Source organism: Streptomyces sp. NPDC060027 (assembly GCF_042737005.1).
Lineage (GTDB): Bacteria > Actinomycetota > Actinomycetes > Streptomycetales > Streptomycetaceae > Streptomyces.
Genome location: NZ_JBHWVI010000055.1, coordinates 1 through 43,918, shown reverse-complemented (window position 1 = coordinate 43,918; position 43,918 = coordinate 1). Strand labels below are relative to the sequence as shown.

The window sequence follows — 43,918 nt, the reverse complement described above, 5'->3', positions numbered from 1 at the left end:
GAGCGTGGGCAGCGGCAGGGTGGTCGCGGAGGCAGCGGCGGCGGCGGCGGAGGCGGGGGCGGGGGCGGAGGCGGGGGCGGGGGCGGGGGCGGCGGCTCCCGGCAGGCTCCGCCTCCGGCGAACAGCGCCATGGCGGACGCCCTGCGGCGCGCGGGCCTGACCGACCCCAAGCGGGGCCGGGGCTGACACAGGAGGCAGCGGCTCCCCGCGGCGAAAGCCGACAGAGGACGGCTGTCTTCGGTGAAACCCTCCGGGAGCGGCTCCCCGCGGCGAAAGCCGACAGAGGAGGCTCTGTTCGGTGAACCCCTGCGGAGCGGCAGTTTCGGTGAGTGCCGACTGACTTTCTTCGGTGAAACCGACGGATTGTCTCGGTGAAGCTCTGCGGAGGGGCGGCTGCCTTCGATGGCGGCCGCCCCTTCGCGTTCGCCTCAGCGCTCCGTCACCTTGCCGTCCGCCACCTCCAGGCGGCGGGTCGTGCGGACCGCGTCCAGCATGCGGCGGTCGTGGGTGACCAGCAGGAGGGTGCCCTCGTAGGTGTCCAGGGCCGATTCCAGCTGCTCGATGGCCGGGAGGTCCAGGTGGTTGGTCGGCTCGTCCAGGACCAGCAGATTGACTCCCCGGCCCTGGAGCAGGGCCAGCGCCGAGCGGGTGCGCTCTCCCGGCGAGAGGGTGGCCGCCGGGCGCAGGACGTGGTCCGCCTTCAGGCCGAACTTGGCCAGCAGCGTGCGGACTTCGGCGGGTTCCGTGTCCGGGACGGCCGCACCGAACGCGTCCAGCAGCGCCTCGGAGCCGTGGAAGAGCTTGCGGGCCTGGTCCACCTCGCCGACGACCACTCCGGAGCCCAGCGTGGCGTGGCCGGAGGACAGCGGGACCCGGCCGAGCAGCGCGCCCAGCAGGGTCGACTTGCCGGCGCCGTTCGCGCCGGTGACGGCGACCCGGTCCGCCCAGTCGATCTGGAGCGTCGCCGGACCGAAGGTGAAGTCCCCGCGCCGCACCTCCGCGTCCCGCAGGGTGGCGACCACCGCGCCCGATCGCGGGGCCGCCGCGATCTCCATGCGCAGCTCCCACTCCTTGCGCGGCTCCTCGACGACGTCCAGCCGCTCGATCATGCGCTGCGTCTGCCGGGCCTTCGAGGCCTGCTTCTCGCTGGCCTCGCTGCGGAACTTGCGGCCGATCTTGTCGTTGTCGTTGCCCGCCTTGCGCCGCGCGTTCTTGACGCCCTTGTCCATCCAGCCGCGCTGCATCTGGGCGCGGCCTTCGAGGGCGGAGCGCTTGTCGGCGTACTCCTCGAAGTCCTCGCGGGCGTGCCGGCGGGCGGTGTCGCGCTCTTCGAGATAGGCCTCGTAGCCACCGCCGTACAGCGTGATCTGCTGCTGTACCAGGTCGAGTTCGAGGACCTTGGTGACCGTACGGGTGAGGAACTCGCGGTCGTGGCTGACGACGACGGTCCCGGCCCGCAGGCCGGAGACGAAGCGCTCCAGGCGCTCCAGACCGTCCAGGTCGAGGTCGTTCGTCGGCTCGTCGAGGAGGAAGACGTCGTAGCGGGAGAGGAGGAGGGAGGCGAGTCCGGCTCGGGCGGCCTGGCCGCCGGACAGGGACGTCATCGGCTGGTCGAGACCGACGCCGAGCCCGAGGGAGTCGGCGACTTCCTCGGCGCGTTCGTCCAGGTCGGCGCCGCCGAGGTCGAGCCAGCGCTCCAGGCTGGTCGCGTACGCGTCGTCGGAGCCCGGCGCTCCGTCGACGAGCGCCTGCGTCGCCTCGTCCATCACCCGCTGGGCCTCGTCGACGCCGGTGCGGCGCGCGAGGAAGTCCCGTACGGTCTCGCCCTCCCGCCGCTCCGGCTCCTGCGGCAGGTGTCCGACGGTCGCGGTCGGCGGGGAGAGCCGCAGCTCGCCCTGTTCCGGGGCGAGGAGGCCGGCGAGCAGCCGCAGCAGCGTGGACTTGCCCGCGCCGTTGGCGCCGACGAGCCCGATCACGTCGCCGGGCGCGACGACGAGGTCGAGTCCGGCGAAGAGCGCGCGGCCGCCGTGTCCGGCGGTGAGGTTCTTGGCGACGAGAGTGGCAGTCATCAGGGAGCCGATTTTAACGGCCCGCGGGATCGCTCCGCGCCGCCGATCCCCGGGGCCCGGGACTCCCGGGGCCCACACCCACGACCTCCCGTACGCCCGGGCCCAAGGCCCCCTGGCCTCCACCTCCGGCTTCCCGGGCCCCAGGGTCCACGGCCTCTGGCCCGGCGGGCCCACTGTGCCATCTCCCGGGGGCCGCCGGACAGCGAGGCTTGAGGGCCAGCGAACAGCGAGGTCTGACGGCCACAAGGTCACAAGGTCACAAGGCCCATGATCAGTGGGCCGGCGGTCGGCGGTCAGTGGGGCATTCGTTCCACCAGCACGCTCCCGGACGTCCGTGCCACGATGAACGACTCCCCCTTCACCGCGCGGGCCTCCAGCGGAATCCGGTGCCGGCCCGTTTCCAGGATGCCGTCGAACACGTCGTGCGCGTGGGTGCGCGAGAGGCGGTCCAAGCGGTAGGCGGTCAGCTGGACCCGGCAGGTGGAGGTGACCTCGACGCCGACCTCACCCTCGGCGGCGACCAGGCGCGTGAGCCGGCGCAGCTCCCGCGGGCCGCGGTCCAGGGCGTGCTCGATCTGGGCGACGAGGAGCGGAACGATCGGGGCGAGGCCCTCGACGTGGGCGACGTCGACGCCCGCGTCGCCGAAGGACTCCCTCACGGCGGCCCGTTCCGCCTCGGGGACGGCCCGGCCGAACACCACCGCGCCGTAGGCGCGCAGTTCGTCCGCCGGAACCCCCGTGGCGTCGCGGGCGATGTCGGCGCCGATACCGATGACGCGCAGGGCCGCGGCCAGCTTCGCCAGGAGGGCGACCCGGGCGCCGATCAGCAGGACGCGGCGGCGGGGGCCCGGATCGCCGTCGAGCAGGGAGTTCAGGGCGCTGCGGTACTCGGTGCCGTGGAAGCGGAACGGCCCTATGCCGTGGTAGCCGTTGCGTTCCAGATCGGCCCGTTCTCCGGTCTGCCAGGCGAAGTCGCGCCAGACGTAGTCGTCACCCTCTCTTTCGATGAGCGCGGTGACGGCACCGCACTCGATGCCCTCGCACTCGGGGCATCCGTAGATGACGTGCCTGCCCCCGTCGAGCGGGGCGTCGGCCTCCAGGAGAAGGCCGCGCACCTGCGCGGTGAAGATCGCGGGCGGCACGTCGGAGGCGAGCGGGGACACCGCGTCGAGGTCGGACAGCTGGAACAGCAGCGGGCGGCCGTCGACGACGAAGTCGACGAAGTCCCGGTGCACTTGGTAGTCACCGTTGGCGAGGACTCCACCGGCGCGCATCGCCGGTGCCAGGCCGAAGGTGGCGTACTCGGCAGACATGCTGTGAGTATCCCCAGACGGAGAGTGATGTGAGCACGGCATGACATATTCCGCTAACGTCCCGGCATGGAGAAGCCCGGGAACGGCGATGTGATCGTGGTCGGCAGCGGAGTCGTCGGCCTGACCACGGCCGTGGTCCTGGCCGAGGCCGGCAGGCGGGTCCGGGTGTGGGCGCGGGAGCCCGCCGAGCGGACCACCTCGGCGGTTGCGGGGGCTCTGTGGTGGCCGTACCGCATCGAGCCGAAGGCGCTGGCCCGTGAGTGGGCGCTCGTGTCCCTCTCCGTGTACGAGGAGTTGGCGGCGCGGCCCGAGGAGACGGGCGTACGCCTGGTCGAGGGAGTCATGGGCGAGACGCGGCTGGACGAGCTGGGCGCGTGGGCGGCCCGTGTGCCCGGACTGCGCGCGGCGACGGCCGAGGAGTACCCGGGGACCGCTCTGCGGGCGCGGCTGCCGTTGATCGACATGCCCGTGCACCTGCGCCTGCTGCGCGAGCGCTTGCTGCGGGCGGGCGGGACGGTCGAGGAACGGACGGTGACGGACCTGGCGGAGGCGCAGGCGCCGGTCGTCGTCAACTGCGCGGGCCTCGGCGCCCGCGCCCTCGTCCCGGATCCGGCGGTACGGCCAGTGCGCGGCCAGTTGGTGATCGTCGAGAACCCCGGGATCCGCGAGTGGCTCGTCTCGACGGACCCGGCGGCCGGGACGACCACGTACGTCTTCCCACAGCCGGACCGGCTGGTCCTCGGCGGGACCACCGATGACGACGACTGGTCGCAGGTCCCCGATCCCGGCGTGGCGGCGGAGATCGTCGAGCGGTGCGCGGCGCTGCGCCCCGGGATCACCGGAGCGCGGGTGCTCGACCACCGGGTGGGGCTGCGCCCGGTGCGCGACACGGTTCGGCTGGAGCGCGAAGTCCTGCCGGACGGGCGGGTGTTGGTGCACAACTACGGCCACGGAGGTGCCGGGGTCACCGTGGCGTGGGGATGCGCGCGGGAGGCGGCCGGACTCGTCGGTCCGACCGCCTCCGTCTGAGAGATGTGTTTCCCTCCGTCATCCGGCCCGTGGGCCGTCGTCCAGGTGGCTCAGTGGCTCTCCCCCGGGACGCGGAGGGCGGCGCGCGGATCGCGTACGCCGTCGAGGACGGACGCGGCCGGGGCCGGGGTGGAGCCCTTCGTCGCCCGCGCGAACGCGCCTGCGCCGCCGACGAAGGGGACGCGGGCCGAGGTACGGGACAGGTCGAGGGTCAGGGTCGGTGTGGTGGAGGGCGGGTCGATGAGGTCCTTGTCGGTGCCCGCGACGATCAGCGCGAGCCGGTGGCCCTCGGGGACGATGTGGTCGGTGGCCGCCAGGTCGAGCGTGATGGTGTACGCCCTGCCCGGGGTGAGCGGGACACCCCGACCCGAGGCGTAGTTGCCGAGGTCGGCCCAGCCGCGGCTGAAGACCGTGTAGTCGACGTCGGCCCTGGTCGCCCGTGTCACCTTGTAGCAGGAGCTGTCGCCGGTCGTGCTCGGGCCCCAGCAGGTGCGGTCGGTGAGTGTGGTGACGCCCTCGCCGGCGGCGGCGTAGTCGCGGATGGTGGCCTGCCCGAGGTCGACGAGCACGGCCGAGAGATGCGCCGTCGAGGTCGTCGGCGTGGCGGTGACGGTCACCTTGGACGAGCCGGAGAGGCGCAGGTCACGGGTGAGCGGCTTGGTGACGAAGCCCGCCTTGCCGGGTGTCGGCTCGTCGATGTGCGCGGCCCAGTCGGTCTCGCTCAGCCGCGGGTCGTCGGTGAAGGTCTCGGTTCCGGAGCTCCGGTGGCGTCCGAGGGTGCCGACGCCCGCCTGCGGGCCCGTGCCCGGTCGCAGGGTCGTCGCCGCGGTGGTGCGGGGCGGCCAGACGGTTGAGGTGGCCCACCGGTCGGGGTGGCGTTCGATGTCGGCCATCGGTTCGTCGTCGATGCCGTTGTCGTAGCCGAGGAGTTCGTGGTCGAACCAGCGGTGCAGGGTGTCGACCCAGGTGGCGCGGCGGAAGTCGAAGGGGTCGACATGGCCGGTCTGGGAGAGCCAGATCTTGCGCTCGACACCGTTCCTGGCGAGCGCGTCCCACCACTGGCCGAAGTTCTTGGCGCGGACGTTGAGGTCCTGCGTGCCGTGCACCAGGAAGACGCTGGCCTTCACCTTCGCGGCGTGCTTGACGTAGTCGCGCTCGGTCCACAGGGACGTCCAGTCGCCGGTGCGCGGCGCCTCGTCGACCAGTTTCCGTTGCACGGCGGCGCACTTGGCGCGGGCGTCGGGGCTGTCGACGTAGCCGGAGAGCCAGTCGGGGCCCGAGTCGTAGAGCGGGGCGCCCTGGGCGAAGTAGTAGTCGTACCAGGAGGAGATGGCGCTGATCGGCACGATGGTCTTCAGGCCCTTGACGCCGGTGGCGGCGACGCCGTTGGCGATCGTGCCGTCCCAGCTCTTGCCGATCATGCCGGTCCTGCCGTTGGTCCAGGTGGCCTTGGCCGTGGCGGCTCCGGTGCGGGTGGTGTACGCCCTGGCCCGGCCGTTCAGCCAGTCGACGACCGCCTTGGCGGACTGGATGTCGGAGCGTCCGCCCACGTCGACGCAGCCGTCGGAGCGGTTGGTGCCAGCGAGGTCGACGCCGACGAAGGCGTAGCCGCGCGGCACGAAGTAGTTGTCGTAGAACAGCGGCATCTGGACGACGTGACCGTTGGCGTCGTACGTCTTCTTCTGGCTCTCGTTGCCGCGCCCGCAGCAGGAGTAGTACGGGCTGGCATCCATGATCACGGGGATCCTGCGTCCCTGGCGGGCGAGTTCGCGCGGCCGGACGATGTCGACGGCGACCCGGTCGCGCTTCCCGTCGCTGTCGCCGTCGAGACCGGTGTCGACCCAGACGGACTCACGGATCGCGTTCTCGTACGAATAGACCGGGGCGCTCTCCCTCGGGGCCGCGTGTGCGGTGACGGGGGCGAGGAAGGCGGCCAGCAGGGCGGCAACGGCCGCCGTCGCGAGCGATCTCCAGGTCGTTAAGCGCGCGCGGCGCACTGGTATCGGCATGCGCGGAACGTACCCCGGTCAACTCCCGTACAAAAGAGGGTCGATGAAAGGTCTCTGGGGCTGGATGACTCATGTCGGCCGAATGGCGATCGTGTGACAGGGGTGGCCGTGGACAGGACCGGGGCCACCGGGACTGAATAGGCTCCGGACAACTTCATGCCCCCACGACTTGGAGCTTGACGTGCACCGCAGACTCATCGCCCCGGGCGCCCTCGCCGCCTCCCTGCTGCTGGCGATCCCGGCATCGGCGGCAAGCTACGCACCGGGAGCACCGGGCATCGGCGACCCCTACTACCCGGCCTACGGCAACGGCGGATACGACGTCTCGCACTACGACCTGCGGCTCACCTACCAGCCGCGGACCGACGAACTGGAGGGCACGGCCACCCTCCTGGCGACCACCACACAGGACCTGTCCCGGTTCGATCTGGACTTCCTGCTCGACGTGAGCGAGGTCCGGGTCAACGGCGCGAAGGCGTCGTTCGCCACGTCGGGCCAGCACGAGCTGGAGATCACTCCGGCGAAGCCGCTGGCCAAGGGCACGCCGGTCACCGTCGTCGTCCGCTACAGCGGAGTGCCGTCCACGAAGAGCGCGTACGGCTTCTCGACCTGGCACCGCACCCCGGACGGGGCGGTCGCGGCGGACGAGCCCGAGTCGGCGTGGTGGTGGTACCCGAGCAACGACCACCCGCTCGACAAGGCGACCCACGACGTGTCGGTGGCCGTCCCGGACGGCACCCAGGCGATCTCCAACGGCACGCTCCAGTCGACAAGTTCACGGCTCGGCTGGACCCGATACAACTGGCGGTCCAACAAGCCGCAGGCCACCTATCTCACCACCCTCGCGGTCGGGAAGTTCGACATCACCACCGGCACGTCCGAGGGCGGCGTCCCGGTCGTCAACGCCTACAGCAAGGACCTCGGCGACAACGACGGCGCGGCGCGCGCCAGCGTCGAGCGGACGGGGGAACTCGTCGACTGGCTGAGCGGCTACTTCGGTCCGTATCCCTTCAGTTCGGCCGGCGGGTACGTGCCCAACACCACCACCGGGTACGCGCTGGAGACCCAGACGCGCGTTTACTACAGCCCGCGGCAGTTCGCGAACGGCTCCAACACCTCGGTGGTCGTGCACGAGTTGGCGCACCAGTGGTACGGCGACGACGTGTCGCTGAAGGGCTGGAAGGACATCTGGATCAACGAGGGCTTCGCGCGGTACGCGCAGTGGCTGTGGTCGGAGCACGAGGGCGAGGGCACGACGCGGGAGCTCGCGGACTACGTGTACGCCTCGCATCCGGCGGACGACACCTTCTGGACGGTGGCGCCCGGCGACCCGGGGCCGGACGACCAGTTCGACATCGCGGTCTACGACCGGGGCGCGCTGGCGGTGCAGGCGCTGCGCGACGAGGTCGGCGACGACGCCTTCTTCGCCGTTCTGAAGGGGTGGCCGAAGGAGCACGCGTACGGGAACGCGTCGGTCGGCGACTTCCGGAAGTACGCCGAGCAGGTGTCCGGCAGGTCGCTCGCGGCGCTCTTCGACACCTGGCTGTTCCAGCCGTCGAAGCCGGCGGCTCCCGTGGCTCGGGGTGCCGGGCTCACGGTGGCCCAGGGAGCGGCGGGTGCGGTCGCCCGGCCGAAGTCGTGGAAGAAGATCGCCGCCACTGACGCGGTCCACTCCGGCTGAGGTACGGCCGCCCGCCCGGCGGGTGTTCCCTGCCCGCTCTCCCCTGCCGGGGACGGGCGGGCCGGGAGGCCGGGCGGCGGCCGCGGGCGGCCGACGGCCGTGGGCAAGTGTCGGCGGTGAGCAGGTGTCAGCGGTCAGCAGGTGGCCGCCCGCGTGGTTCAGCGGCGGGTGGTCTCGTTCTCCAACTCATCCACCTGGGCGAGGAGTTCGTCGCGGCCGATGGCGTCGGCCCGGGTCGCGGGCACGGTGCAGGCGTAGGCACCGGCGACCGCGCCGTACAGGGCGCAGCGCCGGACGGATTCGCCGGTCAGCCGGCCGAAGAGGAAGCCCGCGGCGAAGGAGTCCCCGGCGCCGTTCGAGTCGACCACGGGCGTGTGCGGCGGGACCGCCGGGACGTGGGTCAGCTCGCCGTCGGCCAGCAGGTACGCGCCCTCGGCGCCGGCCGTGGCGACGACCGCCTCGGCCCGGCCCCGTTCCACGATCCGCCGCATGGTGCGCTCGGGGTCGGTGAGGGCGGTGGTGGAGACGAACACGACGTCGGCGGCGTACGCGAACGGCTCGTGGTAGGGATTCTCACCGTCCCAGTTGTGCAGGTCGGTCGAGAGGGTGACCCCGGCCCCCCGCAGGGCCTGGAGGGCGAAGGCGCACGGGTGGGTGATGGAGACGTGGGCGTGACGGCTCGCCGCGGCCAGGTCCCGCACCGTCTTCTCGGGCAGCCGGTCCCCTTCGTGCGAGCGGCTGTCGTCGTACAGGGACAGCCGGCGCCCGTCGGGGCCGACGAGATTGACCGCGCGCTTGGTGCCGGCGGGCTGGGGCACCTCGGTGAGCGCGATGCCGCGTTCGCGGTGCAGGGCGCGCACGAGGTCGCCCTCGGGGTCGTCGCCGAGCATGTCGAGGTGGTGTGTGCGCAGGCCGAGTTCGTGCAGGCCCAGCGCGACGAAGTCTCCGGTCTGCCCGGCCCGGGTCTCGATCCCGGGACGGATCATGTAGCTGTCGGCGTACGCAAGCGGCAGTTCGGGGACGTGGACGATCGTGTCCACCCCCGCGCCGCCGAGGACGAGGACGTCGATGTCGCGGCTCATGACTCTCCCTCTCGGATCCGGGCAGCGAGTCAAGCAGGCCCGGACCACCACGGCAAGAAGTTGCAGAATCTTTCGCAACTTCCTTCAGTCGCACCCCGGTCGACTCCGGCAGGACCGCACGCCACCGCGTCGCCCCGCCGGTCAGCCCCCGTGGTCGTACACCGTCACCGCCAGCCCGCGGCGCACCAGCCGCTCGGTGACGAGGGGTTCGACCCGCGACCATCTGCCGCCGGCCAGGCCGCACCCGATCCGCGGCATGTGCACGGACGCGCCGAGCTGGACGGCCTTAGCGGGTGAGCCTGTTCAGTTCCTGGTCCGCCGCCTTCGAGACGCGGCTGCGGACCGCGAACCAGCCGCCGACGAGCAGGGCGGCGATCAGCGGGACGAGGAGGAGGGTCTTGCGGCCGACCTCGGGGTCGTTCCACATCAGGCCGAGGACGGCCAGCAGGAAGGCGATGGTGACGATCTCGGTGACCGGGCTGCCGCGCAGGCGGAACGACGGGCGGGTCACCAGCCCCTCCTCGGCCCGGCGGACGAACACCAGGTGGCAGATCATGATGATCACCCAGGTGCTGATGATGCCGAGGGACGCCACGTTCAGGACGATCTCGAAGGCCTGGCTGGGCATCAGGTAGTTCAGGACGACGCCGAGCACGCACACCGCGCAGGTGAGCAGGATGCCGCCGTACGGGACCTGGCTGCGGTTCATCCTCGCGGTGAACCGGGGCGCCGAGCCCGCCATCGCCATGGACCGCAGGATGCGGCCGGTGGAGTACAGGCCGGAGTTCAGCGACGACATGGCGGCCGTGAGGACGACGAGGTTCATGACGTCACCGGCGGCCGGGACGCCGATCTTCGACAGGACGGTGACGAACGGGCTCTCACCGGCCGAGTAGACCGAGCCGGGCAGCAGCAGGGCCAGCAGGACGACCGAGCCGACGTAGAACAGACCCACCCGCCACATGATCGAGTTCACCGCGCGCGGGACGACCTTCTCGGGCTCGGCGGTCTCGCCCGCGGCGACGCCGACCAGTTCGAGAGCGGCGTACGCGAAGATCACGCCCTGCATCACCAGAACGACCGGCATCACCCCGTGCGGGAGGAGGCCGCCCTGGTCCGTGACGAGCCCCGGACCGGGCGTGGTGCCGCCGACCTCGTGCCGGGTGGCCAGCAGGAAGATGCCGATCAGCATGAAGCCGACGAGGGTGGCGACCTTGACGATCGCGAACCAGAACTCCATCTCGCCGAAGATCTTCACCGAGATGAGGTTCACGGCGAGCACACCCGCGAGGGCGATCAGCGCCAGGACCCACTGCGGGATGTCGGTGAAGACGCTCCAGTAGTGCGTGTAGAGCGCGATCGCGGTGATGTCGGCGATCCCGGTCGTCGACCAGTTGAGGAAGTACATCCACCCGGCGACGTAGGCGCCCTTCTCGCCGAGGAACTCGCGGGCGTACGACACGAAGGACCCGGACGAGGGCCGGTAGAGGACGAGCTCACCGAGGGCGCGTACGACGAGGAAGGCGAAGGCGCCGCAGACGAGGTAGGCGAGGGCGAGCGCGGGGCCCGCGTCGTGGAGGCGGCCGCCGGCTCCGAGGAAGAGCCCGGTTCCGATCGCGCCGCCGATGGCGATCATGTTGACGTGGCGGGCCTTGAGGCCCTTGCTGTAACCGGCGTCGCCGGCGTCGGCGGGCGACTGGGTCGCACCGGTGCGGGAGGCGGCCCCGGCCGTGTCTACGGCGTCCTTGCTCACGGGTGGATCTACCTTCTGGTGCGCGCCCGGCGCACGGGGTGCGCGGGTGTCCGGATGTGCCTGGCCCGTGCCATGCCTGACGCGGCACGGACCGAGGCGCCGCCTTCCCGGGTGGATCGCCTCGCATGCGGTGACACGCGTCACACGGCCGGACATCCGCCACGGAGATCGGTGAAACCGGTGGCGGATCAGGGAGATCGGGGGCGTACGGCATCCGGTCGGTCGGCGTGATCGCCGCGGTCAGGGCGTGTACATCTCCTCGATGACGTCCGCGTGGCGCTCCCTGATCGCGCGGCGCCGCAGCTTGAGCGAGGGAGTCAGCTCACCGCTCTCCGGGCTCCACTCCCGGTCGAGCACGCGGTAGCGCTTGATCTGCTCCGGGCGGCTGAGACGGGCGTTGGCCCGGTCCACCGCGTCGGCGATCGCCTCCCGCAGGGCTGCCGGATCGAGGCGGGCCGCCTGCTCGGGGTCCGGGACGAGGAGCGCCACGAGGTACGGGTGTCCGTCCCCGTGCACGAACGCCTGGCCGACGAGGGGATGCTCCTTGAGCGTGTTCTCGACGAGGGCGGGCGAGATGTTCTTGCCCGCCGAGGTCACGATCATCTCCTTCTTGCGGTCGGTGATCCAGAGGAAGCCGTCCTCGTCGAGCCGTCCGATGTCACCGGTGGCGAACCAGCCGTCGGCGTCCCGGACGTCCTCCAGCGAGCCGTCGGCCCGCAGATAGCCGTCGAAGACGGTCTCTCCCCGTACGAGGATCTCGCCGTCCCCGGCGATCCGGATCTCCAGCCCGTCCAGCGGCCTGCCGACCGAGCCGAGGCGGAAGGCGGCCGGGCTGTTGGCGGTGGCGACGCCGATCGTCTCCGTCAGCCCCCAGGCGTCCATGACCGCGAGGCCGAAGCCCGCCCAGAACCGCACGACGTCCTGCGGCATCGGCGCCGACGCGCTCGCCGTCCACTCCAGGCGGTCGAAACCGGCGAGCGCGAGGATCGGGTCGAGCACCTGCTCCTTGGCCGTGGCGTACGCCTCCCGCAGCGCGGCGGACGGCTCCTCGCCGCGCTCACGGCAGGTCACGTGCGCGCGGCCCGTCTCCATCGCCGCCTCCACGGCCGTCCGCCGCTCCTTCGGCAGTCCGGCCAGCGCGGCCCGCACGGCGGACGCGAGCTTCTCCCACACGCGCGGAACACCGAAGAACTGCGCGGGGTGCAGTTCCCGGACGACGGCGGCCACCTCCGAGGGGTCCGCGCACAGATGGACGTGCGAGGCGCGGAACACGGGGAGGTAGATCCCGAGCATCCGCTCGGCGATGTGCGCGAAGGGTAGGTAGCAGATGTGCTCGACATGGGTGGGGAGTTCGACGAGGCGGTCGAGGGACAGGACGTTCAGGACGACCTTGCGGTGGCTGATGCTCACGCCCTTGGGTTCGCCGGTGGTGCCCGAGGTGTAGACGACGGTGAGCGGATCGGTGGGACGGCTCTCGTGCCAGGCCTTCTCGAACGCCTCGGAGCGGTGCGCGTCCGCGGCCGTCCCGACCGGTGCGGCCTCGGCGACGGTCCCCTGTCCGGTCCCGGCGGACGCCGTGGGGCGCGGGCCGCGCAACGAGTCGTACGTGCGGTGGGTGCCCGCCTCGGAGGCCTCCGCGACCACCAGCCGCTCCAGAGGCACGCCGGCGTCCCCCAACAGGGGCTCCCAGCGCGGTAGTTCGCGCACTCCCCCGACGATCGCGAGGCGGGCACGGCTGTTCCGGGCGATGTGCGCGACCTGTTCCGGGGCGGACGTGGAGTAGACGGTGACCGGCACGGCGCCCAGGTGGGTCAGCGCCAGGTCGCTCAGCCAGTGCTCGGGACGGTTGCCCATCATCATGAGGACGTGGTCGCCCCGCCCGACGCCGAGACCGGCGTATCCGGCGGCGAGTCCGGCGACCTCACGGCGCACCTCGCCCCAGCTGAGGGTGGTCCAGCCGTCCTCCGTACGCCAGGACAGCGCCGGCAGGTCGCCGTGGTCCTCGGCGTTGCGCAGCAGCAGGGCGGGGAGGGTGAGTTCGGCCGGCTCTCCCGGGAGTCTCAGGATCGTGGTCATGACCGCCTCCTGGCGCCGTCGGATCCGAGTGCCGCGCGGGCCGCGACCCGCGCCGCTCCTGGACGGACGCTTTCACAACACCGGTGAGACAGCAATACTGTTGCACCGCGCCGCCACCGGTGAACCAGGGCGCGCGGCACGACGCGAGAAGCGAGGACTGCCCATGACGACGGACACCGAGGAGCCGACGCTCACAGTCGACGAGCTGGCCGCCCGGGCGGGCGTCACGGTCCGTACGGTCCGCTTCTACAGCGCCAGGGGCCTGCTGCCGCCGCCCGTGATCGGCCCCCGCCGCGTCGGCCACTACAGCCAGGAGCATCTGGCCCGCCTCGCGCTCATCGAGGAGTTGCAGCAACGGGGCATGACGCTGGCCGGGATCGAACGTCACTTGACGCAGCTGCCGCCCGGTCTGAGCGCGCACGAGCTCGCCATCCACCGTGCCGTGGTGGCCTCCTGGGCGCCCGACGCGACGGAGGACATGACCCGGGAGGAGCTGGAGCGGCGGGCCGGGCGGCCGCTCGGCGAAGCGGACCTGGAGCGGCTCGCCGCGATGGGCGTCATCGAGCGGACGGGGGACTCCGTCCGGCTGGACCCCGGGCTGCTGCGGCTCGGCGTGGAGCTCCTGGACGTACCGATCGCGCACGAGACGATCCTCGCCGCACGGACCGTCCTGCTGGAGCACTCGCGGGCGGCGGCCCACGAACTGTCCACCCTGTTGCGCGACGCGGTCGGGGAAGGGGAGTCCGTGGCGGCGGTGAAGTCGCTGTCGGCGCACATGCAGCCGCTGGTGGTGCAGGCGCTGCTCACCGCGTTCCAGCGCTCGCTGAAGGAGGAGCTGCGGGAGTGGCTCCGGGAGTCCTGATCCCGGGCCGGCCGTCCTCGGCGGCACGAGCGCTCACAAGTAGGCCGATCCGCCTGCCACGTCGAGGGTCTGGCCGGTCAGGAAGCCGCTGCCGTCGTCGACCACGTGCGGGTGGGTGGTCGGGAAGTCGAGGCAGTCGGCCATCGGCTGGTGGTGGACGGGGGCGCCGCAGGTCTCGGCGACGCGCACGAGGGCCCGTACCGCGTCGTCGCGGCCCACGCCGTCGCCGGCCACGATGGCGGGCCGTGCTGCTCGTCCGAGCAGCACGGCCGCGCGGTCGAGACCGGCGGCCGGGCCGGCACGGGGCGTCGGTGTGCGGGGCGGGACCTCTACCTCGGTGTCCTCGGCGAGCAGATCCATCGGCACGGACAGGAACACGGGCCCGGCGGGCGGCCGTACCGCGAGAGCGAAGGCCCGGCGGGCGGCCGTACCGCGAGAGCGAAGGCCCGGCGCACGGCGAGCGGCAGGTCACGGGCATGCTGGACGTCGACGGCCGCCTTGACGGCGGGGCGGGCCAGAGCGACGAGATCGCCCGACGGCATCGGGTCCTGCTGGAGATGGCGGCGGTCCTGCCGGCCCGCCATCACCACCAACGGGGTGCGGGAGCGGCGGGCGTTGAGCAGACCGATGAGCCCGTCGGCGAGCCCGGCGGCGATGTGCGGGCTGACGAAGGCGGGGCGCCGGGTCGCGCGGGCGTATCCGTCGGCCATGGAGACGACGGCGCCCTCGTGGATGCCGAGCACGTACGCGGGTGCGTCGGCGGTCTCCGCGAGGGCGGCCAGGAAGGGGAGTTCGGTGGTGCCGGGGTTGCCGAAGACGCGGTCCACGCCCTCGCCGCGCAGGATGTCCAGCAGAGCGAGGGCGGGACGGCGACCCGTGAGAGCTCCTCGGCGGGGGGACGGGTACCGGTTCGCCGGTCAGCGTCCGGTGCCCGCCCCCGTGGAGCAAGTCCCCTATACCACCACTCAGCGACACGTCACCCCGGTGCGTGGGCCCGGGCGTGATGCGCCCCCGGTCAGGACGCGTCGGTGAACCGCTCGCCGTTCTCCGCCTTCTCGACGAGCAGCGCCGGCGGGAGGAAGCGGTCCCCGTAGCGCTCGGCGAGTTCCCGCGCGCGGGCCACGAACGCGGCCGGTCCGGTGCCGGTCCCGCCCTCGTAGCCGTTGACGTACTGCAGGACGCCGCCGGTCCAGCCGGGGAAGCCGATGCCGAAGACGGAGCCGATGTTGGCGTCGGCGACGGAGGTCAGGACGCCTTCCTCCAGGAGCCGGACGGTGTCCAGCGCCTCGGAGAAGAGCATGCGCTCCTTCATGTCCTCGAACGGGATCTCGTGCCCCGTCTTGGTGAAGTGCTCGCGCAGCCCCGGCCACAGCTTGCCGCGCCTGCCGTCCTCGCCGTACTCGTAGAAGCCCGCGCCGCCGCTGCGCCCGGGGCGCCCGAACTCGTCGACCATGCGGTCGATGACGGCCTCGGCGGGGTGGGTCTCCCAGGTGCCGCCCGCCTCCTCGACGGCCTGCTTGGACTCCTTGCGGATCTTGCGCGGCAGGGTGAGTGTGAGCTCGTCCATGAGGGAGAGGACCTTGGCCGGGTAGCCGGCCTGGGCGGCGGCCTGCTCGACGGAGGCGGGCTCGATGCCCTCGCCGACCATCGCGACGCCTTCGTTGATGAAGTGGCCGATGACCCGGGAGGTGAAGAAACCGCGCGAGTCGTTGACGACGATCGGGGTCTTCTTGATCTGCCGTACGAGGTCGAAGGCGCGGGCGAGTGCCTCGTCGCCGGTGCGCTCGCCCTTGATGATCTCGACGAGCGGCATCTTGTCGACGGGCGAGAAGAAGTGCAGCCCGATGAAGTCGTCCTGCCGCTCGACACCCTCGGCGAGCGCGGTGATCGGCAGGGTCGAGGTGTTGGAGCAGAGCAGGGCGTCGGGCTCGACGATGTTCTGGATCTCCTGGAACACCTTGTGCTTGAGCGCGGTGTCCTCGAAGACGGCCTCGATGACGGCGTCGCAGCCCGCGAGGTCGTTCGGGTCGGCGGTGGGCGTGATGCGGGCGAGCAGTTCGTCGGCCTTCTCCTGGGTCGTACGTCCCCGGGAGACCGCCTTGGCGCAGAGCTTCTCGGAGTACGCCTTGCCCTTGGCCGCGGCCTCCGCCGTCACGTCCTTCAGGACGACGTCGATGCCCGCGCGGGCGCACGAGTAGGCGATGCCCGCGCCCATCATCCCGGCGCCGAGAACCGCGGCCCTGCGGACCGGGCGCGGCTCGATGCCCTTGGGGCGGTTGGCGCCGGAGTTCACGGCCTGGAGGTCGAAGAAGAACGCTTGGATCATGTTCTTCGAGGTCTGGCCCGCGGCCAGCTCGACGAAGTAGCGGGCCTCGATGACCTGGGCCGTCTCGAAGTCGACCTGGGAGCCCTCGACGGCGGCCGCGAGGATGTTGCGCGGGGCCGGGTAGGGCGCGCCGTTGGTCTGCTTGCGCAGGTTGGCCGGGAAGGCGGGCAGGTTGGCCGCGAACTTCGGGTTGGCCGGGGTGCCGCCCGGGATGCGGTAGCCGGGCTTGTCCCAGGGCTGCTGGGACTCGGGGTTGGCGTCGATGAACGCGCGGGCCTTGGCGAGCAGTTCCTCGGGGGTGGCGGCCACCTCGTGGACGAGGCCGTTCTCCTGGGCGCGCGTCGCGTTGTACTGCGTGCCCTGGAGGAGGACCTTCAACAGGGCGTCGGCGATGCCCAGCAGCCGTACGGTGCGGACGACTCCGCCGCCTCCGGGGAGCAGGCCGAGGGTGACCTCGGGGCAGCCGATCTTGGTGCCGGAGGTGTCGAGGGCGACCCGGTGGTGGCAGGCGAGGGCGAGCTCGAAGCCACCGCCCAGGGCCGCGCCGTTGATCGCGGCGACGACCGGCTTGCCCAGGGTCTCGATGCGGCGCAGGTCGCGCTTGATGGCGAGGCCGCCGTCGAAGAGGTCCTGGGCGGTCTCGGGGGTGACCCGGATGAGGTCGCGCAGGTCGCCGCCCGCGAAGAAGGTCTTCTTGGCGGAGGTGAAGATGACGCCCCGGATCGAGTCCTTCTCGGCTTCCAGGCGGTCGGTGATCGCTGCGAGGGAGGCGCGGAACGCCTGGTTCATGGTGTTCGCGGACTGGTTGGGGTCGTCGAGGACGAGGGTGACGACGCCGGTCTCGTCCTGTTCCCAGCGGATGGTGGTGGGCTCAGTGCTCATCAGGGGATGCTCCGTAGATCCTTGATCCGTTGGGAAGGTCAGACGCGCTCGACGATCGTGGCGATGCCCATGCCGCCGCCCACGCAGAGGGTGGCGAGGCCGTACCGCTTGTCCTGGCGCTCCAGTTCGTCGACGAGGGTGCCGAGGATCATCGCGCCGGTGGCGCCGAGGGGGTGGCCGAGCGCGATGGCGCCGCCGTTGACGTTGACCTTGTCCAGCGACAGGCCCATGTCCTTCACGAAGCGCAGGACGACGGCCGCGAAGGCCTCGTTGATCTCGACGAGGTCGATGTCGTCGATGGTCAGGCCGGCCTTGGCGAGCGCCTTGCGCGTCGCGGGCGCGGGCCCGGTGAGCATGATGGTGGGCTCGGAGCCGGAGACGGCGGCGGAGACGATCCGCGCACGCGGGGTGAGGCCGTAGCGCTCGCCGACCTCGCGGGAGCCGATGGCGACGAGCGAGGCGCCGTCGACGATGCCGGAGGAGTTGCCCGCGTGGTGGACGTGGTCGATCTGCTCGACCCAGTGGTACTTCTGCAGGGCCACGGCGTCGAAGCCGCCCAGATCGCCGATGTCGGCGAACGACGGCTTCAGCCTGGCGAGCGAGTCGGCGGTCGTGCCCGGACGCAGGAACTCGTCGTGGTCGAGGATCGTGAGACCGCTGCGGTCCTTGACGGGGACGACGGACTTCTCGAAGCGGCCGTCCTTCACGGCCGCGGCGGCACGCTCCTGGGAGAGGGCCGCGTACTCGTCGACGTCGCGGCGCGTGAAGCCCTCGATGGTGGCGATGAGGTCGGCGCCGATGCCCTGCGGAACGAAGTTGGTGGCGAGGTTGGTCATCGGGTCGGCGAACCACGCGCCGCCGTCCGAGGCCATCGGCACCCGCGACATCGACTCGACGCCGCCCGCGAGCACCAGGTCCTCCCAGCCCGAACGGATCTTCATCGCGGCCAGGTTGACGGCTTCCAGGCCCGAGGCACAGAAGCGGTTCTCCTGAACGCCGGCCACCGTGTCGGGCAGTCCGGCGGCGATCGCGGAGATACGGGCGATGTCGGAGCCCTGGTCGCCGACCGGGCCCACGACACCGAGGACGATGTCGTCGATGGCGGCCGGGTCGAGACCCGGGAAGCGCCGCTGCACCTCGTGGATGAGCCCGACGACCAGGTCGATGGGCTTGGTGCCGTGCAGGGCGCCGTTCTGCTTGCCGCGGCCGCGCGGGGTGCGGATCGCGTCGTACACGTACGCTTCGGTGCTCACTGGTAAGCCTTTCGGGGAGTGTTAGCCGAGCAGGGAACGGCCGATGATCTCCTTCATGATCTCGGTGGTCCCGCCGTAGATGGTCTGGATGCGTCCGTCGGTGAAGGCCCGGGCGACCCGGTACTCCGTCATGTAGCCGTAACCGCCGTGCAGTTGAAGGCACCGGTCGGCCACTCTCTTCTGCAGTTCGGTGGCCCACCACTTGGCCATGGAGGCGTGCACCGCGTCGAGTTCGCCGTCGGAGTGGTCGACGATGCACCGGTCGAGGAAGGTGCGGGTGACGGCGCACTCGGTGGCCATCTCGGCTATCTCGAAGCGGATGTGCTGGAGTTTCGCGAGCGGCCGCCCGAACGCCTCGCGCTCCTTCACGTACTGGGTGGTGATCTCCAGCAGGTACTCGGCACCGGCGATGGCGGCGACGGCGATTCCCATGCGCTCCTGCGCGAGGTTCGTCATGAGGTGGACGAACGCGCCGTTCAGCTCGCCGAGCAGGTTCTCCTTGGGCACGCGCACGTCGTTGAAGAACAACTCGGCGGTGTCCTGCGACTTCTGGCCGATCTTGTCGAGGTTGCGGCCGCGCTTGAAGCCTTCCGCGCCACGTTCGACGACGAGCAGCGACAGCCCGCGCGCACCGCCTTCGGGGGTGGTCTTGGCGACCACGATCACCAGGTCGGCGAGGATGCCGTTGGAGATGAAGGTCTTGGAGCCGTTGAGCAGGTAGTGGTCGCCCTTGTCCTCGGCGTGCGTGGTGATGCCCTGGAGGTCGGAGCCGGCGCCGGGTTCGGTCATCGCGATCGCCGTGATGATCGAGCCGTCGCAGAAGCCGGGCAGCCAGCGCCGCTTCTGCTCCTCGGTGGCGAGGTCCGTCAGATACGGCCCGATGATGTCGTTGTGCAGCCCGAGGGCGAGACCGGCCGCTCCCGCGCGCGTGAACTCCTCGGCGAGTACGGCGCTGTAGCGGAAGTCCGCGTTCCCGCCGCCTCCGTACTCCTCGGGCACGGCGAGTCCGAGGAGGCCCTGCTTCCCGGCCGCCAGCCAGGCGTCGCGCGAGACGATGCCGTCCTTCTCCCACTGCTCGTAGTGGGGCAGCACCTCCTTGGCGAGGAAGGTGCGCACGGTCTCGCGGAACGCGTCGTGCTCGGCGGTGAAGATCTGCCGCTTCATGCGGGGAACGCCTTCCTGGAGTTCAGACGGGGGGACACCGGCTAGAGCCAGCCCTTGACGGTTTCGACGAGCCGGGCCGGTTCCGGGCCGACGGGCGTCACGTTCAGCATCGTCACCCCGGCCTCCCGGAAGGCGGCGACGCGCTCGCGGACGTAACTCTCGGGACCGCACAGCGACATGAGCTCGCAGAACTCGTCCGGCACGGCCGCCTCCGCCTCGGTTTTGCGGCCGGACAGGTAGAGCTCCTGGATGAGGCGGGCTTCCTTCTCGTAGCCGTACGCCACCGCGAGGTCGTTGTAGAAGTTCTTGCCCGGAGCGCCCATGCCGCCGACGTAGAGGGCGATCCTGGGGCGTGCGAGGTCGCGTACGGCCGCCGCGTCCTCGCCGATCGCGAGCAGTCCGCCGGCGACGGTCCGGAGCGGTCCGAGGGCCGGGTCCCGGCGGGCGGCGCCCTCGGCCAGTGCCGCGCCCCACACCTGGTGGGCCTTCTCGGGGATGAACAGCGTGGGGAGCCAGCCGTCCGCGACCTCGGCGGTCATCCGCACGTTGGCGGGCCCCAACGAGGCGACGTACAGAGGGACTTCGGGACGCACGGGCTTGGTGAGGATCTTCAGGGGCTTGCCGAGGCCGCCGGGTCGGGGCATGTCGGTGATGCCGTGGTGGTCGATGACCTCGCGGCGCAGGATGCGGCGGGTGAGCTCGATGGTCTCGCGGGTCCGGCCGAGCGGCCTGTCGTACGCCTTCCCGTGCCAGCCCTCGACGACCTGCGGGCCGGAGGCGCCGAGCCCGATGATGGCGCGGCCCCCGGAGATCGCGTCGAGCCCGGCCGCGGTCTGCGCGATGAGCGCCGGGGTGCGCGAGTAGACGTTCAGGATCGCGGCGCCGATCTTCACGCGCTCGGTGCGGGCGGCCAGGTAGCCCATGATCGTCGGCGAGTCGAAGCCGTAGGCCTCGGCGACCCAGACGGCGTCCAGGCCGGCGGACTCCAGGGCCGCGACCTCGTCGGCGGCCTTTCGCGCGTCGCCCGCGTAGTCGAGCGGGAGGGAGAGCTCCATCAGTCGCCGTCCTTCGTCAGCCGGGGAACGTCCCAGTCACGGGCCACGTCCGCGGTGTCGGCCCCCGGCAGGGCGGGGCCGCCGCGGACCGAGGTGGGGGTGGTCGAGAAGCGCGGCGCCGGGGCCGGCTGGGTGATGCCGCCGTGGTCCACGAAGGTGCCGCGGGCGGCGAGGTGCGGGTGGCCGGGCGCCTCGCGCAGCGACAGGACCGGCGCCACGCAGGCGTCGGAGCCGTCGAAGACGGCGGTCCACTCGTCTCTCGTACGGGTCCTGAAGCGGGCGGCGACCGTCTCGCGCAGTTCCTCCCAGCGGGCCGGGTCCTTGCGGGCGGGGCCGAGTTCCGGGATGCCGAGCAGGTCGACGAACTCGTCGTAGAACCGCTGCTCCAGCGGGCCCACCGCCATGTGCCGGCCGTCGGCCGTCTCGTAGGTCCCGTAGTAGGGGCAGCCGCCGTCGAGGAGGTTGGCGTGGCGCCGGTCCTGCCAGCCGCCCGCGGCCAGCATGCCGTGGATCATCGCGGAGAGGTGCGCGGTGCCGTCGACGATGGCCGCGTCCACGACCTGCCCGGCGCCGGTCGCGCGCGCGTGGTGGAGCGCGGCGAGGACGCCGACGACGAGATAGAGCGAGCCGCCCGCGTAGTCGCCGAGGAGGTTCGCGGGGACCGCGGGCGGCTCGTCCGGCCTGCCGATCATGCCGAGGGTGCCGGTGAGCGCGATGTAGGCGATGTCGTGCCCGGCGCGGTGGGCGAGCGGGCCGTCCTGGCCCCACCCGGTCATCCGGCCGTAGACGAGCCTCGGGTTGCGGGCGTGACACGCGTCCGGGCCCACACCGAGGCGCTCGGCGACGCCGGGGCGGTACCCCTCGATCAGGATGTCGGCTCGTTCGGCCAGGTCGAGGACGCGGGCAGCGCCGTCCTCGGCCTTGAGGTCGATGATCACGGACCGCTTGTTGCGGTTGGTGACGTCGTGGGCCGGATCGACCCCGAGCCCGGGGCCGCCGGGCCGGTCCACCCGGACGACGTCCGCTCCGAGGTCGGCGAGCAGCATGGCGGCGAACGGGCCGGGGCCGATGCCCGCCAGCTCGACCACGCGCACCCCGGCGAGGGGGCCGTTCCCCGGCGTTCCTGCCTCTGCCATCAAGCCCCCAGCACTGTGACACTACTGATGTGACATCAGCGATGTTAAGAACGCGTTCCACTCCGGGCAAGCCCCTGACGAGCAAGCGCTTAGTTTATTTCCCGGTGCCGGACCGTGACCAAACCGGTCCGTACCGGGCCGGGAGGGTGGAACCGGACCCCGGGGACGGAGTGCCCGCCTGCCGCGCCGACCCGGGCGGAGCGGGTCGGCGGCCGACCGGGTACGCCCCGAACGGACCCGCGGGATCAGCCCTGGTCCAGCTCCGCGATCAGCTTCTTGGGGGCTATGACCCGGTAGCTCTCCTCGACCCAGTCGCACAGCAGCTCCGCCGCGGGAGCCCCTTGCTCCTCCAGGGGTACGCGCACCCAGCCGGCCTTGCCCAGGCCGTATCCGGCGGGCTCGGCGCCGGGCGCGGTGAGCGCGTGGGCGTGCGCCGCCTCGTCCTTGAGCTTCACCGTGATGCCCATCGGGTAGCTGCCGTCGTCGGTGCCGAGGAAGACGAAGACCTTCTTGTTGACCTTCGCGACGGTCTCGCCCCAGGGGAACTCCTCCGCGGCGCCGGGCAGACCGAGCGCGAACTCGCGCACCTTCTGCCACTTTTTCAGCGCGTTTTTCGACACGGCCACGGCTACCTCCGGCCTGTTCCTGCGACCTCGTCGTCCGACTGTTCGTCCCTCACGCTAGCCTCAGCCACCGACAACGGCGCTTCGCGCACGACGTGGCGAGCACCGCACGATCGAGCGCAGCCCATAGTGCGGAGGGTGTCATGAGCAGGCTGAACGGGACGGACCGCGCGTACGACATCGTGCTCTTCGGAGCCACGGGGTTCGTCGGGGAGCTCACCGCGGAGTACCTCGCCGCGCACGCGCCCGAAGGGCTGCGGTGGGCGATCGCCGGGCGCAGCGCGGAGAAGCTGGAACGGCTGCGGGAGCGGCTCGGCGGCGCCCCCGGTGTGCTGCGGGCGGACGTGACGGACCCGGACTCGGTGCGCGAGCTCGCCGGGCAGGCGCGCGTGGTGGCCACCACGGTGGGGCCGTACATCACCTACGGCGAGGATCTGGTGGCCGCCTGCGCGGATGCCGGGACCGACTACGTGGATCTCACCGGCGAGCCCGAGTTCGTGGACCTGATGTACGTCCGGCACGACGCCCGAGCGCGGGAGACGGGCGCGCGGCTCGTGCACGCCTGCGGCTTCGACTCGATTCCGCACGACCTGGGCGCCTACTTCACCGTGCGGCAGCTCCCGGAGGGCGTGCCGCTGCGGGTGGACGGGTTCGTGCGCTCCCAGGCGATGTTCTCGGGCGGCACCTTCGCCTCCGCGCTGAACCAGTTCGCGCGCGGCCGGCACCTGCTCGCCGCGGCGCGGGAGCGCAGGCACCACGAGCCGCGCGTGATGGGGCGCCGCGTCGAGGCCCCGCTGGGCGCGCCGCGGTTCGCCAAGGAGGTCGGGGCGTGGGCCCTGCCGCTGCCCACGATCGACGCCCAGGTGGTGCAGCGCTCGGCGCGCGCCCTGGAGCGGTACGGGCCGGACTTCCGCTACCGCCACTACGCGGCCGTCGAGCGGCTGCCCATCGCCCTCGGCGGAGTAGCCGGGGTGAGCGCGATCTTCGCGGCCGCCCAGCTGCCGCCCGCGCGCCGCTGGCTGTCCGGGCGGATCAAGCCGGGCGAGGGCCCGAGCGCCGAACTGCGGGCGAAGAGCTGGTTCTCGGTGCGCTTCGTGGGCGAGGGCGGTGGCCGGCGCGTGTACACCGAGGTCGCGGGCGGCGACCCCGGCTACGGCGAGACCGCCAAGATGCTCGCGGAGTCCGCGCTGTCCCTCGCTCTCGACGAGCTGCCGAAGACGTCGGGGCAGGTCACCCCGGCGGTGGCGATGGGCGACGCGCTGATGGAACGGCTCGTCGCGGCGGGGATCACCTTCCGGGTGGCGGCGGTCCGGTAGGACCGGGGCCCGGCAAGGGGCTCGCTCCAGCGCGGCCAGGACATCCGGGAAAGGGACCCCGGCGGGTGCGACGCGTTCGTGAGGGTCTCGCGGCCCTCACGACGCCCAGCCGATCACCGTGTAGACCATCCCGCCGATCCAGGCGAGTCCTGCCGACACGGCGAGGACCAGTGCGGCCACAACGGCGCGCTCGACGGGCCGGGTGGGGTGGGCGGCGGGCTTCGGGGCACGGTGCGTCGTCATGGGGATCAGGTTGCCGATCATGGCCGCTTCATACATCCGCACGCGTACTCAGAACACGTACTCAGACCGGCCCGGCCGACGCGTGGAAGACATCGGGCGGGCCGGCGGGTGACGGAGGCCGGGCGGGCCAACAGCCGGGAGACGTCAGGCCGTTGCCTCCTGGAGGGCCCGCCTGCACAGGGAGTCCGCGTGCCGGGTGGATTCCGGCAGGCGGTACTTCGGGGCGAGGGCGAGCGTGTGCGCGCAGGCGTTGTCGAGGTCCACGCGATGGCCGACGGACACGAACACGGGCTTGACCCCGTCCTGGGTACGCAGCGCGCGCCCCACCTCGTCGGTGCCGGCGAGCAGCGGTGAGACGCTGCCGCGCCGGACGCCCGGCTCCTCATAGGAGAAGGTGAAGGGGTTCTTGGCGACCCCGATCGTGGGGAGCCCGGTGAGGACCCCGAGGTGACTGGCGAGGCCGAAGCGGCGCGGGTGGGCGAGGCCGTACCCGTCGCACACGACCAGGCCGGGCGGGCAGGGCAGGGCGTCCAGCGCGGCCAGGACCGTCGGGATCTCGCGGAAGGCCAGCAGTCCGGGGACGTACGGGAAGGAGACCCTGCCGACGGCGGTGGCCTCGGCCACGACGTCGAGGGTCGCCGCGTCGAGGACGACGGCCGCCGCGACCACCACGTCCCGCTCGTCGTCGTAGGCGACGTCGACGCCGGTCACCCGGCCGGTGCCGGGCGGCGGGCCCGGCTCGTCGATCACCACCCGCCCGCGCAACTCGTCCTGCACGGCCCGGGCTTGTTCCTCGGTGGCGGGCCAGCCCGCGGGAATCCTCACGGTGGTCATGATGGGAACGAGCCTAAACGGCGCGGGACCGGGGCGGCGGACCAGGGGTGGGCTCCCGCTCACCCGCGGTCGAACACCGGTGGGAGCTGGCCTTGTTCATGCAACTCATGCAGCTCATGCAGCTCATGCCCGAGCGGCCTGACACAGTGCGTCCCCCGCGGCCCTGACCGGCGACCGAACCACCGTACGAGCCAGGGCGGTTGGCGCTGCCGGGCGCTTCCTATACTGACCGAATGATCACTGTTCCGCTCAGCGCGCTCGAAGTGGCCATGGTCCAGAGCGGCGCCGAGGCCGCCGACACGTTACGCGACACGACCGCGTTCGCCCAGCGCCTCGACGACCTCGGATATCTGCGTCTCTGGTACGCCGAGCACCACCATTCGCCGGCCATCGGAGCGTTCCCGCCCGTCGTGCTGACCGCCCACGCGGCCGCGTCGACGTCCTCCATCCGGGTCGGCTCCGGAGGTGTTCTCGCTCCGAACCACGCCCCGATCATGCTGGCTGAGCAGTTCGGCACGCTGTCCGCGCTGCACGACGGCCGGATCGACCTGGGCATCGGCCGGGGCCCGGGCACCTTCGACGAGTCCACGGCGCGTGCCCTGCGCCGCGGCGCGGGTCCGACCACGGACGACGAGTATCGCGACGATGTCTCGTCGACGCTGCGGCACTTGGTGGAGGAGGTCGCGCTCGACCCGCTCCCTGAGCCGTGGCTGCTGGCTTCGAGCACCGCCGGAGCCGCGCTCGCCGGGGAACTCGGACTGCCGATCGCCGTCGCCCATCACATTCGTCCGGACAACACCCTGGCCGCGCTGGCCCGTTACCGCGCGTCCTTCTCCCCCTCCCGCTGGTGTGCGCGCCCGCGGGTACTGATCTGCGTGGAGACGGTGTGCGCCGAGACGGAGAAGGAGGCGTCCTGGCTCGCCGGCCCGATGGATGTCGTCAAGGCCGGACTCCTCCAGGGACGAGGCGACATCCCCTTCCCCACACCCGCGGAAGCGGCGGCTCACCCGTTCACCGCGGAGGAGGTCCGGGCTCTGCAGAGCTTCCGCGCCCACCAGGCGCACGGTGCGCCCGAGACGGTCGCGCGGCACCTGACGGACCTGGTGGACCTGACCGGCGCGGACGAACTCATGCTGGTGACACCCGTGTACGCGCTGGCCGACCGGCTGAGATCGTACGAACTGGTCAAGCGGCACGTCGTGACGCCCACGACGCCGCCGGGGAACGCGGCTCTCCGCGGCTGATCACCGTCCTCCGGTCGCGGTGGCCGCGCTGGAACACGGCTCGGCTCAGTGCTCCAGCCGGGCGACCCGTCCCTTCTCGCCGGAGGCCCAGCAGCCCAGGTCCGGGGTGCAGTCCACGGTGTCGTACGAGCCGGTGTCGAGGGTGCGCCAGGTGCGGCCGCCGTCGGTCGTCAGGTCGGTGCCGGTGGGGCCGACCGCGAGAGCGGCGGTGCGGCTGTGCGGAAGCCAGGTGACGCCTGAGCGGTAGGCGGGCGGGGGCCGGTCCGCGGTGGTCCAGGTGCGGCCCCCGTCCGGGGTGACCGCCGCGGCCTTCGGCGAGGCCTGGTCGGCGCGGTAGTCGCCGCCGACCGCGAGGCCGTGGACCCGGTCGCGGAAGGCGAGGGCGAAGACACCGCGCGCCGGATCACCGGCGGGGACCGGGGTGTCGGTGGCGGTCCAGGTCAGCCCGCGGTCCGAGGAGTGCAGCACGCGCGCGCGTGCGCCCCCTCCCGTGGCCAGCCACACATCGCGGGGCCCCGAACCGACCAGACACTGCCCGCTCGCGGCGAAGCCGGCCTCGCCGTCCTGCGCGGCGGGCATCCCGGCGCTGGGCAGCACCTTCCAGGAACGGCCGCCGTCGCTGGTCGACAGGATGCGGAACCTGCCGTCCACCGGGTCGCTCATCGCCAGGCCGTGGCGCCGGTCCAGGAAGGTCAGGCAGTCGTAGAACGCCTTGGCGTCGGTGTTGCGGAAGGACTCCGTCCAGGTGGCACCGCCGTCCTCGGTCCTGAAGACACGGGACGCCTCGCCCTCCCCGATGGCCAGGACCACGGCCCGCCGCGCGTCGAACGCCTCGATGTCGCGGAACTCCAGGTCCGCTGCCCCGGACGGCGACACGTTCCGCCAGTGCCCGCCGCCGTCCGTGGTACGCAGCACGGTGCCCTTCGAGCCGGCCACCCACGCGGTGTCCCGGCCGACGGCGGACAGGCCACGGAACCGTACGTCCGTACCGCTGTCCTTGAGGGCCCAGTGCGGGGTCCTCGCCGCCTCGTGCGCGGGCGCGGGAACCGCCGCCGCGGGCACCGCCACCGCGAGCGCCGCGCCGAGCGCTGCCGCGCCCAGTCCCACGGTGACCGTCCGGCTCGTACGTCTCGTCTTCCCCAAGCCCCTCATGGCGGGCGAAGCTAGTCCACTCGCCCGATGTCGTCCAGATGGCCTCCCGCGGGAACCTTCGGGGCCCGCCCGGGTGTCCTCTCGGGTGTCCGGCGAGCGCGGGACGGAAAGGGATCATCACGGTCGGGGAAAGTTGATCTCCCCAGTGCATGACCTCGGTGACAGAGGTCACTCTCCTTACAGGTGCACGCGCCGGGTCATTTCTCCGTCTCTTCAATTGACCGGCCTCATCCGCCCGGAGTTCGTTCAGCCGTCACCAAGGGAGCCAGGCGTTGTCCACCGTCATCGAGCAGCCCGTTGAGGCACGCCTCGTCGCCGCCGCGCCGCGGATGCCGAGCATTCCCGCAACGCTCCACTACGACCGGACCGACCCGTTCGCCGTCCGTATGACCTTCCCCGCCCCCGCCACGCTCGAGGGCGTGGAGGTCTGCTGGACCTTCGCCCGCGAGCTGCTGGTGTCCGGCCTCGAGGACGCGGTCGGGTACGGCGACGTGCGGGTGCGGCCGTACGGCTACGACCGCACCGTGCTGGAGTTCCACGCGCCCGAGGGCACCGCCGTGGTGCATGTCCGCTCGGGCGAGGTGCGGAACTTCCTGCGGCTCACCACCGACCTGGTACCGGTCGGCCTGGAACACCTCCAGGTGGATCTGGACCACGATCTGGCGGAGCTCATGCGAGGCACCTGCTGAGCGGCGCGGTCGCCGCCCTCAGCGGGCGCGGCTCATCAGGGCGTTGAGCCCGGCGTAGTCGAGCCCGTCGGTCAGCGTCCCGTAGGTCCCCGTGCCCAGCAGCTCCCGCGCGGCACGCCGGACCAGGGCGTGCGCGGCCTGCGCGATGCTCGAACCCGCGCTGACCCGGGCCACCCCGAGGGCCGCCAGCTCGCCGACGGACGGCGCTCCGGGGCCCACCAGGATGTTCAGCGGGCCGTCGACACCCTCGACGAGCGCCTTCACGGTCACCGGATCGACGGCTCCGGGGACGAAGACGCCGTCGGCTCCGGCCGCGAGGAAGGCGGCAGCCCTCTCCAGGGTCTCCTCCACCCCGCCCGCGCCGCGCAGATACGTGTCGACGCGGGCATTGACGAACAGCGGTACGCCCGCCGCGTCGGCGGCCTCGCGGGCCGCCGCGATGCGCTCCGCCTGCTCGCCGACCGGGCGCAGCGGCCCGGCTCCCCCCGTGTGGAGCGCGTCCTCGATGTTCACGCCCACGGCGCCCGCCGCGAGTACGGCGCGGACCGTGTCCCCGACGCCCTGAGCGTCCGGCGCGTATCCGCTCTCGACGTCCGCGCTGACCGGCACCCCGACCGCGGCGGCGATCCGCGCGACGGCCGCGAGCGCGTTCTCCCTGTCCAGCCGGTCCCCGTCCGCCGTGCCCAGATCCCAGGCCAGCCCCGCGCTGCTCGTCGCCACCGCGGCCGCGCCGGCCTCTTCGACGATCCGGGCGCTGGCCGTGTCCCAGGCGTTCGGCAGCACGAGGGGGCGGCCGGGCACATGCAGGGCGCGGAAGGCGAGGGCGGTTTCGCGGAGCTGCTCGGTGTTCGTCATGGGAACGACCCAAGCACGGGCGGTGCGACGGGGGCTGGCGGGAATCCGACGTGAACGTGGCAGGCGCGCCCCCGTACGGGAACCCCGGCCCCCGGGGCGCGCGTCGGCCCCGCGCCCATGCGGTGCGGGGTGGCGGAAGCCGTGCCCGGCACCCCGCGCGCACGGGGCAAGGGGCCCGCCCACGCCCGTCGAGCCGAACGCGCCCGTGGCCGCCGCCCCACGTTCCGAGGAGAGCGGGGATCGACCCCCGGAACGTTCAGCTCCCGGTGGTCGAGGCCGTGGACGATGCCGTCGTCGTCGCCACGATCACCGCCGTACGGACCTCCTGGATGACCTTCCTCAGGGCCGGAGCCGCCGCGCCGCCGCGTTCGGTGAGTTCGTCGATGCGGGCCTTGTGGAGCTTGCGGTCCTTGGGCGACGCGAGCGTGCGGAGCTCGGCCGCGGTGGCGAGGGCCACGAGGGCGGCGTCGCGGTCGGAGACCTCGGCGACGGGCAGCGGTCCTTCCAGCACCTGCCGGGCCTCCGCGCGCAGCGCCTCCACGGCGGGCACCCGGTCCAGCTCGTACTCCACGGAGGGGAAGAGTCCGAGGACCCGCTTCCGCTCCGCCCTCAGGTATCCCCCGGCGGCGAGCTGGGCGCGTACGGCGTCCAGGGTGACCCGGGCCCGCAGCGTGACCCAGGGCTTCCACTTGCGGGGCCGGGACTCCGCGACGAGCTCCAGGAGCCCGTCGAGGACGAGGTCCCCTGTCCGGGAGTCGGGGTCCACGGGGGTGACGATGCCGTCGTCGTCGAGGAGCAGCCCGCGCTGGGCCAGCTCGGTCAGGGCACCGGCGCGCACCAGGTGATGCAGGTGGGTGGAGCCGGTGACCTTCAGCTTCGTGGTGTCCCAGGCCAGGAGGTAGAGCCGGGCGGGCAGCGAGAGCGAGCCGTTCGGCACGGGATCTCCTTGGTTCGTCGGGGTGGCGCGTTAATCCTTTGACAGCCCACCGGGCTGTCCCTACGGTGTACAGCGGTTCTGTTGCCGTCGAATGGAGAAGGACGTTGCTCGTCTGAGGTCTGAGACACCGCGTCACACAGCCGGTTCTGTCCGGCCCACGTGTGCGCAGCGTGCGACCTCGGCGTTCGAGCCGTCCTTCGGTACGGGCCTTCTTCTCGCTCTCCTCCGAACTGGATCGTCGTCGCCTCGCGGTGTCCCGTACGCGTACCCCCGACCGTATCCAGCAACCGCGAGGCCCTCATGTCAACGTTCCCCACCTCCGTCTCCTGCACCTCCCTGTCCTTCTCCTGGCCGGACGGCACCGAGGTCTTCGACGACCTCCAGATCGCCTTCGGACCCGGCACCACCGGGCTCGTCGGCGCCAACGGATCGGGAAAGTCGACCCTGTTGAAGCTCATCGCCGGAGACCTCACCCCTGCCGACGGCACCGTCCGGGTCGCGGGCGAGGTCGGCCATCTGCCGCAGAACGTCACGCTCGACACCGCCCTGCGGGTCGACGAGGCACTCGGCATCGCCGCCACCCGCGCCGCCCTGCACGCGATCGAGGCGGGCGACGCGGCGGAGGAGCACTTCGACGTCGTCGGGGACGACTGGGACGTCGAGGAGCGGGCCCGCGCGACTCTCGGCGAACTCGGCCTAGGACACATCGAGTTGGACCGCACGATCGGCGAGGTGTCCGGCGGCGAGTCGGTGCTCCTGCGGCTGGCCGCGCTCCTGCTGCGCCGGCCCGACGTCCTGCTCCTCGACGAACCCACCAACAACCTCGACCTGTACGCGCGGCAGCGGCTGTACGCGGCCGTGGAGGCCTGGTCCGGGGTCATGATCGTGGTCAGTCACGACCGCGAACTGCTGGACCTGGTCGACCAGATCGCCGATCTGCGGTCCGGTGAGGTCACCTGGTACGGCGGGAACTTCTCCGCGTACGAGGACGCGCTCGCCGGCGAGCAGGAGGCGGCGGAGCGCATGGTGCGCGTCGCCGAGTCCGATCTGAAGAAACAGAAGCGCGAACTGGTCGACGCTCAGGTCAAGTTGGCCCGGCGCAAGCGCTACGGCCAGAAGATGTTCGAGCAGAAGCGTGAGCCGAAGATCGTCATGGGTGCGCGCAAGCGGGCGGCCCAGGAGTCCGCGGGCAAGCACCGCATCATGCACGAGGAGAGGCTGAGCGAGGCGAAGGAGCGTCTCGACGAGGCGGTGGAGGCCGTACGGGACGACGACGAGATCAGGGTCGACCTGCCGTACACGGCCGTTCCGCCGGGGCGCACGGTCCTCACCCTCGACCGGCTGGAACTGAGGTACGGCGCACGGGTGGACGGCATGTTCGATCTACGCGGGCCCGAGCGGATCGCGCTGATCGGGCGCAACGGAGCGGGCAAGACGACGCTCCTGCGCACGATCGCCGGGGAACTGGACGCCGTGTCCGGTGAGGCACGCGCCCATGTGCCGCTGCGCTTCCTGCCCCAGCGGCTCGACGTTCTCGACGACGGGCTGACCGTCGCCGAGAACGTGGCCCGGTACGCGCCGGCCGCCACCAACAACCGGATCCGGGCGCGGCTGGCCCGCTTCCTGTTCAAGGGTGCGAAGGCCGACCAGCGGGCGGAGACGCTCTCCGGCGGCGAACGCTTCCGCGCGGCACTCGCGGCCCTGATGCTGGCCGACCCCGCGCCGCAGCTCCTGATGCTCGACGAGCCGACGAACAACCTCGACATGGCGAGCGTCCGTCAGCTCACCACGGCTCTGGAGTCGTACGAGGGGGCCCTGATCGTCGCGAGTCACGACATGCCGTTCCTGGAGTCGATCGGCATCACGCGACGACTGCTGCTGGAAGGAGGAGAACTGAAAGAAATCGCCGCGGAAACTGTCGGGTATCCCTCCTAGTGCGGGAGGCGGGGGCGGCCTAGCGTCGGGGGTGGGTGGCGCCCGACGTCAGGCCGGGGGGCTTTTGCGCGCGCGAACCGCGCTGCATGATGTTGCGCCGACACCCCCTGCCGATTCGGAGACCCACCCGTGCCCAGCCAGAAAGCGCTCGTACGCAGGCCCAGCCCCCGCCTCGCCGAGGGGCTGGTGACGCACGTGGAGCCGGCGGAGGTGGACGTCGACCTCGCGGTCGAACAGTGGGAGGCGTACACCGAGGCGCTGCGCACGCACGGCTGGGAGACGGTGGAGGTGGACCCGGCGGAGGACTGCCCGGACTCGGTGTTCGTCGAGGACGCCGTCGTCGTCTTCCGCAACGTCGCCCTGATCGCCCGCCCCGGCGCCGAGTCCCGGCGGGCCGAGACCGCGGGCGTCGAGGAGGCCGTGGCGCGTCTCGGCTGTTCGGTGAACTGGATCTGGGATCCGGGCACCCTCGACGGGGGCGACATCCTGAAGGTGGGCGACACGATCTATGTGGGCCGCGGCGGCCGCACGAACGCGGCCGGGGTCCAGCAGCTGCGGGCGGTCTTCGAACCGCTCGGGGCGCGGGTCGTCGCGGTCCCCGTCAGCAAGGTGCTGCATCTGAAGTCGGCGGTCACCGCACTGCCCGACGGGACGGTGATCGGGCACGAGCCGCTGGTGGACACCCCCTCGCTCTTCCCGCGCTTCCTGTCGGTACCCGAGGAGTCCGGGGCGCACGTGGTTCTTCTGGGCGGCGGCAGGCTGCTGATCGCGGCCAGCGCCCCCAAGACCGCGGAGCTGCTCGCGGATCTCGGCCACGAACCGGTTCCGGTGGACATCAGCGAGTTCGAGAAACTCGAAGGCTGTGTGACATGCCTCTCGGTCCGACTTCGGGAGCTGTACGCCTGAACGAGTGACCGAGACATCCGTCCACCCCCGCGACCTCGCCGTCCGGGCGCCTCCGGCGTGAGTCGGGGACGTCCGGGACCGCCCTCGAAACACCGCTGATCAGCGGTGTTTACGGGGACCTTAACCTACGGTGTCGTAACCTACGGAGACGTAGCCTACGATGCCGTAGGTTAGCTTTCCGCTCGCTGTCCCCGTCCCTCCCTGGAGCACCCGTGACGATCACTTCTCCTCACCTCGGCAGCCCGTCAGCCGCCTGGACCGACGCTCGCCTGCTGTACGCGTTGGAGGAAGTGGTCGAGACGGAGCTGAACCGCCATCTGAAGGTGGCCAAGGACTGGATGCCGCACGAGTACGTGCCCTTCAGCGACGCCCGCAACTTCCCGGGGATCTTCGAGGACGGCGAGGCCTGGGACAAGGAGCAGTCCAAGGTCACCGAGATCGGCCGGATCGCTCTGGTCGTCAACCTCCTCACCGAGGACAACCTCCCGAGCTACCACCACGAGATCGCCTCCCTCTTCGGCCGTGACGGCGCCTGGGGCACCTGGGTGCACCGCTGGACGGCGGAGGAGGGCCGGCACGGCATCGTGATGCGCGACTACCTGCTCGCCTCGCGCGCGGTGGACCCGGACAAGCTCGAAGCGTTCCGGATGCAGCACATGAGCGAGGGCTTCGAGTCGGACAACCGCCACTCGATGCTGCACTCGGTCGCGTACGTCGCGTTCCAGGAGCTGGCGACCCGCATCTCGCACCGCAACACCGGTCACCAGTCGGGCGACCCGGTCTGCGACCGGATGCTGGCGCGCATCGCGACGGACGAGAACCTGCACATGGTCTTCTACCGCAACCTCCTGAAGGCCGCGTTCGAGCTCGCCCCCGACCTGACCATGCAGGCCGTCCGTGACGTCGTCGTCAACTTCCGGATGCCCGGTCACGGCATGCCCGGCTTCGAGCGCATGGCCGCGCAGATGGCCATCGGCGAGGTCTACAACATGCGCATCCACCACGACGACGTGCTCCAGCCCGTGCTGCGCCACCTCAGGGTCCTGGAGATGGACGGCCTCGGACCCGAGGGCCTCCAGGCGCAGGAGGAGCTCGGCTTCTTCATGGGCGGCCTGGACTCGGAGGCCTCGAAGTTCGACGAGAAGCTCGCCGCCCGCAAGGCCCGTATGGCGGCCCGCGCGAGCGCGTAGCTCCTCCCGCCGGCGCCCGGCTCCGGCTAGCCCGCGCACACGGCTCGGTCGCCCCTACGGCCGCCCCGCTCCGACACGCGGCTCCGCACTCAGCCCCCGGCTCACACCACCCCGCCTCACGCGGGGACGTGACCAGGGGCTCGCGCGTGTCCGGACGGGCGCCGAGGCGGGGCGCAGCCGTTCACTCCTGGGCGGTCAGCCGGTTCAGCGCGGCGTCCCTGACGTCGGGTACCGGGTGGCGGCGCAGGGCTCTCAGGCGGTCCCTCCAGGGGGCGGCCCAGCCCGTACGGGTGCCGATCGCGGCCGTCACGGCCACGGCGAGAAGCCCCTCGGCATGGCCGCCGTGGGCCGCGAGGCGCCGTACGGCGTCCAGGAGCGCGTCGGGGTCGCCGGCCCGCGACCGCAGCCGGGTCTCCAGGTCTTCGGCCGTCCGGACGGCGAGGGCCGGGCGGCCGGTGGTGAGGGCCGCCAGCCGCTCCAGCCACCGCGGGTCCGTGTCCAGGTCCAGATGGGTCACGGCGAGCGCGGCGGCCTGCGGCACGAAGGCGTCGTAGCGGGCGAGCAGTTCCACGGCGGCCAGGGCGGCGGGGCGGACCGCCTCCGGGTCCGTGGCAGCGCTCCGGCCGAGACAGGCGACGAGGTGGGCGAGGCGCTGCCGGGCGGGCCGGTCCCGCCGCTCCTCCGCGTCGGCGCGGCCCGAGCCCCCCGCTTCCGTCCCGACCAGTGCCTCTGCTCCGGCTCCTGCTCCGGCTCCAGCTCCCGGTCCGACTCCCATTCCTATGCCGGCTCCGACTCCTGCTCCTGCTCCTGCACCGGCTCCGACTCCCGTTCCGGCACCGACTCTTGTTCCTGTTCCGGCACCGACTCCTGTTCCTGTTCCTGTTCCTGTTCCTGTTCCGGCACCGGCACCGGCTCCTGCTCCTGTCGCTGCCCCGGATCCGGATGCCGCCGCTCCGGCCGCTGCCACCGCCCCCGCCGCCGTGTCCGCCTCCGCGAGCGTCTTCAGGGCCCGCTCGAACCCGTCGACGCCTCCCGGCGAGCCCGCCGCCACGGCGACCAGCCCCTGGGCCGCCGCGCGCCAGCTCGTACGGTCCGTGAGGTCCGTGGTGGCCGTGGCCAGGACCGTGGGGGCCTCCGGGGACCACGGAGCCCAGCGGGCGAGGGCGGCGAACGCGAGGGCCGCGGTCTCGGGGTCGTCGGTGGCGGTCACCTCCCGGACCAGTCGGGCGTAGCGCTCGCGATGCGGCTCGGGCAGGTCGAGCGCGGTCACCCGAAGGACCGCGGCGCGCAGCACCGGCTCGGCGCCCGCGGCATCGCGCAGCACGCCCCAGACCGGTTCCTCGTCGAGCAGACCGCCCGTGAAGGCCACGACGGCGGCCCGTACGTCCATGTGGGCGCCCGGGACGGCGTACGCCTCGGTCAGCAGCTCGGCCGCGCGTGCTGCCGGAAGCCGGACGGCGGCGAGCCGGGCGGCCTCCTTGCGGCTGGTCACCTTGGTGTCCGGCGCGGACAGCACCGCGCGCAAGGGCCCGGCCAGGCGTGACGGCGCGGCGTACCGGGATGCCCGCGTGGCCGCGTGCACGGCGACCCGCGCCCGGTCGTCGCCCGCGCGGGCCAGCAGCTCGGGCAGCGCGTCGGCGGGCCGGTCGGTGCGGGCGAGGGCGGCCAGGGCCGCTTCGGCGAGCACCACGTCCGGGGCCTTCGTCCAGCGCCGTACGAGCTCCGCGCCGCGGCCGGGGACGAGCGCGGCGAGCGTGAGGGCAGCGGCCCGCTGGTGCAGGGGCGATCCGGCGTCCTCGACCTCCTCGGTCAACTGCCGCACAGCGGCGCACTGTTGGCGCGGCACCCAGCGGCGTACATCGCGGTCCACCGGTGCGGTCCAGGGGGTGCCCCTGGACAGGAAGCGCCCGAACGGCGGGGCTTCGGCGAGCAACGGATCGAGCAGGTCGGTGCGGCGCCGGGTGACGACCTGGAGGACGGGCCACAGTGCGGCCGCCGAGGGTTCCAGGGCGAGGATGCGGGACACCCGCTCGTCCCGGGTCGCGGGCGGCTCCAGCCAGAGATCGACGGCGGTCCGCACCGTGGTGTCGTTGCCGTACCGGATCGCCTGCCACAGCAGTTCCTGGAGTTCCGGCATGCCGGCGGCGCGGCGCCCCACCGCCCGGGCCACGGCGAAGGCGAGGCTGTAGTCGGCCTTCTCGGCGCCCGCCTCGATCCACGGCAGCAGAGCCTCGTACACCTGGTGTTCCTGGCCCCGGCGCAGCTCGGCGTCCAGCCGGCCGAGGTCCGCGCCGCCGGTGCTGCCGGAAATCCGGACCAGGGTGCGCAGCGCCCAGTTCACCAACTCCCTCGATCCGCCCGCCGCATGTTCACGTAGGACGGACAGGGCGAGCACGCTGAGGTGCCGACGGGTGGCGGGCGAGGAGTCGCGGGCCTCGACCGCGTCCGCGGTGATCCGGTCGAGGCAGGGTTCGGCGTCCTCGGTGAACAGTGCGGGCCGCACTCCGGACAGCGCCCCGAGCGCGGCCGAGCGCACCGGGTCCTGTTCGTTGCGCAGCCGCCCCATGTCCTCCAGTACGGAGGTGACGGCGGCGCTGTCCCCGGACCGCTCGGCATTGCGGATGAGCAACGGCCAGGCCTGCGCGCGGTCTTCGGCGGCGGGCCGCCGGGTGGCCTCGTCGAGGCGGTCCCGCACTTCGGCGACGGGCAGGAAGGACTCCGCGAGCAGCAGGGGATACCGGGCGGCGCCGCGTTCGCGCGCCTCGGCTGCCATCCGCCGGGCTTCCTCGGCGACGCAGCTTCTGGGCAGTGCCTCGAGGACGAGTGCGTCGACCGTGCCGGGACCGGCACCGCGGCCCTCCTCGACGGCCCGGTAGAAGGCGTGGCGCCGCGCGGGCGGCAGGGCTCTCAGGAGCGGCGCGAGGTCGCCGGACTCGGCCAGGAACCGTCCGTACGAGATGAGTTCGGGCGCGCCCGAGCGGGCGAGTCTGCGCAGGACGTCCGGCCCCGGTGCCCTGCCGCGGCGGACGGCGGTCTCGGCCGGGGCGAGCAGCAGCCGGAGCAGACGGCTCGCGTCGGCGGTCGCGAACCGCGGCAGGTGGAACCGCAGTTGATGGGGAAGAGTGGCGGGGCCGAGGCGTTCCAGCAGGTCGAGTACGCGGATCGGGTCCGCTGCGACGGCGGCGGACACCCCCGCCGCGTACCGGCTCCACCAGGTGCCGCGCAGCGCTTCGGGCAGCGCGGCCAACTCCGCTTCGGCGACGTCCAGAAGGAGGCCGGGGTGGCGCTCCGCGAGCGTCTTCCAGCCGGTGACGGCGTGGAAGAGCGCGGGCAGCAGTCGGCCGGCCGTACGCGCGGTGCAGCCGGGCAGGAGTCGCGCCGCCTCCGCGTCGCCCCATCGGCTCCGCAGCCCGTCCACCAGCCGGTCGGCGAGCGTGGTGCGCCGACCCGAGACGATCGCGCGCAGCAGCTCCCGGCGAACCGCTTCCGGCGCGTCGTCGAGCGCCGACTCGTAGGCGGAGTCGGGCACATGGAGGCTCTCGGCGACCCGCAGGGCATGCCCGCGCACGAAGGCGTCCGGGTCGGCGATGCGGCCCGCGATCCACTCGGCGTCGCGTCCGACGGACGCCGCGACGATGCCGATCCCCCGCTCGTAGGGGCCGCGCGCGTCGAGTTCCTCGAGCACCGGGCGCGGCTCGTCCATCTCCCGTACACGCAGGGCGAGTTCGCGCATGCGCTGCGGATAGGGCAGCGGATCGAGAGCGTTGAGCAGGCTGTCGACGAGCTGCTGCGGACTGCGGTTCATGCGGGGATTGTGCCTGTCGGCGGTGGAACGGCGAACCGGTTTCCCGGTTGCGGGCGGCGGACGCCCGAGCCATCACCCGCCCGTAAGGGACGGGACCGGCGTCATTCCCTGGCGCGTCGGAGGCCCAGGCGCTCCTTCTCGGAGAGACCGCCCCACACTCCGAAGCGTTCGTCGTTGCTCAGCGCGTAGTCGAGGCACGCGGAACGCATCTCGCACATCCCGCAGATGCGCTTCGCCTCGCGCACTGAGCTGCCCGGCTCGGGAAAGAAGAAGTCCGCCCCCGTCTGCGCGCACAACGCCTGCTGCTGCCAGGCGATGTCGGCCGGAGTGATCGTTTCCAAGTGCATGGTCAGGATCGTGCCTCGCGGCGAAAAACGTTCGATCAACGCGGGATCAACGCCGTGTTCCGAGGCGTCCGGCCGCCCCGATGATGGACCGCGGAAGCGTCCGGGACACGGCGGCGCGCGGTGCGGCGCGCGAACAATACGAATCCCTCCGGCCACCGAGAGTGACGGGGGCCGCCGCCTCGTACGGGCTGCGCGTCCCGGCGGCGATTGTCAGTGGGCGGTGGAAGACTCGGCATCAAAGGCAACGAGATCACCCAAAGGAGGGCAATGATGCTCACCACCCGTTTCGTCAACGGCGCCCCGAACTGGCTGGATGTCGGCACAGCCGACATCGAAGGCGCCACCTCCTTCTACGGAAGCCTCTTCGGCTGGCAGTTCCAGTCGGCGGGGCCCGACGCCGGTGGCTACGGCTTCTTCCAGGTCGACGGAAAGACCGTGGCCGGCGGCATGCAGATCACCGCCGAACAGGGTCCGCCGTCCTGGAACGTCTACTTCCAGACCCCGGACGCCGAAGCCACGGCCAAGGCGGTCGAGCAGGCCAAGGGCACCGTGCTGATGCCGCCCATGGACGTGATGGGCGAAGGCCACATGGCCATGCTCGCCGACAAGGCGGGCGTCATGTTCGGCATCTGGCAGCCGGGCCGGACGAAGGGCCTGGGAATGGCCGGGGACCCGGGCTCGCTGTGCTGGGTCGAGCTCTACACCCCGGACATCGCGGCGGCCGCCGCGTTCTACAACTCGGTCTTCGGCTGGAACACCTCGGCGGTTCCGTTCCCCGGCGGCACCTACACCTGTATCAACCCGGCGGAGACCGAGGTGGAGGACATGTTCGGCGGAGTCGTGCCGCTCGCCGACGACCCGGTCGAGGCGAAGTCCGGTGCGTACTGGCTGCCGTACATCGAGGTCCCCGACACGGACGCCGTGGTCTCCAAGGCCCAGGAGCTCGGCGGCACGGTCCGTGTGCCCGCGACGGACATGGAGGGCGTCGGCCGCGTGGCCAAGCTCGCCGACCCGTACGGGGCCCGCTTCGCGGTGATCAAGAGCGCACCGCGGCAGAGCTGACGTTCCCGGTCGGCGGGATCCGGCCACACGAGGTCCCGCCGATCGCCGTCGCCCCGGGTCGACTCACCGATTCCCCGGGCACCTTGACCCCACACGGGAGTGGGCGAGGAGCGGGAGGGGGCAAGGACAGGAGGGGGGCGAGAACCGGGAGTGGGCGAGGACAAGAGGGGGCGAGAACTGGAGGGGGCGAGAACTGGGAGTGGGCGAGGACGGGAGGGGGGCGATAACCGGAACGGGCGAGGACCGGAACGGGGCCTGACGCCCTCGCGTCGGGCCCGGGGTCAGGGACCTACGCGGAGGCCCGCTTCACGACCGTCGTCGGCAGGACCACGCCGGAGGGTTCGGCCACCTGGCCGTCCGTCGCCGCCCCGCCCTCCAGCCCGCGGATCAGCAGCCGGGCCATCAACCGGCCCATCTCCTCTATGTCCTGACGGACCGTCGTCAGCGGCGGATCGGTCTGCTCGGCGATCGGCAGCATGTCGTCGAAACCGATCACGGCGACGTCCTCGGGCACCCGGCGCCCCTGTTCGCGCAGCACGCGCAGCACACCGAGGGCGGACAGGTCGTTCGCCACGAACACCGCGTCCACGTCGGGGCGGCGCTCCAGCAGTTCCCGCATCGCGCGTTCGCCGCCCGCGGGTGTGAAGTCCCCCTGCGCGACGAGCGCCGGATCGACGTCGGCCATGACATCCCGGAAGCCGTCCAGCCGGTCGACCGCGGACGTCTGGTCGAGGGCACCGGTGATGTGGGCGATGCGGGTCCGCCCGAGACCGAGGAGGTAGCGAACGGCCTGGCGGGCACCGCCCCGGTTGTCGCAGTCGACGTACACCGCCTCACGGACGCCGTCGCCCCAGCCGGGCCGCCCGCCGAACACGGTCGGCACACCCGCGCCGTGGATCAGGCCGGGCAGCGGGTCGTCGAGGTGCAGCGAGAAGACGAGCGCACCGTCGACGTGGCCGCCGGCGAGATAGCGGGCGACGCGCGCGTGGTCGTCGCGGCCCTCCGTGAGCAGCAGCACGAGTTGTGAGTCGTGCGCCGTCAGTTCCTTGCTGATGCCCCGGAGTTGGAGGGCGAAGAAGGGGTCGGCGAAGACTCTGGTCTCCGGCTCGGCGATCACGACGGCGACCGCGTCGTGGCGCCGGGTGACCAGGCTGCGGGCGGCCTGGTTCGGCACGTAGCCGAGTTCTTCGACGGCCCGGCGCACCCGCTCGACCAGCGGCTCGCGGACCCCGTCCCCACCGTTCACCACCCGCGACGCGGTGGCCCGGGAGACCCCGGCCCGCGCGGCCACGGCCTCCAACGTCGGGCGCGACGCTGTCTCGGTCACCTCAGGGCACCTCCTCGGCGGATGCCGATCAGGATAGCCGCGCGGCCGGTCGCTCCGTGAGATCGCTCCCCGATCAACGAAATCGGCTCGAACCGAGCCCAGGATCTCGAACCGAGCCCGGGAAACGGTCGGGGGTGGGCCTGTTCGTCCGGGTCCGCCGGGCGGCCGGCAGGTCAGCGACTCAGCCCGCGCACGTGCGCGTCGGCCACCTGCCGGGCATCGGCGTCACCTCTGGCCGACACCCCACACCCAACGCCCAACACCCCACGGCTCTACGGCTCCACGGCTCCACGGCTCCACGGGCGATCAGGTGCTCGGCGGCTCGGCGTCCTCGTGCTTGGCCCGGCTCGGCTGTACCCGCTTGGGCTCGCCCGGCATCTTCGGGTACTCCGGCGGATAGGGGAGGTCACCGAGGCCGTGGTCGTGCTCGTCACGGCTGGCGAGTTCCAGCAGGGCCTCGAGGGAGAAGGCGTGGTCGTCCATGTCGGCGTGCACATCGCCGAGTTCGGCGAAGCGTGCCGGCATGGTCGCCAGGTCGAAGTCCCGGGGCCTGGCGTCCTCCACCTCGTCCCAGCGCAACGGCGCGGAGACCGGGGCATGCGGGCGGGGACGTACGGAGTAGGCGGAGGCGATGGTGCGGTCGCGCGCGGTCTGGTTGTAGTCCACGAAGATCTTCTCGCCTCTCTCCTCCTTCCACCACGCGGTGGTGACCTGATCGGGCATACGGCGTTCGAGCTCGCGCCCGACGGCGATGGCGGCCCGGCGGACCTGCGTGAAGGTCCAGCGCGGCTGGATCGGCACGAAGACGTGCAGCCCGCGGCCCCCGGAGGTCTTGGGCCAGCCGCGCAGATCGCCGTACTCGTGGAGGACCTCGCGCAGTTCGTGGGCTGCGCGCACCGCGTCGGCGTAGTCGGTGCCGGGCTGCGGGTCGAGGTCGATGCGCAGTTCGTCGGGGCGGTCGACGTCGTCGCGGCGGACCGGCCACGGGTGGAACGTGAGCGTGCCGAACTGCGCGGCCCACAGCACGGCGGCGGGCTCGGTGGGGCACATCTCGTCGGCGCTGCGGCCACTGGGGAAGGTGATGTGGGCGGTCGGGATCCAGTCGGGCATGTTCTTGGGCGCCCGCTTCTGGAAGAAGGACTCGCCGGTCACCCCGTCCGGGTAGCGCTCCAGGGTGGTGGGGCGGTTGCGCAGGGCGCGCAGGATGCCCTCGCCGACGGCCAGGTAGTACTGGGCGAGGTCCAGCTTCGTGAAGCCGCGCTCCGGGAAGAAGATCTTGTCGGGGCTGGACAGACGTACGCTCCTGCCGGCCGCTTCGAGTTCCACCGCATCGCCCATGCGAGCCACGGTAGGCGCAGCACGCATGCCGCGCACACCGGGCGGATGCCCGCGCCGCCGCGCAGAATCGGAGCATGGACCTGCCGGTGATGCCGCCCGTTAAGCCGATGCTCGCCAAGTCCGTCGCGAAGATCCCGCCGGACATGCACTACGAGGCGAAGTGGGACGGTTTCCGGGCGATCGTGTTCCGGGACGGCGCCGAGCTGGAGATCGGCAGTCGCACCGGCAAGCCGCTGACCAGGTATTTTCCCGAGCTCGTCGAGGCGTTGCGGGAGCGTCTGCCGGAGCGCTGCGTGATGGACGGGGAGATCGTGATCGCCAGGGAGGGGCGGCTCGACTTCGACGCGCTCACGGAGCGGATCCACCCGGCGGACTCACGGGTGCGGACGCTGGCCGAGAGGACCCCCGCCTCTTTCGTCGCCTTCGACCTGCTGGCGCTGGCCGAGGAATCGCTGCTCGACGTTCCGCTGGGCGACCGGCGCGCCCTGCTGGTGATGGCCCTGTCCGGGGTGACGGCGCCGGTGCACGTGGCGCCGGCGACCACGGACCGCGAGGTGGCGCAGCGGTGGTTCGAGCAGTACGAGGGGGCGGGGCTCGACGGGGTGATCGCGAAGCCGCTCACGCTGCCGTATCTGCGCGACGAGCGGGCCATGTACAAGATCAAGCACGAGCGGACGGCGGATGTGGTGGTCGCCGGGTACCGCTTCCACAAGAGCGGGCCGGTCGTCGGGTCGCTGCTGCTCGGTCTGTACGACGACAAGGGCACGCTCCAGCACGTGGGCGTGAGCGCCGCGTTCACGATGAAACGGCGGGCCGAGCTGGTGGAGGAGCTGGAGCCGTTGCGGCTGGAGGACGCGGCGGAGCATCCGTGGGCGGCCTGGGCGCAGGAGTCGGCGCACGAGACGGCTCGGTTGCCGGGAGCACCCAGCCGGTGGTCGGCGAAGAAGGACCTGTCCTGGGTGCCGATCAGGCCGGAGCGGGTGGCCGAGGTGGCGTACGACCATATGGAGAACGGCGTGCGGTTCCGCCATACCGCCCGGTTCCGCCGATGGCGCCCCGACCGCACCGCCGAGAGCTGCACCTACGGGCAGCTGGACGAGCCGGTGGGCTATGACCTCGCGGAGATCCTCGGGCCGCAAGGCTGACGCGCGGGACGCGGAACGAGTACCTCCACGGTTCTGTTTCCCCCAGCCCGGGCCTTCCCGCCGAGCCGAGCAGCTCAGTCGACGCGCACAGTCAGAAACGATCGGGCTTGGCCACCGATGAACTGATGAGCGGACAATCGATGGCACGGGACAGGTGGCACGGTGGGCATACGAGAGATGGTGCGGATGCGGCGCGGCGCTTGGGCGGCGGCGCTGCTGGCCGTCACGGTGACGGGCTCCCTGATGACGGGCTGCACCGCGGGGGACGGATCGGGCGGCGGACCGGTCGACGACAGCCGGGCCCCGAGCCGGAGCGACGGTCCGGACCCGAGCGGGAGCGGAGAGCCGGACGCTGGCCCGGTGCTCGCGGTGAAGATCGACAATGTGCCCGCCGCCCGCCCCCAGACGGGGCTGGACGCGGCGGACGTGGTGTACGCGGAACAGGTCGAGGGCGGTCTGAGCCGGCTGATGGCGGTCTTCGCGAGCACCTACCCGAAGGCCGTCGGGCCCGTGCGCAGTGCCCGCGAGTCGGATCTGGAACTGCTGCGGCAGTTCGACGAGCCGACGCTCGCCTTCTCCGGGGCCCAGCGCAAGCTGCTGCCGCTGATCGACGAGGCACCGCTCGATCCCCAGCTGCCGGGAAAGGTGTCCGGCGCCTGGTACCGGGGCGCGGGCAAGGCCGCGCCGCACAATCTGTATCTGCACCCGGAGCGGCTGGTGGGCTCCGCGCCGGGCGACGCCGCGCTGACCACGGGCTTCAGCTACGGTGCGGCGCCCTCGGGCGGCACGCCCGAGACCTCCCGCACCGTGCGCTTCCCGTCGGCCCGCTTCACCTTCACCTGGTCCGCCGAGCGGAAGCGCTGGCTGGTGGCCATGGACGGCACGCCGACGGTGACGACCGAGGGCACCTCGGTGGCCGCGGCGACGGTGGTCGTCCAGTACGTGAAGGTGCGCGAGTCCAAGTACCACGACGTCCTCGGCAACAACTCGCCGTACACGGAGTCGGTGGGCTCGGGCACCGCGCAGGTGCTGCGCGACGGCCGCTCCTTCGACGCGAAGTGGACGCGGTCCGGAGCGGCCGACGGCACACGGTTCACGACGCCGGACGGCGCGCCGATGAACTTCGCCAGGGGCCAGGTGTGGGTGGTCTTCGCCAAGGCCTGAGAACCGCCTGCCCCCGGCAGTCCCTAGTGCCGCGACAGGCAACGTTCGCCCCGTCGCGACTCCCGGCACGCACTCTCGCCGCACCGGCCGAAAGCCCAAGTACATCCAGTACGAGG

36 protein-coding genes and 1 pseudogene are annotated in these 43,918 nt (G+C 72.1%); 13 read left to right on the top strand and 24 right to left on the bottom strand.

Translation table 11 applies throughout. The annotated features are described in order from the left end of the window. Positions 1 to 186: hypothetical protein (locus ACFWBT_RS16655; RefSeq protein ID WP_385700593.1), on the top strand; the 186-nt coding region annotated here is incomplete at its 5' end. A 242-nt stretch (positions 187 to 428) separates the two neighbouring features. Here the strand turns inward: ACFWBT_RS16655 and ACFWBT_RS16650 are convergent. Further along, the gene (locus ACFWBT_RS16650; RefSeq protein WP_385700590.1) at positions 429 to 2,069 is read right to left on the bottom strand and encodes an ABC-F family ATP-binding cassette domain-containing protein; all 1,641 of its coding nucleotides are present in this window, start codon (positions 2,067 to 2,069) and stop codon (positions 429 to 431) included. A 293-nt stretch (positions 2,070 to 2,362) separates the two neighbouring features. Beyond that, positions 2,363 to 3,382: an oxidoreductase gene (locus ACFWBT_RS16645; RefSeq protein WP_385700588.1), complete on the bottom strand. Its 1,020-nt coding sequence runs from the start codon at positions 3,380 to 3,382 to the stop codon at positions 2,363 to 2,365. A gap of 66 nt (positions 3,383 to 3,448) precedes the next feature. On the opposite strand from ACFWBT_RS16645, the gene ACFWBT_RS16640 reads away from it, so the two are divergent. Next, entirely contained in the window at positions 3,449 to 4,411 is a 963-nt protein-coding gene (locus ACFWBT_RS16640) for an FAD-dependent oxidoreductase (protein ID WP_385700585.1), read from the top strand. 50 nt (positions 4,412 to 4,461) lie between these two features. Here the strand turns inward: ACFWBT_RS16640 and ACFWBT_RS16635 are convergent, their stop codons facing one another. Continuing rightward, positions 4,462 to 6,420 (bottom strand): Xaa-Pro dipeptidyl-peptidase, encoded by a 1,959-nt coding sequence (locus ACFWBT_RS16635; protein WP_385700582.1) that lies wholly within the window; start codon positions 6,418 to 6,420, stop codon positions 4,462 to 4,464. A gap of 181 nt (positions 6,421 to 6,601) precedes the next feature. Here ACFWBT_RS16635 and ACFWBT_RS16630 point away from each other — a divergent pair, with 181 nt between their 5' ends. Continuing rightward, positions 6,602 to 8,101, top strand: coding sequence for a M1 family metallopeptidase (locus tag ACFWBT_RS16630; RefSeq protein WP_385700579.1), 1,500 nt, complete (start codon positions 6,602 to 6,604; stop codon positions 8,099 to 8,101). 158 nt (positions 8,102 to 8,259) lie between these two features. On the opposite strand, the gene ACFWBT_RS16625 is transcribed toward ACFWBT_RS16630, so the two are convergent. The 4 genes and pseudogenes from ACFWBT_RS16625 to ACFWBT_RS16610 all read right to left on the bottom strand — a co-directional run bounded on the left by ACFWBT_RS16625 (position 8,260) and on the right by ACFWBT_RS16610 (position 13,012). Beyond that, complete coding sequence (locus tag ACFWBT_RS16625; RefSeq protein ID WP_385700576.1) at positions 8,260 to 9,183, bottom strand: adenosine kinase; 924 nt, start codon at positions 9,181 to 9,183, stop codon at positions 8,260 to 8,262. A gap of 141 nt (positions 9,184 to 9,324) precedes the next feature. After that, positions 9,325 to 9,471, bottom strand: a pseudogene (locus tag ACFWBT_RS16620) (Appr-1-p processing protein); the annotation flags it as partial. Beyond that, positions 9,470 to 10,936 carry an amino acid permease gene (locus tag ACFWBT_RS16615; RefSeq protein WP_385700574.1) on the bottom strand — a complete coding sequence of 489 codons (1,467 nt, stop codon included), beginning with the start codon at positions 10,934 to 10,936 and terminating at the stop codon, positions 9,470 to 9,472. The pseudogene ACFWBT_RS16620 and the gene ACFWBT_RS16615, both read right to left, overlap by 2 nt. A 240-nt stretch (positions 10,937 to 11,176) precedes the next feature. Continuing rightward, a complete protein-coding gene (locus ACFWBT_RS16610) occupies positions 11,177 to 13,012 on the bottom strand; it encodes an AMP-dependent synthetase/ligase (RefSeq protein WP_385700571.1) in 1,836 nt (611 codons plus the stop codon). 163 nt (positions 13,013 to 13,175) lie between these two features. Here ACFWBT_RS16610 and ACFWBT_RS16605 point away from each other — a divergent pair, with 163 nt between their 5' ends. Further along, entirely contained in the window at positions 13,176 to 13,874 is a 699-nt protein-coding gene (locus tag ACFWBT_RS16605; protein WP_385700568.1) for a MerR family transcriptional regulator, read from the top strand. 33 nt (positions 13,875 to 13,907) lie between these two features. On the opposite strand, the gene ACFWBT_RS16600 is transcribed toward ACFWBT_RS16605, so the two are convergent. The 8 genes from ACFWBT_RS16600 to ACFWBT_RS16565 form a co-directional block, all read right to left on the bottom strand. Beyond that, positions 13,908 to 14,234, bottom strand: a complete 327-nt coding sequence (locus ACFWBT_RS16600; protein WP_385700566.1) for a hypothetical protein — start codon at positions 14,232 to 14,234, stop codon at positions 13,908 to 13,910. Next, positions 14,204 to 14,701, bottom strand: a complete 498-nt coding sequence (locus ACFWBT_RS16595; protein ID WP_385700563.1) for a thiamine pyrophosphate-binding protein — start codon at positions 14,699 to 14,701, stop codon at positions 14,204 to 14,206. The genes ACFWBT_RS16600 and ACFWBT_RS16595 overlap by 31 nt, the downstream gene beginning before the upstream one ends. Positions 14,702 to 14,889: 188 nt before the next feature. Further along, the gene (locus ACFWBT_RS16590; RefSeq protein WP_385700562.1) at positions 14,890 to 17,082 is read right to left on the bottom strand and encodes a 3-hydroxyacyl-CoA dehydrogenase NAD-binding domain-containing protein; all 2,193 of its coding nucleotides are present in this window, start codon (positions 17,080 to 17,082) and stop codon (positions 14,890 to 14,892) included. A 38-nt stretch (positions 17,083 to 17,120) separates the two neighbouring features. Next, positions 17,121 to 18,335, bottom strand: a complete 1,215-nt coding sequence (locus ACFWBT_RS16585; RefSeq protein WP_385700561.1) for an acetyl-CoA C-acetyltransferase — start codon at positions 18,333 to 18,335, stop codon at positions 17,121 to 17,123. A 21-nt stretch (positions 18,336 to 18,356) separates the two neighbouring features. Beyond that, positions 18,357 to 19,499: an acyl-CoA dehydrogenase family protein gene (locus tag ACFWBT_RS16580; RefSeq protein ID WP_385700558.1), complete on the bottom strand. Its 1,143-nt coding sequence runs from the start codon at positions 19,497 to 19,499 to the stop codon at positions 18,357 to 18,359. Positions 19,500 to 19,540: 41 nt separating this feature from the next. Further along, a complete protein-coding gene (locus ACFWBT_RS16575) occupies positions 19,541 to 20,554 on the bottom strand; it encodes an LLM class F420-dependent oxidoreductase (protein ID WP_385700556.1) in 1,014 nt (337 codons plus the stop codon). Then, positions 20,554 to 21,690 carry a CaiB/BaiF CoA transferase family protein gene (locus tag ACFWBT_RS16570; RefSeq protein ID WP_385700553.1) on the bottom strand — a complete coding sequence of 379 codons (1,137 nt, stop codon included), beginning with the start codon at positions 21,688 to 21,690 and terminating at the stop codon, positions 20,554 to 20,556. Before ACFWBT_RS16570 ends, ACFWBT_RS16575 begins: the two co-directional genes overlap by 1 nt. A gap of 245 nt (positions 21,691 to 21,935) precedes the next feature. Next, a complete protein-coding gene (locus ACFWBT_RS16565) occupies positions 21,936 to 22,316 on the bottom strand; it encodes an MmcQ/YjbR family DNA-binding protein (RefSeq protein ID WP_385700550.1) in 381 nt (126 codons plus the stop codon). A 140-nt stretch (positions 22,317 to 22,456) separates the two neighbouring features. Between ACFWBT_RS16565 and ACFWBT_RS16560 the strand changes: the two genes are divergently transcribed. Continuing rightward, positions 22,457 to 23,629 (top strand): saccharopine dehydrogenase family protein, encoded by a 1,173-nt coding sequence (locus tag ACFWBT_RS16560; protein WP_385700548.1) that lies wholly within the window; start codon positions 22,457 to 22,459, stop codon positions 23,627 to 23,629. A gap of 96 nt (positions 23,630 to 23,725) precedes the next feature. Here ACFWBT_RS16560 and mmpA read toward each other — a convergent pair whose 3' ends face one another. Continuing rightward, positions 23,726 to 23,872 carry a morphogenic membrane protein MmpA gene (gene mmpA, locus ACFWBT_RS16555; protein WP_385700598.1) on the bottom strand — a complete coding sequence of 49 codons (147 nt, stop codon included), beginning with the start codon at positions 23,870 to 23,872 and terminating at the stop codon, positions 23,726 to 23,728. A gap of 144 nt (positions 23,873 to 24,016) precedes the next feature. After that, the gene (locus ACFWBT_RS16550) at positions 24,017 to 24,706 is read right to left on the bottom strand and encodes an endonuclease V (RefSeq protein WP_385700546.1); all 690 of its coding nucleotides are present in this window, start codon (positions 24,704 to 24,706) and stop codon (positions 24,017 to 24,019) included. A 233-nt stretch (positions 24,707 to 24,939) separates the two neighbouring features. Between ACFWBT_RS16550 and ACFWBT_RS16545 the strand changes: the two genes are divergently transcribed. Continuing rightward, entirely contained in the window at positions 24,940 to 25,950 is a 1,011-nt protein-coding gene (locus ACFWBT_RS16545) for an LLM class flavin-dependent oxidoreductase (protein WP_385700543.1), read from the top strand. Between the two features lie 45 nt (positions 25,951 to 25,995). On the opposite strand, the gene ACFWBT_RS16540 is transcribed toward ACFWBT_RS16545, so the two are convergent. Beyond that, positions 25,996 to 27,102 (bottom strand): WD40/YVTN/BNR-like repeat-containing protein, encoded by a 1,107-nt coding sequence (locus ACFWBT_RS16540; protein ID WP_385700541.1) that lies wholly within the window; start codon positions 27,100 to 27,102, stop codon positions 25,996 to 25,998. A 272-nt stretch (positions 27,103 to 27,374) separates the two neighbouring features. Between ACFWBT_RS16540 and ACFWBT_RS16535 the strand changes: the two genes are divergently transcribed. Next, positions 27,375 to 27,791: an SsgA family sporulation/cell division regulator gene (locus ACFWBT_RS16535; protein ID WP_385700540.1), complete on the top strand. Its 417-nt coding sequence runs from the start codon at positions 27,375 to 27,377 to the stop codon at positions 27,789 to 27,791. A gap of 18 nt (positions 27,792 to 27,809) precedes the next feature. Here the strand turns inward: ACFWBT_RS16535 and ACFWBT_RS16530 are convergent, their stop codons facing one another. Next, positions 27,810 to 28,646 carry an isocitrate lyase/phosphoenolpyruvate mutase family protein gene (locus ACFWBT_RS16530; RefSeq protein WP_385700537.1) on the bottom strand — a complete coding sequence of 279 codons (837 nt, stop codon included), beginning with the start codon at positions 28,644 to 28,646 and terminating at the stop codon, positions 27,810 to 27,812. Between the two features lie 256 nt (positions 28,647 to 28,902). After that, on the bottom strand, positions 28,903 to 29,583 hold the full coding sequence (locus ACFWBT_RS16525) for a GPP34 family phosphoprotein (protein ID WP_385700535.1): 681 nt from the start codon (positions 29,581 to 29,583) through the stop codon (positions 28,903 to 28,905). Between the two features lie 300 nt (positions 29,584 to 29,883). Here ACFWBT_RS16525 and ACFWBT_RS16520 point away from each other — a divergent pair, with 300 nt between their 5' ends. The 3 genes from ACFWBT_RS16520 to ACFWBT_RS16510 all read left to right on the top strand — a co-directional run bounded on the left by ACFWBT_RS16520 (position 29,884) and on the right by ACFWBT_RS16510 (position 33,614). Further along, positions 29,884 to 31,518 (top strand): ABC-F family ATP-binding cassette domain-containing protein, encoded by a 1,635-nt coding sequence (locus ACFWBT_RS16520; RefSeq protein ID WP_385700533.1) that lies wholly within the window; start codon positions 29,884 to 29,886, stop codon positions 31,516 to 31,518. Positions 31,519 to 31,647: 129 nt separating this feature from the next. After that, complete coding sequence (ddaH, locus tag ACFWBT_RS16515) at positions 31,648 to 32,424, top strand: dimethylargininase (RefSeq protein WP_385700530.1); 777 nt, start codon at positions 31,648 to 31,650, stop codon at positions 32,422 to 32,424. A gap of 212 nt (positions 32,425 to 32,636) precedes the next feature. After that, on the top strand, positions 32,637 to 33,614 hold the full coding sequence (locus tag ACFWBT_RS16510; RefSeq protein WP_385700527.1) for an acyl-ACP desaturase: 978 nt from the start codon (positions 32,637 to 32,639) through the stop codon (positions 33,612 to 33,614). Positions 33,615 to 33,795: 181 nt separating this feature from the next. Here the strand turns inward: ACFWBT_RS16510 and ACFWBT_RS16505 are convergent, their stop codons facing one another. After that, positions 33,796 to 37,419, bottom strand: a complete 3,624-nt coding sequence (locus tag ACFWBT_RS16505) for a hypothetical protein (protein ID WP_385700524.1) — start codon at positions 37,417 to 37,419, stop codon at positions 33,796 to 33,798. A 101-nt stretch (positions 37,420 to 37,520) separates the two neighbouring features. Then, positions 37,521 to 37,766, bottom strand: coding sequence for a WhiB family transcriptional regulator (locus ACFWBT_RS16500; protein ID WP_385700523.1), 246 nt, complete (start codon positions 37,764 to 37,766; stop codon positions 37,521 to 37,523). A gap of 270 nt (positions 37,767 to 38,036) precedes the next feature. Here ACFWBT_RS16500 and ACFWBT_RS16495 point away from each other — a divergent pair, with 270 nt between their 5' ends. Further along, positions 38,037 to 38,828, top strand: coding sequence for a VOC family protein (locus ACFWBT_RS16495; RefSeq protein WP_385700521.1), 792 nt, complete (start codon positions 38,037 to 38,039; stop codon positions 38,826 to 38,828). Positions 38,829 to 39,117: 289 nt separating this feature from the next. On the opposite strand, the gene ACFWBT_RS16490 is transcribed toward ACFWBT_RS16495, so the two are convergent. Beyond that, positions 39,118 to 40,155 (bottom strand): LacI family DNA-binding transcriptional regulator, encoded by a 1,038-nt coding sequence (locus tag ACFWBT_RS16490; RefSeq protein ID WP_385700519.1) that lies wholly within the window; start codon positions 40,153 to 40,155, stop codon positions 39,118 to 39,120. Positions 40,156 to 40,461: 306 nt separating this feature from the next. Then, a complete protein-coding gene (ligD, locus tag ACFWBT_RS16485; protein WP_351555758.1) occupies positions 40,462 to 41,493 on the bottom strand; it encodes a non-homologous end-joining DNA ligase in 1,032 nt (343 codons plus the stop codon). A 74-nt stretch (positions 41,494 to 41,567) separates the two neighbouring features. Here ligD and ACFWBT_RS16480 point away from each other — a divergent pair, with 74 nt between their 5' ends. Both ACFWBT_RS16480 and ACFWBT_RS16475 read left to right on the top strand, forming a co-directional pair. Then, positions 41,568 to 42,638 carry an ATP-dependent DNA ligase gene (locus ACFWBT_RS16480; RefSeq protein WP_385700517.1) on the top strand — a complete coding sequence of 357 codons (1,071 nt, stop codon included), beginning with the start codon at positions 41,568 to 41,570 and terminating at the stop codon, positions 42,636 to 42,638. A gap of 177 nt (positions 42,639 to 42,815) precedes the next feature. Continuing rightward, complete coding sequence (locus ACFWBT_RS16475) at positions 42,816 to 43,802, top strand: DUF3048 domain-containing protein (RefSeq protein ID WP_385700596.1); 987 nt, start codon at positions 42,816 to 42,818, stop codon at positions 43,800 to 43,802. The last annotated feature ends 116 nt before the right edge of the window (positions 43,803 to 43,918 follow it).

What these genes read in the sequence shown, in the direction of transcription:
- ACFWBT_RS16650 (WP_385700590.1), bottom strand. Translation starts at nt 2,069, where the DNA reads ATGACTGCCACTCTCGTCGCCAAGAACCTCACCGCCGGACACGGCGGC.
- ACFWBT_RS16640 (WP_385700585.1), top strand. Translation starts at nt 3,449, where the DNA reads ATGGAGAAGCCCGGGAACGGCGATGTGATCGTGGTCGGCAGCGGAGTC.
- ACFWBT_RS16600 (WP_385700566.1), bottom strand. Translation starts at nt 14,234, where the DNA reads ATGGATCTGCTCGCCGAGGACACCGAGGTAGAGGTCCCGCCCCGCACA.
- ACFWBT_RS16495 (WP_385700521.1), top strand. Translation starts at nt 38,037, where the DNA reads ATGCTCACCACCCGTTTCGTCAACGGCGCCCCGAACTGGCTGGATGTC.
- ACFWBT_RS16505 (WP_385700524.1), bottom strand. Translation starts at nt 37,419, where the DNA reads ATGAACCGCAGTCCGCAGCAGCTCGTCGACAGCCTGCTCAACGCTCTC.
- ACFWBT_RS16610 (WP_385700571.1), bottom strand. Translation starts at nt 13,012, where the DNA reads ATGACCACGATCCTGAGACTCCCGGGAGAGCCGGCCGAACTCACCCTC.
- ligD (WP_351555758.1), bottom strand. Translation starts at nt 41,493, where the DNA reads ATGGGCGATGCGGTGGAACTCGAAGCGGCCGGCAGGAGCGTACGTCTG.
- ACFWBT_RS16625 (WP_385700576.1), bottom strand. Translation starts at nt 9,183, where the DNA reads ATGAGCCGCGACATCGACGTCCTCGTCCTCGGCGGCGCGGGGGTGGAC.
- ACFWBT_RS16480 (WP_385700517.1), top strand. Translation starts at nt 41,568, where the DNA reads ATGGACCTGCCGGTGATGCCGCCCGTTAAGCCGATGCTCGCCAAGTCC.
- ACFWBT_RS16500 (WP_385700523.1), bottom strand. Translation starts at nt 37,766, where the DNA reads ATGCACTTGGAAACGATCACTCCGGCCGACATCGCCTGGCAGCAGCAG.
- ACFWBT_RS16550 (WP_385700546.1), bottom strand. Translation starts at nt 24,706, where the DNA reads ATGACCACCGTGAGGATTCCCGCGGGCTGGCCCGCCACCGAGGAACAA.
- ACFWBT_RS16605 (WP_385700568.1), top strand. Translation starts at nt 13,176, where the DNA reads ATGACGACGGACACCGAGGAGCCGACGCTCACAGTCGACGAGCTGGCC.
- ACFWBT_RS16475 (WP_385700596.1), top strand. Translation starts at nt 42,816, where the DNA reads ATGGTGCGGATGCGGCGCGGCGCTTGGGCGGCGGCGCTGCTGGCCGTC.
- ACFWBT_RS16580 (WP_385700558.1), bottom strand. Translation starts at nt 19,499, where the DNA reads ATGAAGCGGCAGATCTTCACCGCCGAGCACGACGCGTTCCGCGAGACC.
- ACFWBT_RS16540 (WP_385700541.1), bottom strand. Translation starts at nt 27,102, where the DNA reads ATGAGGGGCTTGGGGAAGACGAGACGTACGAGCCGGACGGTCACCGTG.
- ACFWBT_RS16530 (WP_385700537.1), bottom strand. Translation starts at nt 28,646, where the DNA reads ATGACGAACACCGAGCAGCTCCGCGAAACCGCCCTCGCCTTCCGCGCC.
- ACFWBT_RS16590 (WP_385700562.1), bottom strand. Translation starts at nt 17,082, where the DNA reads ATGAGCACTGAGCCCACCACCATCCGCTGGGAACAGGACGAGACCGGC.
- ACFWBT_RS16645 (WP_385700588.1), bottom strand. Translation starts at nt 3,382, where the DNA reads ATGTCTGCCGAGTACGCCACCTTCGGCCTGGCACCGGCGATGCGCGCC.
- ACFWBT_RS16560 (WP_385700548.1), top strand. Translation starts at nt 22,457, where the DNA reads ATGAGCAGGCTGAACGGGACGGACCGCGCGTACGACATCGTGCTCTTC.
- mmpA (WP_385700598.1), bottom strand. Translation starts at nt 23,872, where the DNA reads ATGACGACGCACCGTGCCCCGAAGCCCGCCGCCCACCCCACCCGGCCC.
- ACFWBT_RS16570 (WP_385700553.1), bottom strand. Translation starts at nt 21,690, where the DNA reads ATGGCAGAGGCAGGAACGCCGGGGAACGGCCCCCTCGCCGGGGTGCGC.
- ACFWBT_RS16635 (WP_385700582.1), bottom strand. Translation starts at nt 6,420, where the DNA reads ATGCCGATACCAGTGCGCCGCGCGCGCTTAACGACCTGGAGATCGCTC.
- ACFWBT_RS16520 (WP_385700533.1), top strand. Translation starts at nt 29,884, where the DNA reads ATGTCAACGTTCCCCACCTCCGTCTCCTGCACCTCCCTGTCCTTCTCC.
- ACFWBT_RS16575 (WP_385700556.1), bottom strand. Translation starts at nt 20,554, where the DNA reads ATGGAGCTCTCCCTCCCGCTCGACTACGCGGGCGACGCGCGAAAGGCC.
- ACFWBT_RS16545 (WP_385700543.1), top strand. Translation starts at nt 24,940, where the DNA reads ATGATCACTGTTCCGCTCAGCGCGCTCGAAGTGGCCATGGTCCAGAGC.